Source organism: Bordetella tumulicola (assembly GCF_965138755.1).
Lineage (GTDB): Bacteria > Pseudomonadota > Gammaproteobacteria > Burkholderiales > Burkholderiaceae_B > Bordetella_A > Bordetella_A tumulicola.
Genome location: NZ_CBCSFP010000001.1, coordinates 628,585 through 686,255 on the forward strand (window position 1 = coordinate 628,585; position 57,671 = coordinate 686,255).

The following is a 57,671-nucleotide window of genomic DNA, read 5'->3' on the forward strand; positions in this document are numbered from 1 at the left end:
TGATGCGATTCACAGAGTGGTTTCAATGGGCGGGAATGACAGGCGGAACGTAGCTGAATGTGTGCATAAGAATCGCGCCGACGATGACGACGATGGGGAAATGCACCAGAAATTGCATGGCGGTATAACCGACGAGGTCCTTGGATTTGAGACGCAATATTCCCAGTAACGGGAGCATCCAGAACGGATTGATGAAGTTGGGCAGCGTCTCGGCAATGTTGTAGACCATGACCGTCCAACCAAGGTGGGCCTGTATCTGGTTGGCCGCATCCATGATGTACGGTGCCTCGATCACCCACTTTCCGCCAGCTGATGGGATGAAAAAACCAAGAAATGCGGAGTAGATACTGACCAGCACCGAGAAAACGCTGCTATCGTGCGCGAGGCTCACGAACCAGTGTGCAATCGCATCCGACAGCGTATTCCCCTGCGCATTCACGACCTTGGTCAGCACATAGCCGATGCCACCGTAGAACGGAAACTGCAGCATTACACCGCCGATGCTCGGCATGGCGCGGCTAAAACTCTCCAAGAAGCTGCGCGGTCGCCAATGCAACAACAAACCGAGCAACAGGAACACAAAGTTATACGTGTTCAGTTGCGACATGGTGATCAATGGATTGCCGCTGCTGAAGGTCAAGTACAACCATCCCGAAGCCAGTCCGATGACGGCCACCGTCAGCCAAGGACTGAACTCCAGGTAATCGCCGGGGCGTTGACGTTGTGCTGCCTCCGCCTTGTTTTCCGTCAGATCCACGCCCAAATCCTGCGCAGTCATAGATCGTTCCGGACTGGGCGTTGTGAAATAGCACACCAGCGCGGAGACGGTAGTCACCAGAATCACCACCACCAGGTTTTGCCACGTCAGTATGGTTTGGGAGAACTCGATCACGCCCGTGATTGGCATGAGCGACGCCGGAATACTGGCGGGCGTCGCTTGCAGTTGTGCTGCCGACGAACTCATTCCCAATGTAAAACCGCAGCCTAATCCAAGGTATCCCGCGGCGCCAGCAGCCCGGTAGTCGAGCCGCAGGTCTGTGCGGCGCGCCATTTCACGCACCAGCAATCCCGAAAAAATCAGGCTCAAGCCCCAGTTCACCAGCGACAGCAGAATACTCAGCGTGCCGATGAACACAACGGCTCCGCGCGGGGTCGAGGGCACGCGCGCAAGCGCGCGCAGCATCCGTGCCACCGGTGGAGACAACGCCAGTACGTAACCCGTAATAGCCACCATGGCCATCTGCATCGTAAAGGGGATGATGCTCCAAAAACCTTTGCCGAAAGCCTCACTGACCGCAAGCGGATCACCGCCATGCACAATGGCGCCGATCGCGACTGCCACGCACGCCACGATCACGAAAACGTACGCATCGGGAAACCATTTTTCCGCCCATGCGACCATGGCATGGGAGAACCGTTCTATAGGACTGGCGATTGCCTGTCTACGCTCGGCGGGGGCAGCGGCGACAAGGTGGTCATTTGGCATGACAAACTCCTGGGAAAGGCAGAGGCAGGGTTAGCTGCGCAGAGTCAAGGGGGTGATTGGAACTGCCTGACAGGTCAGGCACGTATCCGGTGGACCATCGAAATCAATGAGGTGGGCGACCTGGCCGGAAACGATATGCATGGTGCAGCTCTCGCATTGACCGACCCGGCATCCGCTCGGCAAAGACAGGCCGGCGCGGTCGGCGGCGTCGAGCAACGTACCGGCCGAGGGTTCCCAGGTATAACTGGCACCCTCTCCTTGAATATCGATCCGCTGCGGTACCAGAGTCGCCGGCACACGTGTTTCGCTGTTGAACGTTTCCGCGAAAATGTCGAAACGCGGAATGCCCCGTGCAACCAGTTCGTCCGTACAGTGCGTCAAAAAGCCCGGAGAACCGCACAGGTAAACCAGGGGCTGCTCCGCCGCCACCGCAGGAGAAAGCCATTCGAAATCCAGCCGACCGCTCTGGTGGTAATCCCGGCCCAACTTGTCATTGCCCGTCGGCGCCGCATACACCGTCAGCATACGGACTGAGCCAATGCGGCTCGCGAGACGTGTGAGCTGAGACCCATACGGGTGCGACAGTCCGTCACGGCATACATGTATCAACAACACGGATGGGGCAGCGTCAACGCTTTGTGCCAGGGCTTCCAGGTATCCATGAAAAGGCGTAATGCCGATGCCACTGGCCATCAATATCACAGGCCGTCTCGTGTGCAACGCAGGCGTGAATACCCCTGCAGGTGGAGACAGCATCACGCGCGCACCCTCGCGCAGTCCATGCAGGGCATGGGACATCACGCCATCGGGGACGTCTTCACCTCTTACCCGTCGGACGGCAATGGACAGATATGTGGGAGCGCGATTAGGGCCCGTAAGCGAATAAGCACGCCGAACCTGGCGGTCAGGTATGGACACGGTGACGTGCTGCCCCGGCAGAAAATCAGGAAGTGCTTCGCCATCGCAAGGCGCCAGCCGCAACTCCGCCACATCATGTGCGATGATGCGCTTGCGCGTGAGTCGAAACTCACGCACACCGCTCCAGCTACCCGTATTGCGCGCATCATCGCGAATGATGTCGCACACCGTGGCGCGCAATGGCACCGAGCCACTAACGGGATCGCGGTGACGATCCGTCATGATGGCGTTGATATTGCTGGACGAGGACCCAACGATCGCGTTCTCGGCGCGCCCCAGGCCCTCGCAGCCCTGCCACCAACCGAACTCGGCAACCGCGACATTTTCGTGCAAATCGCCATTGATTTTCGCGCGCAAGGAGACCTCGCCATATGGCGTTCGCACATGCACCCAATCGCCGTTGTTGATGCGCCTGCCTCGCGCGGCCGTTGTACTCATATACACCTGAGGCTCGGGCGATTTGCGCCGCAACGAGGCGACATACCGATGCGACGAATGCACGAACCAGCCGCTCTTGGCGGTCGTCAGAACTATCGGATATTCATGGCCGTACCGTGCCGGCGTATCCGCAGGCTCCACATAGGTAGGCAGCGCGGGTTGCCCGATGGTGTACAAGGCTTCGGAATAGATCTGTACCCTGCCCTCTGGAGTGGGAAATCCTGCGGGCTGGCCATCGTGCAGCGCCTTATATTTTTCGTAGGAAAAAGCCTGCGGAAAACGGATTCCCTCGGGCTGCTCGCGCAAAGCCTGCGCATCGACGCCCAAGGGCGCCAGTTGATGATTCCAGCACGCATCCATATCCGCGCCGAAAAACGCGTCGCGCAGTCCCAGGCGCCGCGCCAAGTCCAGCACGATCTCATAGTCCGCGCGCGACTCACCCGCAGGCGTCACCATTTTGGGACGCAACTGCACGTGTTCCACGGCCGCCTGACTGATCTCGAATCCCAGCTTCAGCGCTTCGCGCTCCCATGGCATGTTGGCCGGCAGCACAATGTCCGCATTCATGGCGGTCGGATTCATGTGCATGTCGACATGCACATGGAAATCCAACGCCTGCAATGCCTCCCTGTTGCGCGCGGTCTCGGCTTGCGAGACCAGCAGGTTCGTGCCAAAACTCATCAACGTGCGTACCGGATACGGATCTTGCCGCAATACTGCCCTGCAGAAGTCTCGCGTGGTGATCCATCCCATGCTGGGAGGTCCGAGAGGCAGCTCATCCAGGCCGAGTGCTTTCGCGCGTTGGGATGCCGGCAACAACTCGCGATACCCATTGACGGCGCGATAGGGAGGCGCCATGGTCCACAAGTTCCCCCCTTTTCTATCGCACGCGCCCGTCAAGGCATACAGTGTGGCAATGGCCCGATCAGTTTGCGTGGCATTGGTATGCTGGCCGACACCGGTCCAGGCGTGATAGGACAGCCGGGGAGCGTTTTCGAAGATGGCGTTGAATCTTGCCAACTCGGTCTCGTCGAGCCAGGCTAACCTAGCGACTTCGCTCGGTGTATAGCGATCCACGGTTTCCCGCAGGGCTTGCATGACCGTGATGCACTCACACATACGACCGTCATATAGGCGTAATGACCAGGAGCCGAATAGCTCGGCCCGCGCCGTATCCGAGCCGCGCCCGCTAGCGATAGGACCATCGCCCTGCACCACCACACGCGCCGCGGGATCGGCATCCGGCCAGAGGTCGACGGCCCGCAGCAACTCTCCACTCGTGCTGTCAACCAGATATGGCCCGTCGGTCCAACGCACTACGAAGTCGTGGTCAAAGCGCCTCGTTTCCAACAGGTGGCGAATGGCGCCCAACGCCAGTGCACCGTCGGCACCGGGACGTACTCGTATCCATAAATCCGCCTGCTGACTCGATCCCTCTCGGTTGGGATCCACAACCACGATTTTTGCGCCCCGCTGCCGGGCCGCGGCGATCCGCGCGGCCTGCGCCAACCATGTCCGCGCGGGGTTGTGCCCCCAGAGCAGCATCGTGTCGGTGTGCTCCAGATCCGGAATGCCGATGCCGCGCCCGAACGTCAGCGCATGGGCGTAGTCCTTGTGCCAACCACAGACCTCCACCGCATAGATCAAGTTGGGGCTACCGAACAGCCGGATGAAGCGCTCCACCCACTCAAAGCTGTCCACCATGGGCGTCCCGCTGGGTGTGGTGACGGCGAAGGCAACGCTTTCGGCCCCGTCACGTTCTCGTGCGGCGGCCAGCCCTGCGGCGACTTCATCCATAGCTTGCGACCAACCGATTTCCCGCCAACCGGGGTCCGCCGCGCCACGTGGATTTGTCCGTTTGAGCGGCCGCAGCAAACGCTGGCTTTTTGCCATCATTTCCGGCGCCGCCCTGCCCTTGGCACACAACGCGCCGCCGGTGGGATGGCTCGCAAGAGGCGTCACGGCGACCAGTCGGCCGTTCTCCACGTGATTAACGGATCCACAGCGTGACCGGCACAACGTGCAGTATCCGGTGAATTGCTTCATTTTTCCTTATCCATGTAATGCGTGACGCGCTACTTGTAAAACAGATAATAGTGCGTGACGCGCTACTTAAAAATAAGGGAAAGTACGGATGTGGGCGAACAGCCGAGTGATGCGCTTCTTTCTTCAAAAGCCGTACAAACAAGTGGCACGACGGAAGACAAAGTAGGCACAACTAGCAATAGGCATAGAACTTGCTGATTCTGGATGCCACCCTACTCAAGGAATTTCATCATGCCAGCAAAATCCAAATCCCAGCAGCAGGCGGCCGGCATCGCGTTGGCGGCCAAAGAAGGCGAAAAAAAGGTCAGTGACTTAAAGGGGCCATCCAAGTCCATGTACAAGTCCATGAGCAAAAAGGAATTACACGACATGGCGGCCACGAAGACCAAACATAAACCTGAACATAAATCCGATAAAGGCTAGGAAGCATGTCAGGTCCTTCGTGACATGCAGTACCTTATCTACTTGGTGGGCGCGACTCGCCATATGGTGTTTCCCGTATCGTCAGCGACGAGAAGCGCACCGGTCTTGTCCACCGCTACGCCAACTGGTCGTCCCAGCGCATCGCCTTCTTCATTGAGAAACCCGGTGAGAAAATCTTCCGGCTGCCCAGCCGGCCGGCCATTCTTGAACGGCACGAAAATCACTTTGTAGCCGCTATGCGGATCCCGATTCCAGGAGCCGTGCTGACCGATGAATGCGCCACCGGCATATTTTTCGGGGAAGGACTCGCCGTCGTAGAAAGTCAACCCAAGCGAAGCCGTGTGTGCGCCCAACGCATAGTCGGGCTTGACGGCCGAGGCAACGAGCGCGGCGTTCTGCGGCTTCATGCGCTCGTCCACGTGCTGCCCGAAATAGCTGTAGGGCCAACCGTAAAAAGCGCCGTCTCTGACCGCCGTCATGTAGTCTGGTACCAGGTCGTTGCCGAGTTCGTCGCGTTCGTTGACCGACACCCATAATTGCCCGCTGTCCGGCTGCCAACCCATGCCGTTTGGATTGCGCAAGCCGGTTGCGAAAAGTCGCTTCTTGCCAGTCGATAGATCGATTTCCCATATCGCCGCGCGCCCTTCTTCCTCTTCGAGGCCATTTTCGGCATTGTTGCTATTGGATCCCACCGTGGCGTACATCAATTTTCCGTCCGGGGAAGCGATGATGTTCTTGGTCCAATGGTGATTGCGGGGGCCGGCCGGCAGGTCAGTCACTTTCTTGCCAGCGTCTTTGATCGACGTCACCCCTTCCTCATAAGGAAAGCGCAGTACCGCATTGGTATTCGCCACATAGAAATCCGTACCCACCAACGCCATCTCGAAGGGGGAAACCAGGTTCTCCAGAAAGACGTCGCGGGTCTCGGCTTCGCCGTCTCCGTCCTCGTCGCGCAGCAGCGTGATGCGGTCGGCGCTGGGAACGTGAGCCCCCGCCTTCTTCTGAAAGAACCGCATAACTTTGGATCTAAAGCCTTTCTCGTCCTCGGGCCGCTTTGGCGCATTGGTTTCGGCTACCAGTACGTCGCCGTTTGGCAACACGTATATCCAACGCAGGTGGTCCAGTCCCTTGGCGTACGCACGTACCTCGAATCCAGCCGGCGCCGTGGGTTTTTGATTGTCAGCCCAGGGTTTGGCCGGCGCGACGTTTACAGACGGAATGAGAGAAGAGTCGGGTTTCGGTAGAACGGGATCCGACCCGTAGCTGGTCGACGGCGGCGGTTGTCCACTTCCACCGCAAGCCGATACGCCGAAAACCATGATGCTGGCCAAAATATAAATTCTGAAGTGCTGCAGCATGGCGTTGCTCCTTGAGTCTATGAGTGGCTGCCAGCAAGTCTTGTTCCAGGTCGAAGAGTCCGTGCAAGCGCTCTAGCGTCCCGACGCCAGTCAGGGGAACACTACATGTTCGGCCTTGACATCTCAGGCGCTGATTGTGGCACCGCCAGCCATCACAAGTTCATGAATTCGAGCCCACGCGACGCGCGATTCGACGGCAGCGTTCTATTGGCTCGGGCTGCTGGCCAATCTCTCAACACGCGGCGTGATCATCGCGCTGGGCAGCCCACTTCAGCAACTCATCAAGGGCAGGACAAAGCGCTTGCCCCCAATCGGTCAAGCCGTATTCAACCTTGGGCGGAACCTGATGATGAACAATGCGGCGAACGATTCCATCATCCTCCATCCGCCGAAGTTGCTGGATCAGCATCTTCTGCGAAATTGCAGGAATGGCACGCTCTAATTCGGAAAATCGCAGGAGGTGACCGCCAAAGAGATGAAACAGGATCAGCAGCTTCCAGCGTCCCTCAAGAATTTTAAGGGTCTGCTCGACGCCTTCAGCGGCGGAGGTTGGCGTATGAATTACCTTACCTTTAGGTAAGTACCCTACTTTTTCGTGCGTACTTGTCATTGGTAAAGCTTATCTCTACTCTGTTTGCCAGGCAAGCAGTTGAGAGAACTCATCTGCATTTCTAAACACCAGTAAGGGAGTTCGCGTGATGCTACAACTACCACATTCCATTGCAGCATACTTCCAGGCAGATCTAAGTGATGCTGTTTCGGTTTCCGAATGTTTTACTGAAGATGCCATCGTCAAAGACGAGGGAAACACCTACTCTGGTCGCAATGCGATACGTGACTGGAAGGAAAAATCGTCACGCAAATATAAATACACCGCCGAGCCTTTCTCGATCGACGAGGCAGGTGAGCAGACCATTGTGACGGCGCACGTTGTTGGTAACTTTCCCGGCAGCCCAGTGGATTTGCGATATTTCTTTGGTCTGCACGCCGGCAAAATTGCCTCACTGGAGGTCAAATTATGAGCTTCAATCGTGATCTGGCGGCCCTCCCCCTCGTGACGCGCGGCGCACCCAGGGTATCCGGTCAAAGCGAAGATCGCTATTCATTCGAACCACATCGGAATGATTGAAATAGCAAGTAGAGCTCCTAATACAGCATTGAATGCATGCCATTGCGCATCTGTTCGAAGAAGGCGCGCGAGTATCAAGCCCGCGACGCACCAAAGGGAAAGCGAAAGGATCGCCGCGAACCCGAACGAACATCCTAGGGTAAGAGCGAAATGCGATGGCTCAGCCGCAAGCGAGGCAAAGGAGGCGGCGGCTCCCATTGCCACCGCCCAACCTTTCGGGTTATGCCAGACGAGCCAAACCGCGCCGAAGAATCCAGTAGGACGCGCGATATTTGAATGCAAGTGCGGTGGGCCGCTTCGCGTCATCTTCCATGCGAGCCATAGTAGGTAGAGCGTGCCGATGAGCTTCATGGCGAGCTGCAGAGACGGAAAGGCCAGAATGACCCCTCCTAATCCAGTAGCAGCACCGGCGGCCATGGAAGCAAGGCCCAACGCGATCCCGCATATAAACGGTAGAGAGCGGCGATATCCGAAACGAGCGCCGGACGCGGTAGCTAAAGTCGTGGCGCCGCCTGGCGTGATCGTGGACACGATGACAAACAGCGTAAGTGGCGACAATTCAGCGATGGACATACACCCCCCAAACGTATTTGGGAAACTCTATCGCGACTCCTCGCATAACTAAATCTCATATTGTGCAAGCGATGCATTACGACTCATAATGCATAGCATGGCTCGCAATCTCGATGTCGCCCTACTTCGCACCTTTGTCGCTGTCGCCGATCACGCCAGCATGACGGCGGCCGGAAACGTCTTGCATCTTACCCAGAGCGCTGTCAGTCAGCAGATTGCTCGGCTAGAGGATTTATCCGGCGCGTTGTTCATTCGTGAGCGAAAGACGCTCCGTCTGACACCAAACGGCGAGCGGTTTCTCGGAAAAGCAAGGCGTCTTATTGTTCTCAATGACGAGTTGTGGGCGGATATGGCGCAAGAGCCAATAAATGGCCTCGTCCGCCTGGGCGCTCCGTATGATCTTGTAGGGACATGGCTGCCCCCGATTCTTAAAACTTTTTCGCAGGCGCATCCCCAAGTGGAGATCAAGCTTGTCTGTCTTGCGTCCCCTGAACTTTTGACTGCTGTCGACAATGGCGCATTGGATCTCGCCCTGGTCGAGGAGCCGGTTGGGAAATCGCATGGGAAATCGCATGGGGAATGCTTGGCGGTTGATCGTCTCGTATGGGTCGGCGCCAAGGGTGGCACGGCACATCTGAAGACCCCGCTTCCAGTTTCTATGGTCGCCGAGACCTGTGCTTTCCGTCCCGTTGTTTTACAGGCTCTCGGTGAAGTCGAACTTCCCTGGCGAACGATGTTCGAGAGCGGTAGCATCGATGCGACACACGCCACGATTCGGGCTGATCTTGCCGTGACGGCGTGGCTTGCCTCGACAGTTCCGACCGATCTCGGCATCCTCCCCTTTGGGGAGCGCCTGCCTGAACTTCCCTCATTCGCAATCAATCTTTATCAGACAAAAGGGCAAATCCCACGTGCAGTCAGTGAACTCCTGCAGCAAATACGGCATAGCGTAAGCAGCCCGCTTATTGCCGACCAAGCAATCGCATAGTTCCGCGTCGCACTCATCACGCGAACCGACTATCCAATGATTGGCTCGTGCGGGTGATACCAAGGGTATCCGGTCAAAGCGAAAGGATTACCGGGAGCCCGAAACGTATTGGAGGAGCGCTATCGCGACTTTTGAGACTTCTCTCAATCTATCGCAAGTGCGGAAAATGCTGGCTGGTTCTTTATGCTGGGACGTTCCTGCATTCTTGCGTACCAATTCAATAAGGCCTTCAATTCAGCAGGTATCGGCAGCTTAACGATCGAGGCGAAGACCAAACCGCCGATTACGGTAATGTCTGCCATCGAAAAGGCTCGACCGGCAATATAGGGCTGGTTTTTCAGAACACCATCAAAGTAGTGCATACCTCTCAAGGCCTTGTCTCGCTGGCGAAACCCCCATTCGGGATTCTGATACAGCTCGACCGCAGGCCCCAGCCCTGGCGTCCCGTGGTGAAAATAGACGCTGATGGCATCAAGCAGTTCCAATTCGGCACGCTTGCTCATCATGTGGATCACGCCCTTTTCAAGTGGGGTCGTGCCGGTTAGCGTGGGCAGACCGTCAAGTGCGTCGAGGTACTCTGTGATGGCGGTGCACTCGGCAATGCAGGTTCCGTCATCGAGTTCGAGCACGGGCAGCGTGCCCGAGTAGTTTTTGCTCGCGATGAACTCCGGCTTTTTGTGCTCTCCTTTATACAAATCGACCATCACGAACTGCACGCGAGATTGCAGGTTCTTTTCGGACAGGGCGATGCGAACCCGCGTCGGATAGGGTCCTTGGGGAAAATCATAAATTGTCATCAGCGACGGTCTGACTTCGTCGAAGTTCGTTGTGGTGGTAGTCATGGCCCTTCCTCTGCAGTTGTATTCGTGACGGTTTGGATCGTCATTCGTTAAATCTAACTAACGTTCGTTAGTTCTAACGATAGGCGCTACAATCCCCCTCTGTCAATACTTTTTCTTCAAAGCGGAGACCGTCGTAGTGAGGAACGAAGCAAATTCAAGCTCCAGGGAGCGAATCCTGATGGCCGCCACGAAGATTGCGCAGGCCCATGGCTACGGTGGGCTGAATTTCCGGGATCTGGCGGAAGCCGTAGGAATCAAGGCGTCCAGCATCTACCACCACTTCACGAATAAAGCCGATCTTGGTGCAGCAGTAGCACGACGATACTGGGAAGACTCGGCCGCGGCATTGGACGCACTATCGGCCGAAGCCAAGGATCCGCTGCAATGCCTGCACAGATATCCCGAGACGTTTCGCAAGGCGCTCGCGAGCGGCAATCGCATCTGCCTATGTAGCTTCATGGCGGCAGAAAGCGATGACTTGGCCGAGAGCGTGATGAAAGAGGTTCGGACCTTCGCAGAGGTACACGTCGCATGGCTGATCAACGTTCTATCCGCGGCAAACGTGGTCGGCCCGGCAGAGAGTGAACAGCGCGCACGCGCCATCTTTGCAGCCGTCGCCGGCGCTCAGCTCATTGCCAGAAGCCGTTCGGACATCACCGTCTATGATGCATTGATCGAGGGCTACCGCACTGCGGGTCTACTACCTGCATAGTTCGAGGCGTGATGCTTGGAGCGTTTCCGGTTCTGGCTTTCAAGCAATCGAACGAACTACGCCGCCATCGACGCGCAATGCGGCACCCGTGGTTGCAGAAGCCTGTTCCGAGCAGGCATATACCACCATGTTCGCCACCTCTTCCGTGGTGGCGAAACGGTTGATCAGTGTTGTCGGGCGTGCGGCTGTCAGGAACTCTCGCTCGGCTTGTGCCTGAGTGATGCCCTGCTCTTGTGCGGTCGATTTCATCCAGTTCGACAGAATCTCGGAGTTGGTAGGACCCGGCAACACGGCGTTGACGGTAACGCCTGTGCCAGCGACGAGTTCCGCCAACCCCCGCGAGACGGCAAGAATCGCGGTCTTGGTGACGCCGTAGTCGATCATCTCCTTTGGGATGTTCAGTCCGGATTCACTGCTGATGAACACCACGCGCCCCCAACCACGTGCCGTCATTTTCGGCACGTAATGACGCGCGGCGCGCACACCGCTCATCACGTTGAGTTGGAACAGGTCGAGCCATTCGTCGTCGCCTTGATCAAAGAAATTGTTCAGGCGTGCCGTGCCAGCATTGTTGACGAGAATATCCGCATCCGGTGCGTGCGCGAAAAGAGCCGAGCAACCTGCTGCCGTGGCAATATCTGCGGCAACACCGGTCAATTCGGCTTCCGGCAACAGGGCTCGCATCTCGCGCAATGCGGTATCAACACGCTCCTGTGTACGCCCGTTGATGACGACTGCCGCGCCTGCACGGGCCAGCCCTTCGGCAATCGCGCGGCCGATGCCAGCGGTGGAACCGGTCACAACCGCCGTGCGGTTCTTGAGTTCAATTTGCATGGAGTTTTCTCCTATCGAGGATGGGTTAGTCTATCTGTTTCGCCACGTCGTCTTCCGCCGCGCGGGCAAGGCGTTCGACCCAATCCTGGTGGTAGCGGTACAGGGCACCGGGATATTGGCGTCCGATCACGTCGAGGAAAAATTCGCCTTGTTGAGTTTCTTCTGTCAACACATGACAGCCTTCGTCCGTCGGCGTGATGACCCAGCCGTGGTAGGCGCTCGAACCCGTATCCTCGCCATCGACAGTCGTCGCCCACGCCAATCGGCGGTTCGGTACGCATTCGGTCACGGTCAGGCTCATCGGATAGCCGACCGTCACCCGGTGGTAGCGCGTGCCCAGCATCAGCTCCGGCTCTCCTGACAGGATTTTCACCTGATCCTCGGCGGGAAAATAGCGAGCCCAATGCTCGGCATCGACCAACAGCTTCCAAACCACTTCGGGTGGCGCTTTTACGTCGATGTCGTTGAGTGCATAGATCGCCGACGTTCTCGGATCGTAACGCTCAGGCCAAATCACTTTGTCGATCATGTTTTCCTCCCGCTCTTCAAGCGCCAGACTTCTCGCGGGCGACCGCGACTTCGGCGATGTCCTTGAGCAGCTTTTCATGGGTGAGCCAGAAAATATCTGGCGCCTGCTTAGCCAGCTCGATCCAATGCGGCCCTCGCATCGTTTCTTCGGTCCACAAATGACAACCATTGGCCGTTGGCGTGATGATCCAAGCGTGATAAGCCTTCGAGTGCTCGTCGACCGTCGGATAGCCGCCCCAAGCGATACGCGCCATCGGCTCGAACTCCTGCACCGAGGCATAAACATCCTGTCCGGCCAGATTTGTCTCGAAGCGCGTGCCGGCACGGAAGCGCTGATGACCGTCTAGCAACTGCACATGCTGGACGCCAGGATAGAAGCTCGGCCACGCCTTGGGGTCTGTGAGCAGCGACCAGATCGTCTCGACCGAGGCCGCGACGTCAAGCTCGTTGGTGAAGTGGATCGGTGAGCGGCTCGGTTTCATTTCCTCGGGCCACTTGATAATTTCGTACATGATTTTCTCTTGTTGCTTGCTTGATTGCAGTGGACGTTCGCACGAGTTCAGTTGGACTTGATGAGGTCTTGAAAAATCAGCGGGCCCAAATGCGTCCACGCGCCTAGGCGAGTGCGCCGCCTTCGGCGAGGGCTTGACCCACTTCGCCGAAACCGATGATCGAATAACTCATGAAACCGCTCCTACTCTAGATGTGCTTGAGAAGGATGGTAATTAATTCCACTATGGTTGATAATTACTGAATAACCCATCAGACTTATGCCAAATTGGAATGGATCGTTTTCATGAACTGAAGGCCTTCATCGCCGTGGTCGAAACCGGCGGGTTTTCGGCGGCTGCGCGCAAGACCAGCCAGTCGCAGTCTGCCATCAGCAAGGCGGTAAACGCACTGGAAAAACGGCTCGGGGTAGCCCTACTCCATCGCAGCACTCGGAAGGTGACGCTCACCGATCAGGGGCAGAGATACTACGAACGCCTCAAACCACTGGTTGACGAAATACAGGTAGCGGACAGCGAGCTGACCAACAGCACGTTGGATGTCTCAGGTCTTGTCAGAATCGCCTCGCCCTCCACATTCGGCCGCTTGCACGTTCTGCCGCTGATTCCCGAACTCTTGTCTCATCATCCTGGCCTACGGGTCGACCTGGTGCTGTCCGATGCCGTGAGGGACATGGTGGAAGACCGGATTGATCTAGCCATTCGTGTCAGTCCGGTTAGCGACCCCGACTCTGTCGTGCGACGTGCGGCCGGCACCTCACTCGTCTGCGCGGGCTCTCGTCGCTACTTCGCGAAACACCCTATTCCGAAGACACCTGCTGAACTCACCAATCACAATTGCCTGATCTACGGCGACATGACGCAGTGGCCGTTCACCGGGCCGGAAGGTCGGTTCAGCGTACCGGTCAGTGGCAATCTTTCCTCCAACAGCGTCGAAACGATCTTGGCCGGCGTACTGGCCGGCGTTGGCATCGGCATGTTCCACAGGGCTTCGCTTGTGGGGGAATTTCAGCAGTCGGACGTAATCACAGTTCTCGACGAATTCATCGACGAGCCCAGAGACGTCAGCCTTGTCTGGCCGAAGCGCCGGTTCGTACCCACACGTGTACGACGTGCTACGGATTTCTTTGCGATGACACTGCCGCTACGCATTTAGTTAAGACACTCCGCAGGCCCGACGCCAGTCGGTATTACATCGTTCGATGCTGGTAGCAGGATTGATTCCGAGCTACTGACGACGATACTCGGCATACAACCAATCCTGGCCCTGCTGATGACCGAACGGCGTCTCCCCACATGACAATACGGTCCATCGCGGCTAAAGACTGCACTCAGCGCGCTCTTTTAACGTAGGCGCTGCAATGCTATGCGCTCTGCACCGTGCGGCTGGCATACTCGCTATACAGGCGCGGCTGCTTCATGACGTCCTGCTTCGGAGCGAGGCCAAACGTCCGCGAGTATTCCCGACTGAACTGCGAAGCGCTCTCCTAACCAACCTTGTAGGCAGCCTCCGCTATGTTGGCCGCCTCTGATACCATCAGGCGCCTCGCCTCCAGAAGGCGCATTTGCTTCTGAAACTGAAGCGGCGTCATGGAGGTCAGTGCCTTGAAGTGCTGATGGAACGACGATGGGCTCATTCGCGCCACATCGGCCAATTGTTCTATTCGCAGGGTCTTGGCAAAGTTTACGTGCAGCATGGAGACGACCTTTACGACCCGCTCGATGTTCGAATCTGGCAGCGCCAACTTGCAAATTTCCCCGCCGTGCGGGCCGCTCGTTGCCCGGCGCGCGCAGTACGTGCGAAGGGGCAAAGTGCATGATCTCATCACATGCGGATTCACGCCTTAGAGGGTACGTAAGAACCGAACAAGCGCTGCATTGACTTCGCTAGGCGCCTCCTGTTGCAACCAGTGCCCTGCGCCTGGAATAACCTCAGAGAAACGCAGTTGAGGCACAAGTTCGGGCATCGCCTTGATGATTTGGTCCATACCCGGGATAGCAAGTCCCGTATCTCGCGCACCGACGAGAAAGAGTGCGGGCACCTCGACTTGCTTTCCTACGAAAGCGCTCTGTAGCATCCAATTCCGATCCAGATTCCGATAGTAGTTAAGTCCACCTCGAAAGCCGCTCCTCTGGAAGCTCTCCACGAAGATGTCCAGATCGGCTTGTTCAAGCCAAGATGGAAGTACCACAGGATCTGGAAGCGAGTCGAGCAACCCCTGCCCGCGCGTCACCATCCCAAACGGATTAGGGGTGTTTGGATCAGTTCGCGGTCCAGCATCTCCGGACGCAGCGAAGTAGATTTTTCGCAGGGTCGAAGCAGTGTCCCTATCGAGCTCCTGTTCGGCCACGTTTGGCTGACTGAAGTAATGCGTGTAGAAGATCGCCATCGCGGTTTGAGGAAACATCTGACTCGGTGCAACCGGGGCACGTCCCATCATCGGTACACCCAGCGCAGCCACGGCACGGAATCGATCGGGCCGCACCTGTGCTGCTTGCCAAGCAATCGTTGCGCCCCAATCTCCTCCCACGATCACCGCTTCACGCTCCCCTTCGGCATCGACAAGGGCAACGAGGTCGCCCACCACATCCAAGGCGGTAAAGTCTGCTGCGTCGGCTGGGCTGTCGCTGTTGCCGTAGCCTCGCAAATCGGGCGCTACCGCTCGAAAGCCAGCTTTGGCAAGCGCGGACAATTGATGTCGCCAGGCGTAGGCTGTCTCAGGGAAACCATGGCACAGAAGCACCAGAGGGCCTTCGCCTTCCTCCGTGAGGTGAAGCGTGAGCCCGTTGACCTCCACATAGCGCTGGTTGCGGTTGCTCATCAATGATCCTCGATTAAAGTTTCGGATGAAAGCATGTTATCGTAACTGTAACTGTTACGCAAAATTCTGAGTTTCTCATGGCATACGACACCCGCCTTGCCCGTTTACTTCATGTGCTGATCCACATGCATTTGCGTGGTGGTACCACGACATCCGAAAACCTCGCCAAGATGTTGCACACCAACGCGGTAGTAGTACGCCGGACCATGGCCGCGCTACGCGACACTGGTCTCGTCACATCGACCGGGGGACGCAATGGGGGATGGTCGCTCACGCGAGATTTAAGTGCCACGACGGCAAAGGACGTGTATGACGCGATCCCTCACGGCGCGGTCTTTACCATTGCTCTGGCCGATGACAACCCTCAATGTCCGGTGGAAGGCGCTGTTAATAGATTTATCGTCCAAGCCATGCACGATTCAGAGCAAGTCCTGCTGGCCCGATTAGACGGGCATTCGCTTTCCGAGCTTGCACAGATGATTTCTTTACACCCGGATGGCGCCCAGCGCCTTTCGAGTGCAATGCGATTCCGGCATTGATCATGACCAGGCCAACAATAAAGGGCGTGACACCAGCCACGGAGTCGTACTTCTTGGTGCACGTCGCACAAGCAAGTTATCCTCCAGAGCGGCGCGCGAAAGCCGCCCCCCTTCCCTCGTTGCTCACTCCTCAACGAAATTTGATGACGAGCGCTACCTGGTTCGCGATTCGCTGAAAGGAGCGAGATGACAGCGATTAAGACGTCAGCACAAATTATCGAAGGCCATATCGACACGCTGCGCGTGGCGGTTCCACCTCCCGAGGAAACATCCACCTACGCATCGACGGTGTCCCCATGGCCGGCACTCTCGAAAATGCCGCCAACATCCGCATCTTGCGAAGCCTGCAGCAGCGAGGTACACCCGTGCGTATCGGTGTTCTGCCATTCCTAGCCGAAGGCGATCAGGTTGAAATTGCGGCATACGCGGACGGAATATCCGGTAGCGAGTCGCGCAGGGCCGTGTATGCGATGCGTGTTTGCCTTGTGGGCTGCCTCGGCATTGCGTTACCACTGCTGTTCCTGGATGCACGCTGGCGCTTAGGCAGGCCCACACGACGCCAGCGTACTCTGGAACGGGTTTATCTCACTCTAGATCTGGGCACGCCTTTCGCGCCTACGTCGCGCATCGAAGAAGTGTAGTGCCACACATTGAATCCGGCACACCGGTCAACATGTCTATGTAGATTTTTATGGCAGCCATATACCGTTCTCCCATCCGCTTCCTTCTATTTGGCCTCATGTGTCTGACGAGCTACGGAGTTTTCTCACAGGATGAGCTTCCCTTACTCCTGAACCCTGCGCCAGGCGTTTCTGCGCGCATCGACAAACAAGGAGAGGACTACGTCCTGATCCAGCCGCGCGGACAACGCATCACACTCGTGTCGCAGGACAAGCTCATAGACCTGGGTCAGGGTGATCCTATCTTCAACGAGGAAGACTACGACTACGATGGCTACGCGGACATTGCCATTGGTCTGCGCGCCGGCATGGTGAATACCGGCGAGGCGATCTATCTCTACGATGCCAGATCAACATCCTATGTACCGTTCGACGTTCCCGAAGACGTCGGAGAACGGCAGAACTGCAGGGGATTCTGGTCCATCGAACGTCTGACCGAGCGCAAGGCCATTCGAAGTACATGTCGGGATGAGGCGCGCTGGCACTACGATATTCTGCAGATCGAGCCTGACCGGTCAATATGGATATCCGAACAATCACGTACGCCGGAGGACGTTGTTTACTGGCCGTATTTCGGCAAGCCCACGCGATACGTGACCTATGACCGACACGGAAAGACATTACGCGAGGCTGTGCTGTCCTACGAAGAGGGTGGAGATCGGCACACGGGTTGGGTGGTTCCGGTCAAGCGTCTTGCGCTCTACTCGGCTCCCGACACAAACGCAGCGACAACAGCCTATCTCATCAAAGGCGACGAAGCCGACAGGCTGGCTTTCGAGGGCGGCGAGTGGATGAAGATCGCCTATAACGGCAAAAAAGGCAGAATAGAACGTTGGGTGTCTCTCAAGGATGCCTATGACCTGGCCAAGGGCTACGATCCGCAACAGCGGTCACCCGATCCGCTAGTGCTCTGGGCGATCGATTATCGTGAAACGCGCACAGCCCCAGACTACTATCGCAATCTGTTCACGCTGTCGCTCGACAACGTGGGCGAAAAGGACATCAAGATCTATCAGGGCGAAATCCACCTGCTCTTCACCGGACCGGACGGCGCAAGCGCCGTACACAAGCTGTATGACCTGTCCATGTTCACCGTCAAACCTCGGCAAAGCCGCGTCCTGGACGACAATGTCATCGAACAGCACGGCGGCCGCTACGTCATTTTCCACGGCGTGGGTGCTGAAACAGATTCCAAACCGGAATACGTGCCTTTCTTTCCGCCGGACCTGGCGCCCGGACGCTACCGGGTCCGGGCTGTTTTGACCGATCCCGGCTTGCATGATCCCATTTACGCGAAGGAAGAAATCGAAATTGATTATCCGCCGCGTCTTCCGGCCGATCTCGTCAAACCGTGAAGCGATAGGCTTCGCGTCCGCTCGCGATCCATACCGACTGAATAAGAATGACAGCAAAAACTTACCGGCACTACCTCTTCGGCATAATTCTCTCTATTGTATTGGCCGGCTGGATCGCTATCCTCGGCATCACCGCAGTGACCCATCCGACGCTAGGCATGGGCATCATGATGCTCCTGAACGCAGCATCTGACCTTTCCAACACTGCCTGACACACTTTCCGTGACGACGATATCCGCCGTTCCTTGATGCGCGCGAGAATCCATCGCCAAGGCGAGAAGGACGCGCATTACTTTTTTCTGCTTGATCGCGATGCGATACCGCCGACGATCATGACAAGACCAACGATAAAGGGCGGGATGATGTAGGGGAGAGATTCGGTGTCTTCCCACGGGAGAAGAAATTCGCGACAACCGGCGGTCGACATGCCGCAACCAAACGCCTGCAGCCAGTACCAACCAGCAAAGGTGACGAGGCACAGGAGCATGCCGCCGATGATAAGCAAGGTTTTAATCATAGACAGGCGCCCCTCAGCACGTGTTCTGGCCTCTGTCGGCACGATTGCTCATAAGATCCACCGGTGCGTTTCATTTTTTTCCTTATTGTCATACTCTTCTCCAGACGCCCAAAGCGATCATCGACTTGAGTCGTTCAATTTGTCAACGGCTTCATATCTCCGGCAATTGTATTGCCACTACCTGACGTCACGCCCCTTGCACCTGCTCGGGCGGATAACTGGGCTCGTCGGCCGTGGCCAATGACCTGCTCAACGCGACCTGTTGTTCGGCACTACGCAGGCTGGTCTGGGCATCTTGCGCCAAGGTCTGCACTAGCGCAGCGCCAGCCAATTTGGGTTCATGCGTTAAGCATGCCGCGCACTGTCGCCATGGACGCGGGTCGCATCTGAGAATACCGGAAGATTCATGCACTTGAGCATCGGGTCAATGACGTGAAACGTTGTCTTCTTGATTCGGACGAAGTCAGACCTGCGAGGCGCCACCGTCGGCAAAGAGCTCCACACCATTGATGTAGCTTGCCGCATCGCTGGCCAGGAAAATTACTGCCGAGGCAATCTCTTCCGGCTCACCGATGCGTCCCAGCGGGCTTTTGGCAGTCAGGAAGGCCAGGCCTTCCTCGGCCTTGTCGCCAAACGCTGCCCTAAGGGAATTCGTGTTGGTCGGTCCCGGACTCAAGATGTTGATACGAATTCCCGTCCCCTTGAGTTCAGCGACCCAACTGCGGACCATGTTGCGTACAGCGGCCTTGGTGCCGCCATAGATACTCATGGTGGGCCCTGGGTCCATGGAAGCGGTGGATCCAACGATGACCACACTGGAGCCAGGCACGAACAGGCCGAGCGCGCCCTGAATCGTCAGCACCACCCCCTTGACGTTGGTCGAGAACTGCTCGTCGATCTGCGCCTCGGTGATCTGCCCCAAGGGCGCATGCACGCCACCGCCAGCGTTGGCGATGAGAACGTCGATTCGGCCGAAACGACCTTGCACATCCGCATACAGCGCTTCCAGGCTCGACGCCTGACTGACGTCGGCAACGATTCCCACTGCGCCGTCGCCTAGCAAGGCAATCGCGTCATTCAACACAGCTTGTCGCCTTCCCGTTATGACGACGCGGGCTCCCTCGTTGATCAGTTGCTGGGCAATGGCCAACCCGATTCCGCTACCGCCACCGGTCACGAGGGCGATTTTTCCGTTCAATTTCGACATTTCTTATCTCACATTGTAGTGGTCGCTATAATAGATTATAGTGATCGCTAAAGCAATGACGTACCACGTGTGTTCATCGTCGCCGGCGAGACCTCAATGACCCGATGGCATCGCCGGGCAGCTTTATCATCACGAACCAGCATGAGATGCACAATGAACCCTCCCTCTGGCAACTACCAGGACGTTATCGCTCTGCTGAGCACCGGCGTATGCACGATTGCCGTTGCATAGATTTCCGAACGCATGTTTGACGGACCTATCGACCATGAACCATAAAGTTTCAGCTTCGACCCGAAGTAGTATCGGGCACTCGACTGCCCGCAAACCTCGACGGGCCTTCGACCGCGAGGCAGGCGTCATCGTAGCCAAGGACCTGTTCCACGAGCGGGGATATGACGCGGTCGGTATCGCTGAACTGACGCGCTCTTTGGGGATCAATCCGCCTAGCCTCTACGCTGCTTACGGCAGCAAGGCGGGCCTCTTCGAGCGATGCATGGCGGTGTACGTGGAAGAAGCCAACCTACCAGCGGACAAGATTCTGACGCCTGGTCGGCCACTGCCTGAAGCCATCAACGACTTGTTTCTCCACGCGGCGACACTCTACACCAAGTCGAAGGCCAAGCGCGGCTGCATGGCAGCCGAGGGCATGCGCTCTGCCGACCCACAGGCGCGTGCTTTGGCCAACGCGTACGGGGAAGCTGCGGCCGCTTTCATCGAACGCTATATCAGCCAGACCCATCCGCAACGTGCACGCGAGCTCGCCGACTATGTCGTGACAACTCTGCAGGGCCTCTCAGCGGCGGCACGCTCCGGGTTGTCCAGGCCCCGTCTTGCGACGGTGGCCAGGCTGGCCGGGCGGGCCTTCGAGGCGCTCCTCCCTACCCTCTGACAACATATGACCATGACCATCCTTGATCACATCGAATTTTCTGTGCGTGACGCCGAAGCGTCCCGACGTTTTTACGAACAGGCCTTGGCACCTCTGGACATCGCCCGGGTCATCACCGTCGGGCCCGAACGCACCCGCAGCGGAGGCACTCGCCACGGTTTCGGCAAGGACGGCTATCCCAGCCTCTGGATTCACGACAACGAAGCGCCAGGGGCCGGCACCCACATCGCCTTTGCCACGAACGAGCGGGCCGTCGTCGATGCCTTTCATCGAGCCGCGCTCCAGGCCGGCGGAGCCGACAATGGTCCACCCGGGATCCGATCTCGCTACCACGCCCACTATTACGCGGCCTATGTGCTGGATCCGGACGGCACCAATGTGGAAGTGGTTTGCCAGCATGCCGATAGCATTCCATGACGACAGGAGCGCTTCCATGCCTAGACGAGCGATACAGCCACCTCCATTGTTTTCGAGCCCTCCTTGGGAACTCTCGCAGGTCGTGATCAGTGAGTCAACGCGGATATACTCAGGACGGTTGTCGATACAGTAGGGGTTCTACGCATCCTGGGTACGAACAAAGCCGAACTTGGTCGCCAACACGACCCGATTCCCTCGCAGCGATAGGCGGGTTGCAAAAGCTAAGTCAAACGTCGCCCTTGATGGTCGCAACGTCAATGATCCGGGTATCGGCGATTGTCTCGGCAAAACCGTGGCCGAACACACCAACTGGAGTCTGGAACCCATGGAGAAGCTCGCCGCGTAGCACTCGCCGCGCGGCCTCAGCAGCGGCCATGGCGGTAAAGGTATAGCCGTTCACCGTATCAAGGACCGAGAGCGCAACCGTACCGTCAGCATCGATGACTTCGACGGCCGCATGGTACCGGTTGGCCGCCCGCTCTTCCGTGCTCGGGCCTGCGGGGAGTTCCGCAACATCTCCCGCCGGAAATGCGCCTGCAGTGACATGAACGAAGGTCTCGATGTCGGGCACGCCGGTCGCGTGGTGGATGGTCAAGAGATCGGGCAACGTCACAGGGAACGAAGACTGCGGCCCGTCGCCGAAGTCGAAGACGCGCAGCTCCTCGCGATTGCGCGCAACGAGCTCCCCGTCGACGAGATGGAGCGTCTCGGTCACCACATTCTGAGTCGCGCTGGTCACCGACCCTCGCGACATCCCGCCCGCCACATCGAGTGCGATGCGGATTTTTCGTGGATCCTTGAGCCGCACTGTGGCATGGCCAGCAAGGCTTCCGAGCATCGCGACACTGCCCCCGCTTCCGGGCAAAAGCATCACGCCTGCAGCACGGGCTTGCCCGTCGAGGGCAATCGCCTGTCGATAGGTGCCGAGCTCGGCCGAGAAATCTAGGTAGTGCACGCCGGCACGGATGGCGGCAGCCATGAGCGGTTCCGCCGTGGCCATGAACGGCCCGGCGGCGTTGAGCAGCACGCAGACGCCCTCAAGCCCATGGTGGATTGCACCGGGATCGTCAAGGGAGAAGATCCGCGCCTCCGCACCGAGCCGCTGGGCTAGTGTCTCAAGCGCCGCCCGGCTTTGAGCGCGACCTGCGAGAACCAGGTCGAGGCCTGCGGATGCGGCATGCTCTGCCGCCATGCCGCCGGTATACCCGGCGGCTCCATAGATCATCAGTTTTTCATTGTGGGGCACCCTTCCAGGTGGTTTATTCGAGCGAGGCGTCGATGCGCAGGATCAACCCGCGGGCGTTGAAACATCAGTTCCCGTGCTGCCAGCTTTTGTAGACGAACTCCAGGCTGTAGCCATCTGGGTCTCTGACCTGCGCGGCGTAGTAGCGGGGATCGTAGTGAAGCTGCGGCCCGGGCGCATGGATCTCGGTCGCATCAGCGGCCAATGCCTCGGCAAAGGCGGCATTCACCATTTCCTCGGAGTCCGCAATGAAGCCAATGTGCACGGCATTGGGCGCTGCAGCTCCTTGCCGTAGCCAGAATGACATGCGGCCCTTCGCCCCGAAGCCCTTCAAGTTGGGATGGCCCACCGGGCCGTCCTTTCCGTCATAGTCGAGCCGGTTGGTGATCCCGAGGACGGGAAGCACTCTTTCGTAGAAGGCAACCGAGCGATCGGTGTCACTGACGGTGAGAAAGATGTGATCGATCATGAAGATGTCCTGTAGACGATGTAGCCGCCAGCGACTTCGATGTTCTGGGCGTTGATCCAGCCACCGTCCACAGTCAGCAGCGAGGCGATCACACGAGCCACTTCTTCTGCTTCACCCACGCGCCCGAGGGCGGTGCTGGCGCCGATACCCCGGCTACCTCCGGTGATGACGATGATGTCCATGGGTGATTCCTTGAAGTTCGATAGCAATACGATAGGCGCGCGCCACGGTCCTGGCCCACCTGATCCTGCCTCATTCCTGCCTATTTCTGCTCAATCGCTTGCCCTCAAACGAGAGTCGAAGTTCAATGGCGTCATGGAAAAACAATTGAACGAACTGCGGAGCCTAGCCGCTCACGCGCGAAATCGTCGTACCGAGACTGGCATCCCACGTGTGGCGATGGTTCAGGGAGCCGTTCCAGAACACGAGCTTGCCGCCGTCTACGAGCCCATGATCAACCTGATCCTGCAAGGAAGTAAGTCCATGTCCGTTGGCGGGCAGACCCTGCACTACGATCCTGCCACCTATTTCGTCATGTCCGTCGATCTCCCGGCGGCTGGCATCGTGCGCAGCAGCGAATCGGGTTCCCCCTATCTCGCGGTGAGCCTGACGCTCGACCCATCGCTACTGGCGGGCCTGTTGTCGGATTTGCCCAATACTGCCGGAGTGAGACGCCGGGAGACGGGATTCTCGGTCGCTGCGGTGACCGTGGAGTTGCTGGATGCCTGCGTACGCATTCTGCGCCTGATGAGGCATCCGGCGGATATTCCGGCACTTGCACCTGCCTATGAACGCGAGATTCTCTACCGCGTGTTGCAAGGCCCAATGGGCTGGATGCTGCATGACATCGCGACGCCGGATACCGCATTGGCGCGCATGAGCCGGGTCATCCAACGTATCCGCCAGGACTATGCGCGTCCCCTGCGGATGGAGGAACTGGCCGAGGAAGTTGCGATGAGCGTATCGGCGTTCCACCGTCACTTCAAAGCCGTGACAGCGCTGAGTCCGCTGCAATACCAGAAACAGATTCGCCTGCTGCAGGCGCGCACGTGGCTGATCGCTGCGGGCTACAGCGTCACCACAGCGGCGCATGAGGTCGGCTACGAGAGTCCGACCCAGTTCAGCCGCGAGTACGCTCGTGAATTTGGATTGCCGCCCTCAAAGGACGTGATACGCATTCACGAAAGATTGCGGATCAAAGACTGCACCCTCAATACCAAGCCTTCGCAGAAAGCCACTGCGACCTGACAGGCCTCGGATAGGCAAAGGTGTCGTCAACGAACATCAGCGGCGCCACCTGCGTTAGCAGCCGCGCAGTATCGAGATAGATCGGTTCATGGCTTGAGCACCAGCAGGCCTTCAGCCGATCGGGATACCCGACGCCGCCAAATCCTCCGAGGTCAGTGGCGTCCCCGGTGCCAGCCGGGTATAGAGCGCATTTAGCTTGCTTGGAGTAGTCGTAGCCATACTACTATTTCCACAATTTTTTCAAAAAGAAGTCAATTTGATATGAAATCACCAATCGTAGTCTGAATACGATAATGACAACTTATCCAAACTATTTTGGCGTAGCTGCGCGGGAAGACGGTCGAGTGTTGTCTCCCCTGCCCCGTCCGAATTCCCGGTCGCCGGCGATGAACATCCCCAGGATGTGCGGGATCAGCACCGTGGCATCGACTGCCTCGCCGTAGGTCTGTACGTGCATCACCGCCTATGCATCCCGTCTTTTACGTTCCTCAGCACGTCCGGAGATGAACATCACGCTCGCCCCGGCGAGCGCTGCAAAAAACACATACACGATCACGCCCTCTGAGCCGGATCTGTCAATGATCAAACCTCCTAGAACCGCGCCCATGGCAATGGCAACCTGGAAGATCGATGACAAAAGCGCGCCAGCGCTTTCGGCGTGATCGGGTGCCGCACGCGCGGTCCAGATCGAGATCGAAACCGGAAACGCACCGAACGCGACCCCCCAGAGTGCGGTCGCCGTGAACGCGACGCCCGCGATCGTTCCAAAGACGCTGAGCGCGAGGGCGACGCCGGCAATCAGGAGCGATGCACTGGCTACCGCCCACGCAGGACTGCGCTCGGCGATGGCCCCGCCGGCGAAGTTGCCGAGGAACCCGCCGAGCCCGAAAACCAGGAGCGCGAGCGAGACCGTCGAAACCTCAAGACGCGGCACTTCCTCAAGGAAGGGGCGGATAAAGGTGAAACCGGCGAAGTGCCCGGAGATGACAAGAAGTGCTGTTGCCAGGCCGATTGCCACCGAGCGGCGCGATAGCGCCGCCTTGAAAGAGGCAAGGCCAGGGGCCGAGGTGGCTGGAAGCCTGGGTAGAGTCAGCATCTGGACGACGAGCGCTACCGCACCAATGCCGGCCGCAGCCAGGAAGGTTGCCCGCCATCCCCACACCTCTCCCAGAAAAGCACCCAACGGCGCAGCGAAGACTGTTGCGACCGAAATGCCCATGATGATGATTGAAATGGCTCGCGGTACCTTGTCAGCAGGAACTAGCCGCAGGGCGAGCGCAGCCATCATGGCCCAGAAGCTGCCGAGGGCGAACCCCAACAGTGCTCGGGCTATCAGGAGGATCGTGATGTTGGGAGCATAAGCCGAGAGAACGTTGGAGAGAACAAGCATTCCCATCAGTCCCCAGACGATCTTCTGCCTGTCCAGTCGGCCCGTACCCAAAATAAGAAGCGGACCGGCTATGGCAGCGATCACAGCCGTGGCCGTGACGGCTTGGCCCACCATGCCATTGGAGACGCCTAGCTCAACTGCCATTGGAGTCAGCAGACTCACAGGCAGAAATTCTGCCGTCACCAGCCCGAAAGCGCCGAACGCCAAAGAAAGGACTGCCAACCATGCAGCATGCGACGCAGCAGCGGGCTGGGTCAGAGCGCTTGAATCGGTTGTATCAGACATGCATTGATCCTCGATGGTGTATTGGGGTGCGGTTGTCAACCAAACTGCACCAGCTCTAGCGAAGGCAGCGGTCCACCAGGGAACTGCGTCATGCGTCCACCCACGGCCAGCGTGCCAAGATCGATACCCGCGAAGCCCAACTGATCGATCAACGCACTGACCTGCGCCTTGGCGTGGGTATCGTCGCCAGCAAAGAACAGAACGCGTCGCCCTCCGCGCTCCGCTGGATCGGCGAAGAGCAGTTGGGGACGAAGATGATTGAATGCCTTCACCACGTGTGCGCCCGGCACCAGATCGGCGAATGACTGGCTCGATGTGCGGCCATGAAGATCGATGGGCTTGAACAGCGGTGCCTCGATCGGATTATTAGCATCGATAACGATGCGCCCCTCGAAGTCCGGCAGCTTGGCTAGGGCACCTGGCAACTTCGACCAGTTCACCGCGACCAACACGATGGCCTGCGCGGCCGCTTCCTCTCGTGTGCCAGCGCGTATGCTGGGACCAATGCTCTGTACCAGCGCTTGCAGACTTTCCGGCCCGCGGCTGTTGGACAGGATGGCCGGGATGCTGCAGCGTGCCAGCGCGCGCGCGAATGCCGCGCCGATATGACCTGCACCGACGATGCCGATGGAAGGAAGCGAAGTGTTCATGATGAATGTCCTCGACCGAAGATGAAGTTGTGTCTGATGATGAAGATCGGCTTTGCAGTCGTGTGGAGCGGGCCAACGGGCCCACTCCAGAGACGCTCAAGACGTGAAGCCGCCGTCGACCAGGATGTCGGCGCCCGTGACATAGGAGGCCTGTGGGCTGGCGAGAAACGCCACGACGCTGGCGATTTCATTCGGCTTGCCGTAACGGCCCACCGCGATACCGGGGATGAGCAACTTGGCCCACTCGCTATCGACCGGATTCATGTCCGTGTCTACGGGCCCGGGGTGCACGGTGTTGACGGTGATGCCACGCGAGCCCAGGTCGTATGCCAAGCTACGGTTAAAGCCCGTGATGGCTCCCTTTGTCAGTCCGTACACCGAGAGACCGGGCACACCGGCATACTTCGTTGCTGAACTACCGATGTGCACGATTCGGCCACCTTCCTTCATGTGGCGTACGGCTTCCTGCGTGGCTACGAACACGCCCGTGACGTTGACCGCGAGCATCGACTGATAGTCCTCGAACGTAATCTGGTCTATCGGGCTCGCCGACGCGATTCCGGCGTTGTTTACCAGAATGTCCAGACCACCAAATGTCTCGACCGTCTTGGTGATGGCCGCGCGCACGGCCTCCGGGTCCGCAGCGTCGGCTACGATGGCCAGCGCGCGGCCACCGGCTGACTCGATGTCGGCGATTGTTTGCTTGGCCGCGTCAGGCGAGCCGCGGTAGGTAAAGGCGACTTGGGCACCGTCGGCAGCGAGTTGCTTGGTGATGGCCGCCCCGATGGAGCGAGAACCACCAGTGACGAAAGCCGTCTTGCCTAGCAGCGGAAGCGATTGGGTAGAAGTTGTGTCGTTCATAGGTCACTCCGTTTAAATGCCGAGGATTCGGTGGAGTGACTTTCGCGCTTTTATTGCTCATTGATTAGTATCAAATGACTTGGATCATCTTCAAGCAATGATTTAATATTCACAAATGGAGACCTTGGCCAACTTGGAGTCGTTCGTGCGCAGTGCCGAGAGCGGAAACTTTTCGGCTGCGGCGCGGCGGTTGGCGCTAACTCCGGCAGCAGTAAGCCGGAACGTGGCCATGCTGGAGCGCAACCTAAAAGTACGGCTGTTCCATCGTTCAACCCGCAAGCTGACGCTGACCGAGGCGGGTGAGGCATTCCTGAGCGCGATCGGCGGCAATCTGGAGTCTTTGCAAAACGCCATTGCGTCGGTATCGGCAGACGACGGACAGCCTGCGGGTGTACTCAAGATCAGCCTGCCGCCAACCGTCGGGATGAGCCACATTCTGCCGCTACTGCCGGACTTCTTGCAGCGCTACCCTCGCATCAAGCCCGAGTGGCATTTCGAGAACCGCGCGGTGGACCTGATCGCCGAAGGCTACGACGCCGCTATTGGTGGTGGCTTCGAGCTCACGCCCGGCATGGTCGCCCGGACATTGGCACCAGCGCACATCATCGCCGTCGCATCTCCTGCCTATCTGGCCCGACGCACGGCACCTGCTGACCCATCCGAGCTGATTGAGCTGGATGGAATCGTCATGCGTTCACTCAAGTCGGGCCGCATCCGTACCTGGAACATGCGCGACGCGCAAGGCGATCAGGTTGCCGCATTGATGCACGAAACTTTAGTGGTCAACGACCCTGCCGCACTGAGGGAGTCGGTGCAGCTAGGCTTGGGTGTCGCCATGCTGGCCGTCCCTGATGTTCTAGCAGGATTGGAGTCGGGGGAGCTTATGCGAGTTTTGCCGCGCTGGTGGGCCGATGCGGGCGCAATCTCGCTCTACTATGCGAGTCGCGACCTGCTCCCGGGCAAGACGCGAGTCTTCATCGACTTCGTGATCGAGGCATTCAAACGTGAAGACTACGCACGGCGTTTTGCCGGTAGCTTGGGATAAGAACGTATGAATGCCTCACCAATAACAGGCCGAGGCAGGCCTGCACCTTAGGTCGAAATGATGATCCACCGAAAGCACAAGCTCGTTGGCCGTCGTGCAGCCCTTTGATTTGCTATTTGTTTGATAGCGAAAGCCGCGATTGTCAGCTCAACGCATCCCGATGCCGTCAAGGAACAGATCCACCAAGTGCGCGACGCGCGTTTTCCCGGCGCGGCCTTGCTCGACGGCAAGGGAGATCGCCGTGACCATGCACAAGAGGTCGTCCAGGGAAACATCCTTGCGAACAGCTCCCGCTTTCTGTGCGCGATGGAGCAGCCGCAGTCCCTCTTCGCTCCCGGCGTGACAGCCGGGAGTGCCACTCTGGAGTACCGCCCCCAGCGACGCCGCCAACCCGCGATAGTGGCTGGCGTGCATCACCAGTTCCTGGACAAAGGCGCGTATGGAAGCCTTCGGTTCGAGCGTGTCGTCTGCGGCCCGGCTCGCCGCAGCGAGCGACAGCAAGCGCTCATCGCTTAATGCAGCAAGCAGGGCCTCGCGCGCCGGAAAGCGGCGATAAAGCGTTCCGATACCCACCTTGGCGCGCTTGGCGACATCGTCCAGGGAGGCATCGGCGCCACGTTCAAGAAACACCTCTTCCGCCGCGGCGAGGATGCGCTCCCGGTTGCGCGCTGCGTCGGCGCGCAGTGGCGCTTCGTCGGTTCCAGAATGTCCTTTCATTTTCGATCTCATTTACGAAATGGATCATACCTCCATTTACAAAGTGGATGATCTCTCCATATAATAAGTGGAGTAATACTCCACTTATAGATGAGGTACATATGAGCAAGCGCTTTGAGAACAAGGTTGTGGCGATCACCGGCGGCAGCGAGGGCATCGGCCTGGCGACTGCCAAGCTCTTTGCGGCCGAAGGCGCGCAGGTCTACCTCACCGGACGCAGACAGGAACGACTCGACGAAGCTGTGCGGGAAATCGGCAATGGTGCTATTGGCGTACAAGGAGACGCCGCGAACCTCGCTGACCTCGATCGACTCTATGAACGCATCCAACGCGAGCACGGGAAGTTGGATGTCGTTTTTGCCAACGCCGGCATCGCCGAGGGCGAACCGCGGCCGCTGGGTACGATCGACGAAGCGGGCTTCGACCGCGTCTTCGGCCTGAATGTGCGTGGCCTGCTTTTCACTGTGCAGAAGGCATTGCCACTGCTGACTGCGGGCGGCGCAGTAATCCTTAACGGCTCGGTTGCCGGCAGCAAAGGCTTTCCCGACCAGTCGCTCTACAATGCGAGCAAGGCGGCGGTGCGTTCGTTCGCGCGAAGCTGGACGACCGACCTGAAGGAGCGTGGCATCCGCGTAAACGTGGTCTCGCCGGGCGGCACCGAAACACGCCTGATGCGCGGCTACCTCGACACGCGTCCGGGAGTCGAAGACATGCTGACGCAGATCGTGCCGCTCGGTCGCCTGGGACAACCCGACGAAGTCGCGCGCGCCGTGCTCTTTCTGGCATCCAGCGAGAGCAGCTATATCGCGGGCGTCGAACTCTTCGTGGACGGCGGCTCGCTCGCTGTTTGAGCCCCGCTTCGCCCGAGACTTCCTGCAAGCCGCGCAACGCTACTACGGCCACGACGGTAAGTCCTTGCCCTCGGCGTCGAACGGCAAGATAGTTGCATCGTGCCTCGCCCACGTTGCGGGCGCTGGGTCTATTCGATGTGCTTTCGATCCAGGACGCCGCTCTTGCTGCGGCTGGTCGAAACGCACTGAGAAACGCGCGCAAGCCACTTGCGCCCCGCCCCGTCGTCACCCGGACAAAGGCGGCGACGGGGCGATTTGGTGATGGACATTGAAATTGGGCGCGGCAAACCTGCCGCGCCCAATTTAGTCAGATAGTCCTCGAAGGACGTCAAATCACTCCCACTCGATCATCAACAAGTCGCCTAAACCCGCATGGTTAAAGGGATTGGCAGTGATCAACATAGGGCGTTACCGTCACTTTTACCGTTAGAAGCTCGCATCTTTTGCTGGCGCGAGAAATGGAGCAATTTGCGGGGCGGCAACTCTGGCAACACCATCATCAATCAGGGAGAAGGATACCAAGTTAACGCACCTCTTGGTGCTGCCACAGTCTGGTGTATACGCCAGGATGCAGCAGCAACTATGGCCAAGCCCTAAGTCCGAAGCATCAGTGACTTACCGGCAAACATGCGCAATATCAGCTGGAACAGAAGATTCGCATGGCAACGTTTGCGCGAGCTGCCGATGTCTGGAGTGTGCCCAGGTAATAAGCCATCTGGAGTGACAACGGAGTTGGCCCCGCAGGGCGCGTGAGTTGTCGGACAAGTTCCTTCTTGCTGAGCGTACGGCCGGCAAAGATCCAGATCTCCTTTGCGTACTGTGCGGACTGGATGCCACGTTTGATCTCGCCCCAGGTGACTTGGAGATTCGGGTTCGAGGATCTCAGCACTCGATGCGGAACCTGCCGATGATCATCCGTTGACCAGGGTGATGCCCACCAGGTGGAGCGATCCTGGAGCCGCGCGCCGCGTGCGATGAAGGCAAGAGACGCCATCGCCTGACGACCAACGATCTGCATAGCACTCACGCTCATCGAGTTGTCGTTGACTTTGGCATGCACGAACACCACGCGACGAGGGCTCTCACCCTTGAACATGAAATCGGCTTGCTCCTGACCACCGTCGTCGCACACCATCGTGTCAAACGTCTGCAGCTCTTGAGCGAGTGCAGGGTCCAGCGCGTGCAAGGGTCGTGCCCTGGCATTTGAGCGAGCGCCGTGACTGGAGAGCCCGAACTCAGCGAAGACGCCGCCGAAAACGGAACCTGCCACCCACTGCCTCGCGCTTCCTCCACCCTTCTCGGACGTGACTTGCTCTAGCCACGGCGAAGGCGTGAGCATCTCCAGAGGTGATCCTTCCTCTCGACCCGCGGCAATCGCGTCAATGTCTAAACCGGTTTGATAGAAGAGCCGCTTGGCATAGGTGAGATCGGATCCACTCGGTATGACCCGAAATGCCTGCTCCTTGTTGAGGGCGCGTACCAGGGATGCTGGCTCAGTCGAGGGGGAGTTGGGGTCTCTGACGAATGCGTCCAGTTCTGGCGATTCGATGTCATAGCGGCCTTTAGGCCGAACATTGCCTGTGACCGCGTACGTGATTTTTCCGTTCAGGACCTTGCCGTCCACATTCAGGCTGAAAGCCCCGGATCCATCAACGTCGACGCAGGTTTCTGCTTGTCTAAGAGATTCGCACTTCGTGGCATGCCAGCCAGCTGTATCCAACGAGGTGTCGAGCAAATCGTAGAAGTCGAACAGAACGTTCATGGGTAGAGCGTCTTGTACAGGCGGTGCTGCGACTGACCGGGCGAACCGCTCGAAGACACCACTGATGAGCGCATTCGAATCAAGGACTGCGGCCAGATGCTGGAGCCACACGAAGTATTCGTTGACCGAACGTCGCTGTGTGCGTGCGCTGTAGTCGGAAACGCTGGCTCGGTCGATCGACAGGTAGCGTGTAACCGGCGTGTCCTGCAGACGCATCGATGCCCGAACTGAGTGCAGGGCTTGGCTGCTTTGCGACAAGTCAAAAAAGCCGCTGGCGAAGTCGTGCATCCGAGCTGTGACTGAGCGGACGGCGGACTCGGACAAGTCCAACCCGATGGCGGATGCTTGGGACACTCTAGATACGATCCCGTTCCCGTTCGCGGGAATCAGGCGCTCAAGGTGTTCCGCGGACTCCGGCTCAAGCCCGAGGGCGTCCAGGTCAATCACGATGCCCTCGGTGTCCAGGATAAACACCCGCGCGCCAATCCGGCCAAGCACCATAACGCCCAGGCTCCAGATCGGTAGGGAGTGTCGGATCAACAGCTCTGAATTCTTGCAAGTCAGGTAGTGAATCAACCGTACTGAGCCCGGCTCAGCGAATCCAGATTGGAGGATCGTCACGTTGTAGCGGTCCTCAAGCTGCATTGCATCGGCGCAGGCTTTCGTCAGGTCGTCGAGCGTGGCAGTGTGAGAGTACCGGTAGATGGATGTTCTAAGGGGAACCGCAAAATCTGCGTACCTGGGAGGCTCGAGGGCGTCGTCCAGCGGAACACGCTCTCGAAAGTCGCCCGCCAAGTATTGGTAGGGAGCTACGCTCTGCAAGAGCAGTCCCGGCAAGTTCGACTCTTGCTCAAGAGCGCGCTTTGGGTCCTTGGCGAAGTGCTGCTCGTAGCGGGTGTATCGCTCAAATCGGGCGTGGGCATCGGCCTGTATGTCCGCGCTGGCAAATACGGTTGCAACTTCTTTGTCGGGCGCGCCCCGATCAAGCACCCGGATGATGCGACCGATCTGTTGGATCGTTGCACGCGATGTGGAGAACGGCTCATAGATCGCGATGGTCGCGAAAGTGCTGTCGTCGACGCCTTCGAGAAGCTTCCATTGATGGAGCCAATACTCGATGGGGTCACTCTCAGGCGCTAGCAACGCCCGATTTACGCTCTGGAACTCCAGCTTGACCGCATCGTCACGCTTCACTTTGTCATGGATGAGAACAGCGCTGCTGCCTAAGCTTTGTAGCGCGTCGCGCATGAGAATCAGCGATTCATGATCGGCGCAGCGCACGATCACGCGTCTGGGGCCGCGCGCTGCGGGCCAGTACTGCTTGTCCAAAACTGTAGTCTTGAACTTTTTCAGGGCTTCGGAGAATTCCGAAGGACTGCAGCCGCTCTTGGGTAGATGCTGGGCACCTGCAAAGGTCACTGGCCGGATTAAATGTCGGTTGGTCGCCTCTTCATAGCCAAGGTTGAAAGCGAAGTTCCCGCGCACCTGAAAGTACTTGAAATCGTTACGGTACGGCGTCGCGCTAAACAACACCGTGGGACGCGCCAGCTCACGAATGCACTGGGACCAGACAAATGCCGGTTCGTAGTGACCTTCATCAACGATGACGAGATCGAAGTCAGAGAGTGCTGCACGGACGAGATCCGCTTGTGGAGCGGTCCATTCAGACGATCGGGGTGCATCGGTAGGGCCTTCGTCGCGCTCGGTCGGGTAGCGGCCAGTGAGCCGATGTGCAGGTCGAGGCGGTCGAAGGATCTGAGCCAAGGCGCTGAAGGTTCCCACAACGATCAGCCGCTCGCCCTTCGGATAGGAGCATAAAGTCGCCGTTGTCGAGGGCAGAAGCCTCATGACGCCATCGGCGGTCATCTGGGTATCCGTCGGTACAGCATCGCCACGTTGGGACGCTCTGAGCCCAGTTGTCCCATACTCAAGTTCAAAGTGCTTCCAGAACCTCCAGTGGACATCGTTCAACATCTGGTCCACGAGCGACCTTCGTGGCGTGATTATGAGCGTCCTGCGAACCTTCGGTAGCGCGCAGGCCAAAGTAGCAATCACGCCAGACTTGCCCGTTCCCGTAGGCATTTTGATGAGTGCAGACTCGGATGGCGTGCTTCCTGCAACCGCGCCGATGTAGGCCACTGCAGCGCCTACAGCTCGACGTTGGGGTGCCCAGAGGCCGGCTGAAGGTCGATACATGCATGCGTCGGTGGCCGCCGTCCAGAACTTGTAGCTCGACAACGCCGCCATCGCTTGGTCGAAGTACTGCTGTTCGCCTGCTGTTCGAGTGGGCGGCAAGCAGCACGTGCCGCCAAGGCGGGACATATCAGTGCTCGCGGGATCGGTGATGTCCAGGTCCGATAGCTGCAATTTCTTCTTCCTTTTATATTTCCGGCCGCGTCGGACCGGCTAAGTTCCCGCATCCCGCCCGTCGTCATGACCACGCGTCGCACCACCGTCGACGATGCACCGTGCTGAGCAACTCGCGCACGGCGCATGTGGTCTGCGATAGATCCATGCCCTCCTTGTCGGCCGGCCCAACTTCAACAAACATCGCGATCCGAGGATCGCTACCCTACGTAGACCTTGTGAAGGTTGGTTCGATGAACGCCAGTTAGCCCCTTGAACGATGCTCCGGTCATGATGACTTGTGCGCCCATGAAGGAATCCTGGGCCAAGAGGTCAATGAACGGCTGAACGATGAAGTTCTCTTTGTCCTCTATAGACTCTCCGAGAAAATCTCCGGGGAGGTCGATGATCGACAGGCCCGGGTAGTGACAATGAGGCAAAGAGCTCAGCGAGAGGAGGCCAAAGTGATATGACATCAAGAAGTACAACGTATCCGTCCCACCCAACGCCGAGCTCCACCGCCTGGACCCCACCTTGATGCTGAAGGCGGATCTAGAAAGATTTACGTCGACTGCGCTGTGTCGCCACACGTTGGGTTTGATGCGATTCAGTGCATTCAGATAGAAAGTCATGCCGGAAGAAAGCAGTTCCTCACCATGGCCGAAGTCGGTGGCGCGCGTGATGTCATCGACCTGAACTTGTAGTGGCGCGATCTCCGTCTCCATTGCTTCAATCTGTCCAGTGAGTTGTTCGCCCAGCTCAACTGCTCCAGTCAAGCGCTTCACCTGGCGCTGCCGCTCGTTTAGTTCCCCCATGGCCATGTCGATAGCGGTCAGTTCCTCACTCACCAAAGCAGACACTGCCTCCCGTGCGGGTGCGAGTTCGTTCTCGGCCATCCTTAGCTGTTCGTCTAAAGCCAACTGCGCGTGAGCAAGACGCTCTACCTCCCGTCCAAGAACGACGAGCAGCGTCTCCGCTTCCTGAAGTTCCCCCGTGAGACGATTGTTTTCAAACTGCAGGCGTGCTGCCCCCAACCCTTCGACCATCGGCTCCACGGGGAGATGTTGATGACATAGGTGGCAATCGGTCACATCGACTGCTTGTTGCGCGACTGTTTGGTCACACGCGGGACAATGCGTAATTTTTAAGTCGGCGAACAAGGCTCCCGCGTCTTCTGCACGATGCAGCCGCGCCAGTTCATTCGTCAAATCGTCTCGGTAGCGCTGCATCTCCTCCAACCGTTCAGTCGTCGCCTTCGTTTGGCGAAACTGTTCCTCTCGCGTAACGATGAGCGCGGCCCGTTTTTCGCTCAACGCCTCAATGCGTCCGCGGCTCTGGTTGGCAACAGCATTGTTTCGTCCGTCGACAAGCGTAGCAATTCGATGATCCCTAAGCTCATTGAGCTTCATGTCGATGCGCTCCTCCGCCTGCCGCACAACTTCCGCGTTGACACTCTGTTCGAGGCCTTCGACATTCAAGAGATCTCTTGCAAGTTCGTTCAGCGTTGAGCCGTATTGCTCGCGCCTGGCTTTGAGACGCTCTACCGCAAGCTTCATCCCCACCAGCTGTCCATACTTCTCGGTGTAGATGTGCTCAGCCAGACCAAGGAACTGCAGCAAGCATGCGTGTTGCTCGGCCTCAATCTGTTGGTCTGCGATGCCGCTCCAGAACCGTTGCTGCCGGTAAATATGTCGCAGCAGCATCCTGAAACTGAGCTCAGGCCAAGTCTGGCCAGAAAATGGATTTCCTCGCGGAAAGTGCATCAAAGGGATATCGAGCTTTTGCAGTAAAAGATGTTGAAAGTCACGCGCCGGTAGACCTTCACCATCGACGAAAACCTTCGTCTTGCTGCCCGGTTCCTTCCAGCGCCGCTCGACGAGCAGGGTTTCCTCTCCAACAACCAGCTCCGCGCTGATCGAGTCGTACTTTGCGAAGAGTTGCTCATCAAATGTCGACTCAAAAGACGACGGATCACCCAGCAGATGGTCGAGCATCTGAAGCCACTTCGTCTTTCCCGTGTTGGGGGGGCCGATGAGCAGGTTGACGCCAGGTTCAAACTTCAAGGCTTCGGTTTCGCCGTTGGAGAATCGACGTGCTAGCCGACCGATGGAAATGTATCGCCCGCTCATGCCTCGATCACCTCACCTAGGCGGCGACGGCCCACTTCCTCGTCGAAAACTTTGTAGATCATGTCTTTCAGCGACGTGCCACTACGCGAGCCAAACGCGCTCTTCACTTCCTTCATCCGGCTCACGATCGGAGCGAATGAAGGCAATTCCAACAAACGTTTGGCTCGATCTTGACCAAGATCAGTTAGGGCAATACGGTAGGAGTTCTTTTCTTTGGCCACGGAAATCAGTCTCCTCGCCTCTAGGTTTGCTAGCACATGGTAGTAGCGCTTGTCCCACGGGCCATAGTGGTGTCGCACCATGGCCGACTCAACAGCGCGATCAGATATCCCGGTTCCGTTCGACTGATCACGCGCGGTCTCGAAAAAGTCGGGATACCTGACAAAGAAGTCGAGTTTCGCCATCTTTGTCAAACCGTCGATCCGCCCCGCGGTTCCGCACAGTCTCAGGAGCAGCAGCAGTCGCGCCATGTGGAACTCCACGACATCGTCGGCAGCCAACGGTAGGCTGACGGGCCGGTTGCCCAGGCGTTCGAGCGACTTCATCGCACTGGCCTCGCGAATCGGTGCAAGCAGCGGTCTGTGATGTCGTACATGCATCCCTGAAGGAAAGCAGATCGATCTTTCTCGCCGGCAGGTCTGTCCTCGTTCATGGCATTCAGCCGTTCCAGACATAACGACAGAAAGGCTGCACCATCAATGTCGAGGTGGCCGGCGGAGTAGCGCGCACGCAGCAGCATCATTTCCGACTTCACGCGCTGCTGGAGAACAGATGTTTCGTCTTCCGCCATGTAGCGCGTAGTTCGCATTAACGCGGCGTAAGTCCGCCGAATATCAACTGCCAGTGCGATCGTCTCAGACCCCGCACCGATCTCGTTGAGCTTGGTTGAAAGTTTGCCGCCGCCGGGCGCCGTCGCACCGTCGCGGATTTCGTCAGTACGTCGGCACCACCAATCGCAAATCGCCGTGCGCGTAATGATCTTTTTATCCCGGTCGGGAATCCAGCGGGCCTCTCCGGCACTCTTGGCCCAGTCACGCAACTCACCAAGCAGAACTTGCGCTTGCTCGGGGAGAAGGCATTGACCTTCTTGCGCCGACAGTTCGATCAATTTCAGCAGGTTGGCGTTTGCGATGCTGGCGTGATCGTTCCGGACGTCCCAGACACAGTTGTCAATCCAGAACTGTGCGTCGTTGCCTTTGGCCGATTTGGTTTCAGGGCAGTATTGACCGATGGCGTCCAGGAGCGCGGTCACCGCCTCGCTTTCCGGCTCCCGCCCTGGCGCACCGAGTGGAGAGGTCAGCACCCGAAGGGCCGTCACGACCGGCCGATGGGTGACTAGGCGAAACCTTGACGGCTCGATGTACTTATCACGAGCCAAGGACACCTCAAATATCGAACTTCCAACCGCGCCTGCCTTGCGAAAGCAGAGGTTGGCGACAGACCAGAGCTGGTCAGGCTGGCCTCCCTTCACCTGCACGAACTCGGCATGGCAAACATCGTCCACACATCGAACAAGCAGAATGTCGTCGTGTGTCTCGCAGTGGACCTTCCAAATGGAAGGGGAACACAGCATTTCTATGAGGAAGCCCACCGCGACCTCGTCTTGATAACTAAAACCGATCCTAGCGATGGGCCCACCCTCCTCTTGCGGCGAGATTTCGTCGATCGACGGCCAGACTGCTGGTGCTAGCGTGGTAGCTTGGTCGTCACTGACGGTCATCAAGTCTCCATTTCATAGGATCGACGAGTGCGGGTGGATAATTTGTTACATATTACACGAATAGCTCGTGAGTCTGCTGTGCGGCCGACATGGCCACACAGCGCCCAGGTCCAATATTACCCAAAACGTTACCTGAAGCTACAATCCCCGACCATAATGTACAAGAACCGCCAAGTTTTCCGGAAACAGTCTCGGAACGTAGATCTGCTCGTTGATCCAGGCATCCACCATGTCCGCCCACTCTTGCAACATGTGTCGCCGTTGCTCAGCGTACTCGGCCTTGTTGTAGATCGAGCGCGAGGACCGTCCGTCTCCATGCGCAAGGCATTTCTCGATCCAATCTCGGTTGAAACCCAATTCGTGCAGCAGCGTTGATCCCGTACGGCGCAAATCGTGAACGGTAAACGACTCCAGTGGTAAGCCCGCGACTTTGGCCCTCTCGACTACAAGCTGCGTGACACGGTTCAGGGTCGCCTTGGACATGCAACTGTCAGCGTTGTAGCGCGACGGCAGGACAAACTTGGAACCGGCCGCACAGGTATGCAACGCCACGAAAATGTCGAGCGCCTGACGTGAGAGATAAACCACGTGCGGCCTCCTCCCCTTCATTCGCTGCTTTGGAATGGTCCAGGTTGCCTTCTCGAAATCGACCTCGTCCCAAGTCGCCTCGATCAGCTCACTCTTTCGCACCAACGTCAGCAAGATCATGCGCAATGCTAATCGGATCGTCGGATAGGTAGCCACGCACCCTAATTGCTTGGACATCAGATGGATTTCCTGCGGGGACAAGGCACGATCCTTCGGTACGAAAGTCGCAATGGAAGCCGCTTCTACACTATCAGCAGGGTTTACCACCTTCTCCCCATGCAGATTCGCGTAGCCGTATATCTGCTTCACAAGGTCCCGAATATGAACGGCGGTAGTTGGTGCGCCTCGCGCTCTCACACGCATGCACAGAGCGCGTAGATCCTCCCCATGGATTTCGCCAAGAAGGCGTTTGTTGAACGCTGGCAAGATGTCGCGATCCAGTACGCTCTTTCGCATCGAACGGGTCGACTCGGCCATCGTGGCCCCATAAAGCCAACGGGTGGCATGATCGCTGAAGGTCTGGGTCTCCGGCCCACGTCCCTTCTCTCGTTGCTTCTGTAGCGCTGGCGAAGTGCCCTCGCCCAGCAGCCCCCTGGCCCGCCGCAGTTTTTCTCGGGCTTCGGCTAGTGAAATCCCTCCGAAGCCGTAACGGCCTATGGTCAACGTCTCTCGTCGGCCATTGATCCGGTAGTCGTATCGGAAGGTAATGGTGCCTTTCGGCGAAACGATGGCGTACATGCCATCGCGATCGGCGACCTTGTAGAGGATCGCGCGGGGTTTCAAGTTCCGCAGGGAAAAGTCTGTAAGCACGGGAATAGTCTCCTGATTGAAACGGCCGATTGCCGTCACCTATCACGAGACCTACATGCCCTTGCGAGCCCGCATAAATCCTGATGTCTAAGAGGAAGAACTACCGTCGCTGACGGTAGTTCTTTCGTGGCTACGCCAACCCCAGGCCAAAGAGCTTGCGCACCCCGTCAAATTTACCGTCAGCTTCGCTGCCTGGAAGCTCTTAAAGGTAAATTATTCACACGAAATAGTCTTTAAAATCAACAACCTAGAAGAATCACATTCTTGTTGATGATATTCCGAGAGACCTTCTAGACTGTTGATTTATAAGGGAAAACTGCTTCCCCTCACTCCCACTCGATTGTCGCAGGCGGCTTGCTCGACACGTCATACACCACCCGATTCAACCCACGGACTTCATTAATAATCCGCGACGACACCTTAGCCAACAACGCATGCGGCAACGGCGCCCAATCGGCAGTCATGAAATCAAAGGTCTGCACGGCGCGCAAGGCCACGACGTATTCGTACGTACGGCCATCGCCCATCACCCCTACCGACTTCACCGGCAGGAATACCGCAAAGGCTTGCGACGTCAGGTCGTACCAGCTCTTGCCGGTATCCGCATCGATCGTGTTGCGTAGCTCTTCGATGAAAATCGCATCCGCGCGACGCAGCAGGTCGGCGTACTCGTGCTTGACCTCGCCCAGAATGCGCACGCCCAGGCCGGGGCCGGGGAACGGATGACGATAGACCATTTGCGGCGGCAGACCCAGCGCCACGCCGAGCTCGCGGACTTCATCCTTGAACAATTCGCGTAACGGTTCTAACAACTGCAGATTCAACGTGTCGGGCAAACCACCGACGTTGTGGTGCGATTTGATCGAAGTGGCTTTGCCGGTTTTCGCGCCGGCCGATTCGATCACATCCGGGTAGATGGTGCCTTGAGCGAGCCATTTGGCATTTTTTAGCTTACCGGCCTCGGTCTGGAATACCTCGACGAACTCGCGACCGATGATCTTGCGCTTGGCTTCGGGGTCGGCCTGGCCAGCGAGTTTGCCCATGAACTGCTCGGTGGCATCGATGTGAATGATTTTCACACCCATGTTTTCGGCAAACGTCTGCATGACTTGCTTGCCTTCATCCAGGCGCAGCAGGCCGTGGTCGACAAAGACGCAAGTCAGTTGGTCGCCGATGGCTTTATGGATCAAGGCTGCGGCAACGGAGGAATCCACACCACCTGACAGACCCAGGATGACTTCGTCACTGCCGACCTGCTCGCGAATACGTGCGACAGCCTCGGCCACGTAGTCCGGCATGTTCCAGTCGCCCTGGCAGCCGCAGATGTCGTTCACAAAGCGAGCCAACATGGCCTTGCCCTGAATCGTGTGCGTGACTTCGGGATGGAACTGGACTGCATAAAACTTGCGGGTTTCGTCGGCCATGCCAGCGATGGGGCACGACGGGGTCGACGCCATCAGCTTGAAGCCCGGCGGCAGCTCGGTGACCTTGTCGCCGTGGCTCATCCAGACCTTGAGCATGCCATGGCCTTCGGCCGTGGTGAAGTCGGCCAAGCCGTTCAGCAACTGCGTATGCCCGTGCGCACGGACTTCGGCGTAGCCGAATTCGCGGTGATCGGAAAAACTGACCTTGCCACCCAACTGCTGGGCCATGGATTGCATGCCATAGCAAATGCCCAGCACCGGCACGCCTAATTCGAAGACGGCCGGCGGCACGGTCAGCGAGCCTTCGGCGTAGGCCGAGGCATGACTGCCCGACAGGATGATGCCTTTGAGGCCCTGTGCTGCTTGCTCGCGCACAAAGGCGTCGTCGACATCGCCTGGATGAATTTCGGAATAAACACCGGCCTCGCGAACGCGGCGGGCGATCAATTGGGTGACTTGCGAACCGTAGTCAAGGATGAGAATGCGCTGATGCATAAAGACTCTGCCGGTTTAAAAAAAAGAAAATGCCGCTACGCGAGCTGACTGCACCGGGGTGCCGTTTTGCCTAGGACAAAACGGCACCGGCAGAACCGCTGGGAAGCTTTGCGGTCCTGCCGGTGCGCGATCGTGGCATTGTACTGACTGACGGGATCAGTCGGCGCGATAGTTCGGGGCCTCTTTGGTGATCTGCACGTCATGGACGTGAGATTCACGAACGCCAGCCGAAGTAATCTCGACGAATTGCGTTTTAGTACGCATATCGTCAATCGAGGCGCAACCGCAATACCCCATCGATGCCCGAATCCCGCCCACCAATTGGTAGATGATGGCCAGGACACTGCCCTTGTATGGGACGCGGCCCTCGATGCCTTCGGGAACGAGCTTGTCGGCGTTATTGGCCGGATCCTGGAAGTAGCGATCGGCCGACCCGTCGGCCATGGCGCCGAGGCTGCCCATGCCGCGATACGACTTGTACGAGCGGCCCTGAAACAACACAATCTCGCCGGGCGCCTCTTCGGTACCCGCGAACATGCCACCCATCATGCAGGCAAACGCGCCGGCGGAAAGAGCCTTGGCAATGTCGCCGGAATAACGAATGCCGCCGTCAGCGATCAGCGGCACGCCTGTACCGTCGAGGGCTTTGGCCACATCGGCGATCGCCGTGATTTGCGGGACGCCCACGCCCGCCACAATGCGGGTCGTGCAGATGGAGCCCGGGCCGATCCCGACCTTGACACCGTCGGCGCCGTGCTCGACCAGCGCCAGCGCGGCCGCGGCCGTCGCGATATTGCCGCCGATCACTTCGACCTTGGGGAAATTCTGTTTGACCCAACGGACGCGCTCCAGCACGCCGGATGAGTGCCCGTGCGCGGTGTCGACGATGATGACGTCAACACCCGCGGCAGCGAGTTTTTCGACACGCTCTTCGGTGCCACTGCCCACGCCGACCGCGGCGCCGACGCGCAATTGACCTTTGCTGTCCTTGTTGGCAACCGGATGTTCGGTATTTTTAACGATGTCCTTGACGGTGGCCAGGCCACGCAGCTCAAAGGCGTCATTGACGATCAAGACGCGCTCGAGGCGGTGCTTGTGCATCAGCGCCTGGGCTTCGTCCAGCGTCGCGCCCTCTTGCATGGTAACCAGGCGTTCCTGCGGCGTCATGATGTTACGCAGGGGCTGGTCCAGACGGTCTTCGAAGCGAAGGTCCCGGTTGGTCACAATGCCGACCAACTTTTTGCCTTCGACCACGGGCAGGCCCGAGATGCCGTGTTGACGTTGCAGGGTAATCACGTCGCGCACTTTCATGTCGGGCGTGACGGTCACCGGATCAATGACGATACCGAACTCGTGGCGCTTTACGCGGGCGACTTCCTTGGCCTGCTCGTCAGCGGTCAGGTTTTTGTGGATGATCCCGATGCCGCCCTCCTGGGCCATCGCAATGGCCAGGCGCGATTCTGTCACCGTGTCCATGGCGGCAGACACGAGCGGGATATTCAGGGTGATATTGCGGGTAAGACGGGTGGCCAGAGAGGTGTCGCGCGGCAACACCTCGGAATACGCAGGCACCAATAACACATCGTCAAAGGTGAGCGCTTTTTGGACGAGACGCATGGAGGACTCCGGGCAAAGCAAGATTATACGCGTTCAATTCGCTTTGACTAGGTGCTTTCCCTAGTCTGAAACTTAAATTTCTCGTTTCAATATTTAACCCGGGTAATATTGATTGTTATTTTTACCCAGTAAATAATGGATGCATGTCCCGACAGAAGGAGCATCTATGAACACTACCGCCGACCCTGTAATGGATAAACTGGCACCCTGCACCGCCTTTAAAGGCCATCAACGCATTGCGTCTGGCCCCCTGCCCCAAGTCGCCTTGGCCGCGCGCCGAGCCCAACAGGAGCCCACCCCGGATCCGGTACTGATCTACAACGATGCCACCGGACGGCTGGTGGATGTCGACCTGCGCGGTACGGACACCGACATCACCGCCCGCCTGTCGCCCCCTGCACTACAGACGGACGAATCGCATGCGGACCCGGCATTGGCGACCGCTGGCGTTCTGGCGCGGGGACGTGGCCGGCCCAAGCTGGGCGTGGTATCCCGCGAGGTTACGCTGCTGCCCCGCCATTGGGATTGGCTATCGCAACAACCCGGTGGCGCATCCGTGACTTTACGGAAAATGGTTGACCAGGCGCGTCACGCCGATGCGGGCGTCACCCAACAGCGCCAGCAGCAAGAGGCCGCCTATCGCTTTATCTCTTCGATGGCCGGTGACATGCCAGGCTTCGAGGAAGCCGCTCGCGCCCTGTTCGCCCAAGACCAAACGCAATTTGTGCACCACGCAGCGGCGTGGCCCCAAGATGTGCGCGATCATGCCGCGCAGATGGCGTTCGGTGTGCAAACGTCATAGGGATGTGATGGCTCCTCGACCAGGGCGAGTCCTGATTCTGCCCCAATCGGGACACACCCTGATTTTCAGTACACTGGCATTTTTCCCGCTCCGGCGGTATGCCTTTACCGATGTCCTCTGCTCCCGAAATTCGCCCTGGCCAATCCGTCGAACTCCTCAAGGAACTCCATATCCTGACGCGGGACGGCAAACTGAACCAGGACAGCCGTCGCAAGCTCAAACAGGTCTACCACCTGTTCCAATTCATCGAGCCTTTGCTGCAAGACATTAAGACAGAACGAGACGCGGTGACATTGGTCGATCACGGTGCAGGCAAATCCTACTTGGGTTTTATTCTCTACGACCTGTTCTTCAAGGCCCTGCAGGATCAATCGCATGTCTACGGCATCGAAACCCGGGCGGAGCTCGTGACCTCATCGCAAGCCTTGGCCGAGCGATTGGGGTTTAAGGGAATGTCGTTTCTGAATCTGTCGGTGGCAGACTCCATCACCTCGGACCAATTGCCTAAACAGATCGATGTCGTCACGGCACTGCACGCCTGCAATACCGCCACCGATGATGCAATTCACTTCGCCCTGGCCAAGCACGCCAAATACATCGTGGTCGTGCCCTGCTGCCAGGCCGAGGTCGCTGCCGCCCTACGCAAAAACAAAAGCCAGGCGCTCGCGGATCCGCTCGCCGAAATCTGGCGCCATCCCTTGCACACGCGCGAATTCGGCAGCCAAGTCACCAACGTCTTGCGCTGCTTGCAACTCGAGGCGCATGGGTATCAAGTCAGTGTGACCGAGCTGGTTGGATGGGAACACTCGATGAAGAATGAGTTGATCATCGCGCAATATAAAAACCTGCCACGCCGCAAACCGGCGGAAAGGTTGAATGAGATTCTGGATCGCATTGGATTGCCAGCGCTGCGGGAGAGGTTTTTTACGGACGCGTTGGCGTGAGGCCTACGCTCGCCGCATCGTCTCACACTAAAAGCCCACCCCAACAAGGGGTGGGCTTTTAGTTTTGGCAAAGAGAAAGCGCCCTATCGTTGCTTTGTCAGCATCGCCTTAAAGTGCGCCATCTCCTAGCACGATGCCTTCTCGCCGCGGATCAGCACCGCCTTGCAGCATGGTCTTGCCATCTACTGTCACACGCATGATAGTCGCCACACCGCTCGATTGAGCACCGGTGGATACCGTATGCCCCTTGGCCTTCAGACCGTCGACCAATGCAGTGAGATCCAGCAGGGTGTTCGAATGATCCACACTCGTGCGGGGGCTGTTACTGGCACCGAACACCACGAGCGAGGTGGCCTGCTGCGCGTCGAGCCCCCAGTCCAACGCACCTACCACGGTCTTCACCACATATTGGATGATGCTGCCACCGCCAGGCGAACCCGTCGCCATCACGAAGTCGCCCGGTTGGTCCCCTCTGAAAACCAGAGTCGGGGCCATTGTGCTGCGCGGGCGCTTACCGGGCGCCACGCGATTGGCGATAGGTGTGCCGTTGTCGTCCACCGGGTCTGCCGAGAAGTCCGTGAGCTGATTGGTCAGCAGAAAACCGTCGACCATGTGGAACGAGCCCATGCTGGACTCGACCGTCGTGGTCATGGAAACCACGTTGCCATAGGCGTCGACCACGGAAAGATGCGTCGTGCCATGCTCAACCGTTTTGTCCACGCCCAGCGGTACATCCCCGAGATTGCCGGCCTGCGCTGTACCCATGCTTGCATTCATGTCGATGAGGTTGGCACGCTGCGTCAGATAGCCAAGGTCCAGCATCGTGGAAAAGCCCTTGCCAGGCAACGGGATGAAATCGGTATCGGCTACATATTTGTCGCGATCCGCATACGCCAGCCGCTCGGCTTCCGACACCAGGTGCACGCCCATCACGCTGGGAACCCCACCCTCGTTGGAAGGGGTCAAGGGACCATACTGCGACAGATCGAATTGGCCTAGGATGCCCAGCGATTGCGCGATCGCAATGCCTCCGGAGGAAGGTGGCGACATCGAGCAGACGTGATAAGTGGCGCGATAGTTCACACATACTGCGTCGCGCTTCTTGGGCTGGTAATTCGCCAGATCGCTCATGGTCATGAGGCTTGGTGTGATGGGCGTCTTGCCTGCATCGTCGCCCACCGCTTGCGCGGCCTTGGCAATGATCGCCTCTGCGATCTCACCGGTATGGAGCGCATCTGCGCCCTGTTCTGCGATGGCCTTCAGTGTCTTCGCGTAGGGCAGATTGGTCATGATTTCGCCGGTGGCACGCGGCGTTCCATCTTCATGGAAATACGTGGCCATGGCGTTGCCGTCCAGCGCGAGGCCGGCGGCATTGCTCTGGATGGCAGCGCCCAGGCGTCCAGGAATCTGGAAACCATCGGTTGAAAGCTGCACGCCATAGTCGAACAGGCTGTTCCATGGGAGTTTGCCATGTTCCTGCTGTGCCATTTCCAGCATGCGCAGCACACCCGGCACGCCGATAGCGCGACCGCTGCGGCGTGCGGACGGTACGGGGGCTGGAGATTGGGCGTCTGCTTGATCTTGACGTCTCAGGTAGTAGCCTGTCGCTGCGGCTGGCGCCGTTTCGCGGCCGTCGTAAGCGACTACCTCCTTGGTCTTGGCGTCGTAATACATCATAAATGCACTGCCCGCGATGGTGCTTGATTGTGGCTCCACCAGTCCCAGGACGGCTTGCATAGCGACGGCGGCATCCACTGCCGAACCACCTGCCTTGAGAATATCGCAGCCGGCCTTGACTGCCAGCGGCGTATTGGCCACAGCCATGTAGCTATTAGAGTTCTTTGCTGTTAGTCCGACCCGATAACCCGAGGCGGCTTCCGGCGCGGCGGGATCACCGGCTACACCAGAGCCCACGACAATTGACGAGTTGCCATCGCCTCGCACAGTGCAACTAGTGGGATCGTTGTCTACGACCAGATCGTTGCTTGTGATCGGATCGTCGGTATCGTCATCCCCACCACTTCCTGAACCACAGCTCGCCAAAAGAATGGCTGCGAGGGAGAGCGGCGCCAATTTCCAGCATTTTCTCGTGAGCATCATTGTCAGTTTCCTCTTGCGTGCTACACATATTGTTCGGCGAAATGAATCGCATTGAAGCGGACGAATGTCTTGTATAAGCAAAGTCGGCAGCATGGGTCATGCGTTGGGTAATCTGTCTCTGCTGTATGCCACTGTGACAGAGCGCAGCGCACCCGCCGCTTACTATAGCTGCAATTTGGCGGCATTGGAGGGTCCAACTACACTTTGCCGAACAGCCCGACCCAAGCGCACGATCCGTAGCAAGCTACAAGCTCGAAGATATCGTGATGATCACCTTGTGCGCGGTGGTTAGCGGTTTTGAGCACTGGATTGCCATTGAGGACTTTGGCAACGAGCATGAACCGTGGCGGCGCACTTTTCTGAAGTTTCCCAACAGCATTCCCTCGCACGACGCGCTCAATGACGTTATTGACTGTATCGATAAAAATGCCGTCAGTCAGGTAGGGGCGTGAATAAGTGAGGCGCTACCTCGCCTGGCGGGGTCGTCGCATTGCGCTCGATGGCAAGACATTGCGCGACAGCGCTATCCAAGGCAAGGACGTCATAGACTATCCCATGGCTCGCCTGCTCTGGCACGACATGAAGGGAACTCACGCGCCACAGATGAGGTGCATTGACCAGTGTACACATAGTCCTTCTTCAGCATGCAGCGTTCAATACTATCCACCGTTGCTTTAGACGCGGCTTCTTCCTGATCAAACGTTCTCTCCTTTCCGTTAGGTAGTGGGGCGAGCGAATAATCCCCCCAAGAATTCCCACCACACGTCATCCAATCCTGCAAGCGAGCTTGCACAGTTCTGTCGCTCAAGTCCCAGTGGTCCACCATTCTTCCAGGATGTATCGCCTTTTCATAAGCCTCCCTATCGCAAAAGATCTGAGGCATAGTGATACTGCAGATTTCACCCTTGCGCGTGACATAGCACCCTGCGAGTGAAAATGCTAGTACGCACATACACATGAATCGATTTAATAATTTCACTTTAATGCTTCCAGCAAGATATCCAAGATCTTCCATGCCGCTGGCGGTAGTGCCTCGGACAATGCGAATGGTGTTGAAGGAATTAGAGCTAGGCCACTCCATATTCCATATAAACGCTGTTGTAATGAGCTCAATCCATCCCGAGCATTGCCATCCTGACCATAGAAGCCGCTAAGACTTCCACCGACGAAATCATGGGTCCCTCCGTAGGCCTCGTGGAGAACATCAAAGATAGAGCCTGAGTCATAGTGCATACCCGCCAACATACCCTGACTACCCTGAATACCTCCGGTGAATCCACCCATGCCTCTACCTCGGTCGGTTTGAAGAAAATCAGCCAAGGACATCTTGGCGTTTTTAGGTTCAAACTGCACCATTCCTGTCTGCTTGTGTAGATCAAGTTTAGGAACCCCATTCTCATCCAAGATGGACTTTCCAGTAGGATCCTCCTGTACCTTGCACCTCTCATTCATCTCGCCGCAGATAGCAGCCAATACAACCCGTGTACCTGCCGTTTTGAAACCATCCCCCCGAATACCGGCACTTTTTCCGCTCTTGTTATCCAGCGTAGTCACCCCGTCAGTGATCCCAGGGAACTTCTTTGAATCTGCGATGGTGTACTCCCGCATTCGATCGGCGGCTTCTGACAATCCGGTTTGAAGTGCCGCTATGCCTCCTGAGCCCGTCACGGCACCCACGACGACATTCAAGATACGTTCTTGAGTGTTCAGCTCGCTGATCTGTTGTTGTAGTGCTTGCTTTTCCCGTTCATCGGTTTTTTCACTGATCTGCTGACGTAGGGCAGCACGTTTTTCGTCGGTGTACGATCGGATGGTTTGACTAGCCTGTTGAGTAAAAGCCGCGACGATTTCAGACTCGGCGGAGACTTTGGCTCGCAGTTTTTCGGGGTCCCAGGTTTTGCTTAGGCCTCTGGCAGCGTCGCCGGTTTGAGTCTCTTGATTCAAAGCGGCTAGTAATTGCTCGGCAGTTTTTCCTGTCAGCGCGCGCTGCTTCGCATGGTCGGTGATGGTGGCCGTCGCGTCGCTGACTCCGCTCTTCGTGGTACTGCTCTTTTTGCCACGGGCTTTGCTGGCACCCGAGGCTAGGGCTGATGTATCGCTACCGGATTTCTTATCAACGTCGCCGCTAACGCTGAATCCGCCTGCCAAAGAAACGCCGCTCGCCTTGTAGTTGCTGTGATTCTCGATATCGCTCACCGTCAGCGTACCAGTGCTGACGCGATTCGCGCCGGCCCGCACTGCCTTTTCAGTGCTGGCGATCGTCGCTCCTTTTAGATTGGTGTTGCCTTTGACTTTCACATCAAAGCCCGCGTCGCCCGCTTGAATGCCACTCTGCTCGCGTACGCTGGCGAAGTCGCCTTTGACCTTGTTTTGTGCATAGCTTGCGCTGCCGGAAAATCCGGCGCCTATGATCATGCTGCCGCCGACGCTCTGGTCCTTGCTTTCAAAGGTGCTTGTGTCTTGCAAGCTTTCGATATTCAGATCGCCTCCAACGTCAACCACCACTTTTTTTCCGCTAACCACGGCGCCCTGCAAATTGGTATCAGCGCCGGATCGCAGGGTCAGTGTCTCGCCAGCGCTCACTTTGCTATTTGTCATGGTTTTGTCTCGGCCTTTTGCTCGACCCTTCGCACCACTGGCACTGACTTCGACTCCAAAGCTGACACCATCCGAGCCCAGGGAAGCCGCCACGCCGATCGCCGCGCTGGATCCACTGCTCTTGTGCTTCATGTCAAGCGTACTTGCGGATGCCTGCAAATTGATCTTCCCCTCGGCGTCGAGCACCGTATTGCCGCCGGCCGAAAGTTTTGAGCCTTTTACGTTGATACCCGAGTCCTTTTCAGCGCCTGCGGCAATAACCGTCAGGTCTTGGCCCGCGCTCACCGTAGAGCCTTTCGCGGTCGACGCTTTGAGTTCAGTTTGGCTGGACTGCTTGCTCGTACCCACGCTAATACCGACACGGATACTCGCCGCCTGAGCCACGGCCGCAGCGCCATCGGCATTACCCGGCGTCGGAACTGCCTTGAGAGCGCTGAGGCCTTCTAGTCCGGCGGCCGCCGCCGCCAAGCCCTGCATCACCGGGTTGTCGGCATTAGCCGCGGTGTCAGCCATACCACCCATCGCCTGCATCGCATTTATCATCGGAACGTCGACGCTTATGCTCACCCCTGTTTTCTTGATGTCGAGAGATTCTTTCTTGCGATGCGCATCTTGCGCAGTGTCGATGGTGACCTGCTTGCCAACCAGCGTGATATTGCCCTGCGGCGCGATGATCGTACTCGCGGTCACGTTCACCGCTTGACCGGTGCGTATTGTCGTGTTGCCTGTCACGCTACCTAACGTGCTGGGGGTACTATCCACCGCGGTTTCCTGCACGGAATGGGTTTTCTGGTACGTACCGACACTCATACCACCGGTTGCGCCGACGCCGGACTTCTTGAGCCGCTCGGTGCGGCGGCTGTCTGATTGCTTATGGCCCGGATCGATGTTGACGTTACGCTTTGCCGTGATATCCAGAAGCGCTTGCGCACCTACATTCGAGCCCTGCACACTCACATCTCTGCCAGCGGTGATCTCGACGTTCTTGCCGGTCACCGTTGACGCATGGGATTGCTTCCATTGCACCGAGGTCGTCGTATCTTCCGTTTTGGACGACAGCGGACCTTTTCTCTTTTCTCGATACTGGTCTTTTGCAACGCCACTGTCCATGCCCGCCCTCAACATGACGTCGCGCCCCGCATTGACGCTCAACTTCTGCTGCGCGTTGACCTGTGCAGCACGTGCGTTGACGTCTTGCCCCGCAGCCATCGCTAGATCGCCTTTCGCATTCGCAGCCGAGCCAATCGCCTTGTTCGTGCTGAGCTCATGACGCTGGTGCTTGCCGCTGGAGATCGTCTCGCTGTGCTGCGCGTTCAGCGCATCCAATTTAATATCGCGTCCCGCTTGCAAACGCGCATTACGTTCAACAGAGATTTGCGCGGCCAGCATAGTGATATCCTTGCCCGCCTGCATCGTCAGATCGTTGGCGTTCACCCGCGACACGCCAGACAGATGCGTACCGCTCGTACCATCGGTATCCTCGGGGGACAAGCTCGATATCAAGTTGATGTTTTGACCCGCACGCAGTGATACCGTGTGACCTGCGATCTGTGCGGCCAGATTGCTCAGATTCTCGCGCGCGGCCAGGTCTATGCGGCGCGCCTGCATCTGCCCCCCGAGATGATTAATGATGTTCAACGCGCTCACCTCCGCAGCCCCGTTTGCGCCTATGGTGCCGCTATTGACGAAATCACCCTGTGCCGTGATCTGCGTGTTGCGGCCAGCCATGAGCGTGCCATACACATCCGACGTGTCCACTCGCGACGGCAGCGGCACTTTCGGCATCAAGACCGTGCGTACCGCGCCTACGGGCAACTCAAACGGCTCGCGCGTCTGCGTGACTTTGTAAGGCGATCGGTGCGCTTTACGATCACTCTTGCGCGCCTGCGTAAACGTGGCCTGACCCTCACGGGTGACGGTGCGCCAGCCGGTGGCACCAATGTTGTGAATCGCCGGACCATCGACAGTCAGCTTGCCTCTCGCGGCAATTTGACTTTTATCGTTGGTAACCGCGCCTTTGAGATTGAGGGAACCCGCGGAAAANNCGCGACCGGGGTCGCTTCGAACCGTACGTGTCCGCCTTGTAATCTCGTTGACTTCGTAAAACGTGAAGTGTTTAACCAGTCGATTCAGGAAATCTCGGTTGAACGCTTTGATCCGCGCGTCCAATGCCAGATGACGCGCTTTGTAGTCCTTGTACGCTGGCATGGTCTCATAGGCCTGTCGCTGCTGTTGCGGCGTCTGGCGCTTGCTGGAATAACGCTGCTGAATGGCTTGCGGAGATGGCAGCTCGGCGACGGGTGGCGCCACGCCGAACACGGCCCAGATGCGCGAATCGCGCGGATAGCGAAACCGCTCGGCCGTTGGGCGGCAGTTGCGACCTATGCACGTCCGACCCGGCGGGGTATACGTCAGCGCAATGGGACTGGATACACCGGCAGCGCCACGGCCAGCTGGTGCGTAGTCGAATGGCGGGCCGTAGCGGGACGCGGGGTATTTCGTCGAAGGCAACAGCAGCCTGCGTTGCGGGTCATCGTTCAGCCACTCTGGACGTCGGCTGCATCCACGGGTGACCGTATCGCACAGCCAATGGTTGGCGGCGTCATACATCTCTGTACTGCCTTCGGGCGTGAAGTAGACCTTGGGCTTTGATGAAACCTGCACGGTCTCCGAGACGAAGTTTGCGTTCTGATTGTGAATCTGGTGTGCGGCGATGACGACGTTGCGCCCAGCCTCGATCGTGGCCGAGATGTTTTCTATATGGTTGGCCTGCCCCTCGGCACGCCGGGCCGCGTCAAGCTCACCGCCAACTCGCAAATGACCCTTGGCATAAAGGACGGAATGGTGGCGATTGGACAATTTTCCCACGCCCAGATCGAGATTGCCGCGTGACGCGATAACGGCGGAGCCTTTGGGCCCCGCGTCGTTAATCAGCGTACCGGTGCCCAGCGACACCGTATCGCCATAGATTCTGCCGCGATTAAGCAGTTGCGAGGCATTGATACGAGTGGATTGCGCATCGATCAGGCCTGCGTTGGTCAGGGTATTAGTGACTGCCATCGTGTTGTGACGGCCGGCGAGTAGCTCTCCCGTAATCTGGTTGCTTAGCGACGCCGCCTTGATGCGCAAGTCACGCCCCGCAATCAAGCGGGCCTTGTTGACCAAGGTTCCGCCCAGATCCAAGCTCAAATCACGCCCCGCGACGAAGTTTCCTTGAGGCGTTAGCGAGCCGCCATAGGTAAAAGACAAGTCTGTGCCCGAATGCAACCATCCTAGACTATCCAAGGTCCCGGTTTTAACCGTGAGCTGCTGGCCAGCAGAGAGTGTGCCTTGCTTGTTTCGCAGTGTTTGGGCATCAAGACGGGCCTTGCCCTGCGCAACCAATTGACCCGACGGGTTTTTTAGCTCATCTCCAACGAGAGTCAAATCGCCACGGGCGTGAATCGATCCTCTGGTGTTGTCGACTCGGGCCACACGAATGTCGATGGCCCTTCCGGACACGCCTGAGACGACGGGCGTATCCGGCGCTGCGCCCGCGGTTGCTTTGCCAGGGGTGGCCGTAGACGTGGCCACCGCAGCCGCTTTGTTCGCCTTCAGCGTGTCGCCATTCGCGAGCCGAGCGGCTGACAAACGCAAGGTGTTGTCGGCCAGGATTGAGCCCTTACGGTTATCGATGCCGTCTTTAATCGACATCGCAAGATGACCGCCCGCAACGGTGCCACCTTGATTACGGAACTGATTGGCATTGATCGACTGTTTGCCGGCGGCGGCGAGCAATCCATCAGCGTTGGATAGCTCACCTGCGATACGTAGCGTGGCCGGACCTGCCGCGGTGATGCTGCCTTTTTGGTTGCGTAACGTTTGGGCTGAGATGTCGAGGCTGGTGCCATGCAACGTCGCATTGCGCGTGTCGAGATGCCCGGCGGTATTGATCGCGAGCGTCTTCTTTGCCGACAACGTACCATTAGGCGCGATGCGCACATCGCCTGCCGCATTCAGGGTCAAGTCGCCCGTAAACGCCACTAGGTTGCCTCCCACGTTCACCCCCACGCCTGCCTCGGTGCCGATGAGTCGAATACTGTTTGCGTACATGCCCCCTAACGCAGCCGTGTCTAGTGCGAATTTAGGTACAGGCCCTTCGCCACCACGCGGACGTGCTTCGCCATTGGCCTCGACCCTTGCCGCGCCAGTCACCACGTTCAGGCGATCCGTCCAGATTCCCGAGTTAACGATCAGAGCCCGTGCCATCAAATCGACCTGGCCGACATGAGTGCCGTTCAGACCCTGACCGTCGACCACCAATCGACCAGACGCCACCTCGAACGCAATGGAGCCCTTGGGGCCCACCTCTGGACGGCCCGTGGTCAACGTAGCGCGAGAGGCGTTCAGGAAGCCACAGCCATTGCACGTGATACCCACCGGATTCGCGACAATCACATTAGCCCGATGGCCAGCCACCTCTAGCAAGCCACGCAGTTGTGAGGCATTGGGCGCGGTGACTTGGTTGAGAATCGTCGTCGCGTGCCGATTGCCCAGCATGGGGTTGCCCGCGATCTGGCCGGCCATCTGCGTTTGCGTCGTCCCCCCGCTGTTGTTCAACACCGCGCCCGACGGCCCGATATTGAACTGCGTAAATCGATTGTGCGAAACCCCTCCCGCCGAAGGCGGCACGATTTGGATGACAGGCGTTCCGTGGCTGACGCCGATCACAGGCTGGGCTCCCCGTGCGGTCTTGTCTACGGTGATCGGCAGTGTCTGCGCGGGCACCGATGCCCACCCTTGGGTGGACAGCAGTCCAACCAGGACCCTACGGGCTTTCTTACTGAACATGTACATAGTCTCTAAAACTCGAACAACAGCGCCGCGGAAAATACGGCACTCGGTGTGTGGAAAAATTGAGGCTTTTTCAGTGGCCAGCCCATCGACACGTCGTAGCTGGCATCGACATAAGGCACCGACAGGCGCCCACGCAGGCCCGCAGCCGCGCCGACCAGCGTACGGCCCGGCAGGTACCGCACCGATGGCCCACCCACTTGGCCCATGTCAAGCCCGGCGTACAGTTGTTGACCGAGATTTCCCAGGTTCAGCGACAGATCGTTACGCAATGCCCAGCCGTTTTCGGCTGCCAGTGCCATCTGGCCATCGAAGCCGCGAACGGTGTAGCGATCGCCGACCGTAAAATAGTCGGACGGAACGATCTGCGTTTTGGCATGTTGAATCTGCCAATTGAATTGATACGCCATATGCTGGCGAGCAACGATGAAGGGCAAATACATGCCCGCGTTCGCGGCAAGAATCGTCGTGCGCCCGTTCCATTCGGGATCGCCGTACACATAGCCGGACTGCCTGGAATATCTGGGTATCGTGCCCCGTAGCCCGCCGCCGACATCAAACACGGCACGGTCCAGATAGTGACGGTGCTGGTAGCCCAGCTCGTAGCCGGTGACATCGCGACGCTGTATATCGAGGTCGATATCATTGAGCGTACCTTTCACGCGTTTGCGCAACATCTTCATGACGACCGTGCCCTTGCGGTGACTACCGCGATAAGGCACGACCGAGACGCCCGTTTCGATTTGGGCTGTCGTGCCGCCGTACACGATGGGTTCGCTGAATCCCGCGACTGTCTGCTGATAACGAGAACGGCCAAGGCCCGCGAATACCGACCAATAGCCCAACGGCACGCTGTAGTTGACCGCGGCCGCACGCGTGCGATTGTCACGATTACGCCAGACGGCGTTGCTGTTCCATGACACCGAAAGCTGGCCGTATAAAAATAGGGGTGAATCCAAGATCAATCCGGCATTCACCCGCTCTCGCCCCATGGATCGCATCCCGGCGTTATCACCGCCTATGTAAGCATGCCAGCGCTTGCCAGAGCCTGGCCGCACCAGGACATCGGAGCTGCCTGGCTCAACGCCGGGCACGACATCGATACGAGCATCCATCTGCCCTCTGAGGCGTCGAATGTTCTCCAGAGTCTGGTCCAGATCTCGTTGATTCAGGATGTCGCCCTGACTGGCAGGTAACACCATGCGCCACCACCCTGGCGTATCCGCGTCTTGCACGGCGGCAATCCGACCGGGAACATAACGCAATGAGAGCGTTCCTTGTGCCAACGACTGTTCGGGTATCAACACCCGTGTCGTCATCAAGCCAAGGTCAACCAGGCGTACGGTCAGCTGCGCTTGCAAGACATGTAGCGCTCGATTGCCGACACACCTTCCCAGGACCGCACGCGCCTGATTTTGTATGGATGAAGGGGGATCACCTCCATCCCATCGAACCTCGCGCACGACAAAGCAGACGGTTTCTTCGGGAAAATTCCGAACATCCGAGCTAGTGTTGTCGTCACTCGGTGCGGACAACACATCCGGATGCTGAGTCGCGCGCTCTTGTAACTGCTCGAGTTCCTGCTCTTGCCTGCGTTGAAGCTCATCAGTACGAGTCGTAAACGGTCGACCCACCGGATTGGCGTGTGACACATGGCCAATGGCCATCAGCAGCAGGAGAATCGAGGATCGCAACCGGCGCGATTTCAGGCGCCCCAACAGGGACCAGCGATAATAAAAAAAATGCAATGAAATCTACTTCTTTTGTTGAGTTAGCCATCAGGCTATGAATGTTGTAATAAATTTGCCAACAAAAGCGGCATGAAACCATTCGGCTTCGCCGTCGGATTTCTCGTTTGCAGGCAAGGATTTACTGACTTTTTCTTCGCGCTAATTTCCTATCGTTTTTAAAAAAATAGGACTCATCCTGCATCATCAATCTGCGCATGCCGGATAGCGAGGCGTAGGCGCCGCTGATAACGCAATGGAGAATCCTTGGTGTTGACCGCCAACTCGATCACAGAACATGCGCCGATAGAGAACGCGACGCGCCCCGGATTCAGGTAACGGACAAGACGCCGTACTCGACCGTTGCGATTAACAAACGCGACATCGATGGGATAGCGCATACCGATGGTATGAACCGCCCAACACGGCGATAGCCTCAACCCTGCACGTGGTCCTGGCGGAGAGGCTCTGCACAGCAACCCTCGCAACCGCCCCAACACGCCACGCGCATCCACCAATCGGATACGGTGGGGATCGAGGCGACGACGCCTTGTCTGCATCGATGGCGGCTCCTGCGTCATCGCATGGCCTCCCACATCTGCACCACAATGGGAAAAGCCAACACGATGAATGTGCAAGGGAAAATGCAGCCAATCAATGGCAGCAGCATTTTGACCGGCGCCTCAAGTGCCAATTTTTCTGCATGTTGGAAACGATCTGATCGGCATTGCGCGGCGTGCTCTCGCAACAACACTCCCACACTCATCCCTAAGCCATCTGCCTGCAACATCGCGGCGACCCAACTGCGTACGCTCGGACATTCACTGCGTTCAGCCAATGCCGTTAACGCCGTTACACGCGGCACCCCTGCACGCATGTCCGACAAGGCATGTGTCAACTGCTGACGTAATGGGCCGGACGGACCGTGCTGTTCGGCCTGCTGTAATGCGCCATGCAAGCTCAAACCGGACTCTACGCATAACGTCATCAGATCCAGAACGAAGGGTAACTCTCGAGCGATTTGTCGTCGTCGGCGGCGCACGCGTGCACGTAGTACTGCGATAGGCCAAAACCCGGTCGATACCCCCATTCCGAGCGTGCTCCAAAACAACCCATCAAACATCCCGAAGTAGGCGGTGAGCCCCGCCCCGGCTATCGCACCCAACACCATCCAGTTAATCACCCAAGCCAGCATATGCGCCGGCGTGATGGCGGTCGGCAAACTCGCTTGCTTCGCCAATCTCGTTAAACGATCTCGTTGGCGCCAGGACAACATCGGCTCACACAGACCCGACAAGCTTGATATCCAGGGCCAGCATAGGCGCCAATGCCAAGGCATATCCGGTTGGAAAGTCATATCACGCGATCCCATCGCCGGCCGCGCGATCAGCCAAGCCGATAACGATCCCCCCGCTCCCGCCAACACCACGACAAGCATCAGATACATAGCAGTGAGTCAAATATCGATCGTGACAATGCGCCGAATCAGCAGCATGCCGATGGCCTCCAAGCCGAGTAAAACGGCTAGCACGCTCCAGCCTATAGTCGTGTGCCACAACATCGCCATGGCATCGGGCTCCAGATGGCTGAGTACCGCCAGCAATAGCAACGGCAACGCCCCAACAATCCACGCCTGCAACCGGCCTTGTGAGGTCAGGGCCTGCACCTTGCGGTGTAATTTCAGGCGCTCGCGTAGCGTGGACGAAATTCCGTCTAGCGTTTCTGCCAGGTTACCTCCCGTGAGAGAGGCAACGCGCAATGCCGCAACGACCAGGGCACAGGACTCAGAAGGAACACGTCCGTGTAA

General features: G+C 58.0%; 53 protein-coding genes and 1 pseudogene (2 of these 54 only partly in view). 17 read left to right on the forward strand and 37 right to left on the reverse strand.

The genetic code is table 11. From position 1 onward, the window contains the following. The 3 genes in view from pruA to ACNAZS_RS02940 are tightly spaced (at most 30 nt apart) and all read right to left on the reverse strand, a layout consistent with a single transcriptional unit that may run on beyond the window. A protein-coding gene (pruA, locus tag ACNAZS_RS02930; protein ID WP_415785971.1) for an L-glutamate gamma-semialdehyde dehydrogenase crosses the window boundary here: on the reverse strand, position 1 shows a 1-nt sliver of it. The gene continues 1,616 nt to the left of window position 1, outside the view; a 1-nt sliver of its 1,617-nt coding sequence is all that appears in the window; the start codon is cut by the window's left edge — 1 of its three bases falls inside, at position 1; its stop codon lies beyond the left edge, outside the window. 21 nt (positions 2-22) lie between these two features. After that, positions 23-1,486 (reverse strand): short-chain fatty acid transporter, encoded by a 1,464-nt coding sequence (locus ACNAZS_RS02935; protein ID WP_415785973.1) that lies wholly within the window; start codon positions 1,484-1,486, stop codon positions 23-25. A gap of 30 nt (positions 1,487-1,516) precedes the next feature. After that, on the reverse strand, positions 1,517-4,888 hold the full coding sequence (locus tag ACNAZS_RS02940) for a molybdopterin-dependent oxidoreductase (RefSeq protein ID WP_415785975.1): 3,372 nt from the start codon (positions 4,886-4,888) through the stop codon (positions 1,517-1,519). Positions 4,889-5,119: 231 nt separating this feature from the next. On the opposite strand from ACNAZS_RS02940, the gene ACNAZS_RS02945 reads away from it, so the two are divergent. Next, positions 5,120-5,311, forward strand: a complete 192-nt coding sequence (locus tag ACNAZS_RS02945) for a DUF3008 family protein (RefSeq protein WP_415785977.1) — start codon at positions 5,120-5,122, stop codon at positions 5,309-5,311. Between the two features lie 38 nt (positions 5,312-5,349). Here ACNAZS_RS02945 and ACNAZS_RS02950 read toward each other — a convergent pair whose 3' ends face one another. Both ACNAZS_RS02950 and ACNAZS_RS02955 read right to left on the reverse strand, forming a co-directional pair. Then, a complete protein-coding gene (locus ACNAZS_RS02950; RefSeq protein WP_415785979.1) occupies positions 5,350-6,669 on the reverse strand; it encodes a PQQ-dependent sugar dehydrogenase in 1,320 nt (439 codons plus the stop codon). A 232-nt stretch (positions 6,670-6,901) separates the two neighbouring features. Further along, complete coding sequence (locus tag ACNAZS_RS02955) at positions 6,902-7,279, reverse strand: winged helix-turn-helix transcriptional regulator (RefSeq protein WP_415785981.1); 378 nt, start codon at positions 7,277-7,279, stop codon at positions 6,902-6,904. Between the two features lie 88 nt (positions 7,280-7,367). Between ACNAZS_RS02955 and ACNAZS_RS02960 the strand changes: the two genes are divergently transcribed. Then, on the forward strand, positions 7,368-7,691 hold the full coding sequence (locus ACNAZS_RS02960; RefSeq protein WP_415787040.1) for a nuclear transport factor 2 family protein: 324 nt from the start codon (positions 7,368-7,370) through the stop codon (positions 7,689-7,691). A gap of 80 nt (positions 7,692-7,771) precedes the next feature. Here ACNAZS_RS02960 and ACNAZS_RS02965 read toward each other — a convergent pair whose 3' ends face one another. Beyond that, positions 7,772-8,371 carry a LysE family translocator gene (locus ACNAZS_RS02965; protein ID WP_415785983.1) on the reverse strand — a complete coding sequence of 200 codons (600 nt, stop codon included), beginning with the start codon at positions 8,369-8,371 and terminating at the stop codon, positions 7,772-7,774. Between the two features lie 97 nt (positions 8,372-8,468). Between ACNAZS_RS02965 and ACNAZS_RS02970 the strand changes: the two genes are divergently transcribed. Next, complete coding sequence (locus tag ACNAZS_RS02970) at positions 8,469-9,359, forward strand: LysR substrate-binding domain-containing protein (protein ID WP_415785985.1); 891 nt, start codon at positions 8,469-8,471, stop codon at positions 9,357-9,359. Between the two features lie 143 nt (positions 9,360-9,502). Here ACNAZS_RS02970 and ACNAZS_RS02975 read toward each other — a convergent pair whose 3' ends face one another. Then, positions 9,503-10,201 carry a glutathione S-transferase gene (locus ACNAZS_RS02975; protein WP_415785987.1) on the reverse strand — a complete coding sequence of 233 codons (699 nt, stop codon included), beginning with the start codon at positions 10,199-10,201 and terminating at the stop codon, positions 9,503-9,505. Positions 10,202-10,337: 136 nt separating this feature from the next. Here ACNAZS_RS02975 and ACNAZS_RS02980 point away from each other — a divergent pair, with 136 nt between their 5' ends. Beyond that, positions 10,338-10,913: a TetR/AcrR family transcriptional regulator gene (locus ACNAZS_RS02980; protein WP_415785989.1), complete on the forward strand. Its 576-nt coding sequence runs from the start codon at positions 10,338-10,340 to the stop codon at positions 10,911-10,913. A 39-nt stretch (positions 10,914-10,952) separates the two neighbouring features. Here ACNAZS_RS02980 and ACNAZS_RS02985 read toward each other — a convergent pair whose 3' ends face one another. From ACNAZS_RS02985 to ACNAZS_RS02995, 3 genes are read right to left on the reverse strand one after another with little or no spacing between them, the layout of a single operon-like run. Beyond that, a complete protein-coding gene (locus ACNAZS_RS02985) occupies positions 10,953-11,747 on the reverse strand; it encodes an SDR family NAD(P)-dependent oxidoreductase (protein ID WP_415785991.1) in 795 nt (264 codons plus the stop codon). Positions 11,748-11,772: 25 nt separating this feature from the next. Beyond that, complete coding sequence (locus ACNAZS_RS02990) at positions 11,773-12,276, reverse strand: SRPBCC domain-containing protein (protein WP_415785993.1); 504 nt, start codon at positions 12,274-12,276, stop codon at positions 11,773-11,775. Between the two features lie 16 nt (positions 12,277-12,292). Further along, entirely contained in the window at positions 12,293-12,787 is a 495-nt protein-coding gene (locus ACNAZS_RS02995) for an SRPBCC domain-containing protein (protein ID WP_415785995.1), read from the reverse strand. Positions 12,788-13,058: 271 nt separating this feature from the next. Here ACNAZS_RS02995 and ACNAZS_RS03000 point away from each other — a divergent pair, with 271 nt between their 5' ends. Beyond that, positions 13,059-13,940, forward strand: coding sequence for a LysR family transcriptional regulator (locus tag ACNAZS_RS03000; protein WP_415785997.1), 882 nt, complete (start codon positions 13,059-13,061; stop codon positions 13,938-13,940). Between the two features lie 331 nt (positions 13,941-14,271). On the opposite strand, the gene ACNAZS_RS03005 is transcribed toward ACNAZS_RS03000, so the two are convergent. Next, entirely contained in the window at positions 14,272-14,529 is a 258-nt protein-coding gene (locus ACNAZS_RS03005) for a helix-turn-helix domain-containing protein (RefSeq protein ID WP_415786000.1), read from the reverse strand. A gap of 99 nt (positions 14,530-14,628) precedes the next feature. Next, the gene (locus tag ACNAZS_RS03010) at positions 14,629-15,606 is read right to left on the reverse strand and encodes an alpha/beta fold hydrolase (protein WP_415786002.1); all 978 of its coding nucleotides are present in this window, start codon (positions 15,604-15,606) and stop codon (positions 14,629-14,631) included. Positions 15,607-15,683: 77 nt separating this feature from the next. Between ACNAZS_RS03010 and ACNAZS_RS03015 the strand changes: the two genes are divergently transcribed. From ACNAZS_RS03015 to ACNAZS_RS03030, 4 genes are all read left to right on the forward strand, one after another. Beyond that, a complete protein-coding gene (locus ACNAZS_RS03015) occupies positions 15,684-16,145 on the forward strand; it encodes an RrF2 family transcriptional regulator (protein ID WP_415786004.1) in 462 nt (153 codons plus the stop codon). Positions 16,146-16,441: 296 nt separating this feature from the next. After that, on the forward strand, positions 16,442-16,786 hold the full coding sequence (locus tag ACNAZS_RS03020) for a hypothetical protein (protein WP_415786006.1): 345 nt from the start codon (positions 16,442-16,444) through the stop codon (positions 16,784-16,786). Positions 16,787-16,836: 50 nt separating this feature from the next. Next, entirely contained in the window at positions 16,837-18,180 is a 1,344-nt protein-coding gene (locus ACNAZS_RS03025) for an SH3 domain-containing protein (protein WP_415786008.1), read from the forward strand. A 47-nt stretch (positions 18,181-18,227) separates the two neighbouring features. Next, positions 18,228-18,392 carry a hypothetical protein gene (locus ACNAZS_RS03030; RefSeq protein ID WP_415786010.1) on the forward strand — a complete coding sequence of 55 codons (165 nt, stop codon included), beginning with the start codon at positions 18,228-18,230 and terminating at the stop codon, positions 18,390-18,392. Positions 18,393-18,469: 77 nt separating this feature from the next. On the opposite strand, the gene ACNAZS_RS03035 is transcribed toward ACNAZS_RS03030, so the two are convergent. The 3 genes from ACNAZS_RS03035 to ACNAZS_RS03045 form a co-directional block, all read right to left on the reverse strand. Continuing rightward, on the reverse strand, positions 18,470-18,697 hold the full coding sequence (locus ACNAZS_RS03035; RefSeq protein ID WP_415786013.1) for a hypothetical protein: 228 nt from the start codon (positions 18,695-18,697) through the stop codon (positions 18,470-18,472). A gap of 187 nt (positions 18,698-18,884) precedes the next feature. Continuing rightward, positions 18,885-19,028: a hypothetical protein gene (locus ACNAZS_RS03040; protein ID WP_415786015.1), complete on the reverse strand. Its 144-nt coding sequence runs from the start codon at positions 19,026-19,028 to the stop codon at positions 18,885-18,887. Positions 19,029-19,160: 132 nt separating this feature from the next. Beyond that, positions 19,161-19,904, reverse strand: coding sequence for an SDR family NAD(P)-dependent oxidoreductase (locus tag ACNAZS_RS03045; RefSeq protein WP_415786017.1), 744 nt, complete (start codon positions 19,902-19,904; stop codon positions 19,161-19,163). Positions 19,905-20,169: 265 nt separating this feature from the next. Here ACNAZS_RS03045 and ACNAZS_RS03050 point away from each other — a divergent pair, with 265 nt between their 5' ends. Further along, positions 20,170-20,793 (forward strand): TetR/AcrR family transcriptional regulator, encoded by a 624-nt coding sequence (locus ACNAZS_RS03050; RefSeq protein WP_415786019.1) that lies wholly within the window; start codon positions 20,170-20,172, stop codon positions 20,791-20,793. A 12-nt stretch (positions 20,794-20,805) separates the two neighbouring features. Continuing rightward, positions 20,806-21,210 carry a VOC family protein gene (locus tag ACNAZS_RS03055; RefSeq protein WP_415786021.1) on the forward strand — a complete coding sequence of 135 codons (405 nt, stop codon included), beginning with the start codon at positions 20,806-20,808 and terminating at the stop codon, positions 21,208-21,210. 226 nt (positions 21,211-21,436) lie between these two features. Here ACNAZS_RS03055 and ACNAZS_RS03060 read toward each other — a convergent pair whose 3' ends face one another. From ACNAZS_RS03060 to ACNAZS_RS03070, 3 genes are all read right to left on the reverse strand, one after another. After that, positions 21,437-22,435, reverse strand: a complete 999-nt coding sequence (locus ACNAZS_RS03060; RefSeq protein ID WP_415786023.1) for a saccharopine dehydrogenase NADP-binding domain-containing protein — start codon at positions 22,433-22,435, stop codon at positions 21,437-21,439. An 85-nt stretch (positions 22,436-22,520) separates the two neighbouring features. After that, positions 22,521-22,922 carry a VOC family protein gene (locus tag ACNAZS_RS03065; RefSeq protein ID WP_415786025.1) on the reverse strand — a complete coding sequence of 134 codons (402 nt, stop codon included), beginning with the start codon at positions 22,920-22,922 and terminating at the stop codon, positions 22,521-22,523. Further along, positions 22,919-23,104, reverse strand: coding sequence for a hypothetical protein (locus tag ACNAZS_RS03070; protein ID WP_415786027.1), 186 nt, complete (start codon positions 23,102-23,104; stop codon positions 22,919-22,921). Before ACNAZS_RS03070 ends, ACNAZS_RS03065 begins: the two co-directional genes overlap by 4 nt. Here ACNAZS_RS03070 and ACNAZS_RS03075 point away from each other — a divergent pair. Further along, positions 23,103-24,170: an AraC family transcriptional regulator gene (locus tag ACNAZS_RS03075; RefSeq protein ID WP_415786029.1), complete on the forward strand. Its 1,068-nt coding sequence runs from the start codon at positions 23,103-23,105 to the stop codon at positions 24,168-24,170. The two genes, ACNAZS_RS03070 and ACNAZS_RS03075, sit on opposite strands and share 2 nt — an antisense overlap. Before the next feature lie 310 nt (positions 24,171-24,480). On the opposite strand, the gene ACNAZS_RS03080 is transcribed toward ACNAZS_RS03075, so the two are convergent. From ACNAZS_RS03080 to ACNAZS_RS03095, 4 genes are all read right to left on the reverse strand, one after another. Further along, a complete protein-coding gene (locus tag ACNAZS_RS03080; protein WP_415786031.1) occupies positions 24,481-24,627 on the reverse strand; it encodes a DUF2274 domain-containing protein in 147 nt (48 codons plus the stop codon). A 6-nt stretch (positions 24,628-24,633) separates the two neighbouring features. Beyond that, complete coding sequence (locus ACNAZS_RS03085) at positions 24,634-25,845, reverse strand: MFS transporter (RefSeq protein WP_415786033.1); 1,212 nt, start codon at positions 25,843-25,845, stop codon at positions 24,634-24,636. Positions 25,846-25,880: 35 nt separating this feature from the next. After that, the gene (locus ACNAZS_RS03090) at positions 25,881-26,495 is read right to left on the reverse strand and encodes an NADPH-dependent F420 reductase (RefSeq protein ID WP_415786035.1); all 615 of its coding nucleotides are present in this window, start codon (positions 26,493-26,495) and stop codon (positions 25,881-25,883) included. Positions 26,496-26,591: 96 nt separating this feature from the next. Next, positions 26,592-27,356: an SDR family NAD(P)-dependent oxidoreductase gene (locus ACNAZS_RS03095; protein WP_415786037.1), complete on the reverse strand. Its 765-nt coding sequence runs from the start codon at positions 27,354-27,356 to the stop codon at positions 26,592-26,594. 115 nt (positions 27,357-27,471) lie between these two features. On the opposite strand from ACNAZS_RS03095, the gene ACNAZS_RS03100 reads away from it, so the two are divergent. After that, positions 27,472-28,401 (forward strand): LysR family transcriptional regulator, encoded by a 930-nt coding sequence (locus ACNAZS_RS03100; RefSeq protein WP_415786039.1) that lies wholly within the window; start codon positions 27,472-27,474, stop codon positions 28,399-28,401. Between the two features lie 147 nt (positions 28,402-28,548). Here the strand turns inward: ACNAZS_RS03100 and ACNAZS_RS03105 are convergent, their stop codons facing one another. Next, positions 28,549-29,118 (reverse strand): TetR/AcrR family transcriptional regulator, encoded by a 570-nt coding sequence (locus ACNAZS_RS03105; RefSeq protein ID WP_415786041.1) that lies wholly within the window; start codon positions 29,116-29,118, stop codon positions 28,549-28,551. 101 nt (positions 29,119-29,219) lie between these two features. On the opposite strand from ACNAZS_RS03105, the gene ACNAZS_RS03110 reads away from it, so the two are divergent. Next, positions 29,220-29,969, forward strand: a complete 750-nt coding sequence (locus ACNAZS_RS03110) for an SDR family NAD(P)-dependent oxidoreductase (RefSeq protein WP_415786043.1) — start codon at positions 29,220-29,222, stop codon at positions 29,967-29,969. 637 nt (positions 29,970-30,606) lie between these two features. Here ACNAZS_RS03110 and ACNAZS_RS03115 read toward each other — a convergent pair. The 7 genes from ACNAZS_RS03115 to guaB all read right to left on the reverse strand — a co-directional run bounded on the left by ACNAZS_RS03115 (position 30,607) and on the right by guaB (position 42,860). After that, on the reverse strand, positions 30,607-34,098 hold the full coding sequence (locus tag ACNAZS_RS03115; protein WP_415786045.1) for a DEAD/DEAH box helicase: 3,492 nt from the start codon (positions 34,096-34,098) through the stop codon (positions 30,607-30,609). Between the two features lie 200 nt (positions 34,099-34,298). Next, on the reverse strand, positions 34,299-36,206 hold the full coding sequence (locus ACNAZS_RS03120) for a hypothetical protein (RefSeq protein ID WP_415786047.1): 1,908 nt from the start codon (positions 36,204-36,206) through the stop codon (positions 34,299-34,301). Next, positions 36,203-36,751, reverse strand: coding sequence for a hypothetical protein (locus ACNAZS_RS03125; RefSeq protein ID WP_415786049.1), 549 nt, complete (start codon positions 36,749-36,751; stop codon positions 36,203-36,205). The genes ACNAZS_RS03120 and ACNAZS_RS03125 overlap by 4 nt, the downstream gene beginning before the upstream one ends. Further along, a complete protein-coding gene (locus tag ACNAZS_RS03130) occupies positions 36,748-37,926 on the reverse strand; it encodes a dsDNA nuclease domain-containing protein (protein ID WP_415786051.1) in 1,179 nt (392 codons plus the stop codon). The genes ACNAZS_RS03125 and ACNAZS_RS03130 overlap by 4 nt, the downstream gene beginning before the upstream one ends. Before the next feature lie 138 nt (positions 37,927-38,064). Then, on the reverse strand, positions 38,065-39,324 hold the full coding sequence (locus tag ACNAZS_RS03135) for a tyrosine-type recombinase/integrase (protein WP_415786053.1): 1,260 nt from the start codon (positions 39,322-39,324) through the stop codon (positions 38,065-38,067). Between the two features lie 326 nt (positions 39,325-39,650). Further along, the gene (guaA, locus tag ACNAZS_RS03140; RefSeq protein ID WP_415786055.1) at positions 39,651-41,243 is read right to left on the reverse strand and encodes a glutamine-hydrolyzing GMP synthase; all 1,593 of its coding nucleotides are present in this window, start codon (positions 41,241-41,243) and stop codon (positions 39,651-39,653) included. Between the two features lie 156 nt (positions 41,244-41,399). Further along, positions 41,400-42,860: an IMP dehydrogenase gene (guaB, locus tag ACNAZS_RS03145; RefSeq protein WP_415786057.1), complete on the reverse strand. Its 1,461-nt coding sequence runs from the start codon at positions 42,858-42,860 to the stop codon at positions 41,400-41,402. A 166-nt stretch (positions 42,861-43,026) separates the two neighbouring features. Between guaB and ACNAZS_RS03150 the strand changes: the two genes are divergently transcribed. Together ACNAZS_RS03150 and ACNAZS_RS03155 are read left to right on the forward strand one after the other, a co-directional pair. Next, positions 43,027-43,662: a DUF2239 family protein gene (locus ACNAZS_RS03150; RefSeq protein ID WP_415786059.1), complete on the forward strand. Its 636-nt coding sequence runs from the start codon at positions 43,027-43,029 to the stop codon at positions 43,660-43,662. A 110-nt stretch (positions 43,663-43,772) separates the two neighbouring features. Next, positions 43,773-44,606: a class I SAM-dependent methyltransferase gene (locus ACNAZS_RS03155; protein WP_415786061.1), complete on the forward strand. Its 834-nt coding sequence runs from the start codon at positions 43,773-43,775 to the stop codon at positions 44,604-44,606. Positions 44,607-44,714: 108 nt separating this feature from the next. Here ACNAZS_RS03155 and ACNAZS_RS03160 read toward each other — a convergent pair whose 3' ends face one another. Next, a complete protein-coding gene (locus ACNAZS_RS03160; RefSeq protein WP_415787042.1) occupies positions 44,715-46,703 on the reverse strand; it encodes a gamma-glutamyltransferase family protein in 1,989 nt (662 codons plus the stop codon). Positions 46,704-46,879: 176 nt separating this feature from the next. On the opposite strand from ACNAZS_RS03160, the gene ACNAZS_RS03165 reads away from it, so the two are divergent. Further along, positions 46,880-47,158, forward strand: a complete 279-nt coding sequence (locus ACNAZS_RS03165) for a transposase family protein (protein WP_415787044.1) — start codon at positions 46,880-46,882, stop codon at positions 47,156-47,158. Between the two features lie 523 nt (positions 47,159-47,681). Here the strand turns inward: ACNAZS_RS03165 and ACNAZS_RS03170 are convergent. The 6 genes and pseudogenes from ACNAZS_RS03170 to ACNAZS_RS03195 all read right to left on the reverse strand — a co-directional run. Beyond that, positions 47,682-51,347: hemagglutinin repeat-containing protein (locus tag ACNAZS_RS03170; RefSeq protein WP_415786063.1), on the reverse strand; the 3,666-nt coding region annotated here is incomplete at its 5' end. A gap of 2 nt (positions 51,348-51,349) precedes the next feature. After that, positions 51,350-54,140 (reverse strand): annotated as a pseudogene (locus ACNAZS_RS03175) (two-partner secretion domain-containing protein); the annotation flags it as partial. A 5-nt stretch (positions 54,141-54,145) separates the two neighbouring features. Continuing rightward, a complete protein-coding gene (locus ACNAZS_RS03180) occupies positions 54,146-55,885 on the reverse strand; it encodes a ShlB/FhaC/HecB family hemolysin secretion/activation protein (protein WP_415786065.1) in 1,740 nt (579 codons plus the stop codon). A 173-nt stretch (positions 55,886-56,058) separates the two neighbouring features. After that, a complete protein-coding gene (locus ACNAZS_RS03185) occupies positions 56,059-56,424 on the reverse strand; it encodes a DUF192 domain-containing protein (protein ID WP_415786067.1) in 366 nt (121 codons plus the stop codon). A gap of 17 nt (positions 56,425-56,441) precedes the next feature. After that, positions 56,442-57,311 (reverse strand): type II secretion system F family protein, encoded by an 870-nt coding sequence (locus ACNAZS_RS03190; protein WP_415786069.1) that lies wholly within the window; start codon positions 57,309-57,311, stop codon positions 56,442-56,444. A gap of 9 nt (positions 57,312-57,320) precedes the next feature. Further along, positions 57,321-57,671, reverse strand: partial view of a type II secretion system F family protein gene (locus ACNAZS_RS03195; RefSeq protein ID WP_415786071.1) — the 3' end only. The gene runs 495 nt beyond the window's last position; only the last 351 of its 846 coding nucleotides appear in the window; its start codon lies off the right edge, out of view — the gene reads right to left on this strand; the stop codon is at positions 57,321-57,323.

Coding starts and splice junctions, on each gene's coding strand:
- ACNAZS_RS02935 (WP_415785973.1), bottom strand. CDS start 1,486: ATGCCAAATGACCACCTTGTCGCCGCTGCCCCCGCCGAGCGTAGACAG.
- ACNAZS_RS02940 (WP_415785975.1), bottom strand. CDS start 4,888: ATGAAGCAATTCACCGGATACTGCACGTTGTGCCGGTCACGCTGTGGA.
- ACNAZS_RS02945 (WP_415785977.1), top strand. CDS start 5,120: ATGCCAGCAAAATCCAAATCCCAGCAGCAGGCGGCCGGCATCGCGTTG.
- ACNAZS_RS02950 (WP_415785979.1), bottom strand. CDS start 6,669: ATGCTGCAGCACTTCAGAATTTATATTTTGGCCAGCATCATGGTTTTC.
- ACNAZS_RS02955 (WP_415785981.1), bottom strand. CDS start 7,279: ATGACAAGTACGCACGAAAAAGTAGGGTACTTACCTAAAGGTAAGGTA.
- ACNAZS_RS02960 (WP_415787040.1), top strand. CDS start 7,368: ATGCTACAACTACCACATTCCATTGCAGCATACTTCCAGGCAGATCTA.
- ACNAZS_RS02965 (WP_415785983.1), bottom strand. CDS start 8,371: ATGTCCATCGCTGAATTGTCGCCACTTACGCTGTTTGTCATCGTGTCC.
- ACNAZS_RS02970 (WP_415785985.1), top strand. CDS start 8,469: ATGGCTCGCAATCTCGATGTCGCCCTACTTCGCACCTTTGTCGCTGTC.
- ACNAZS_RS02975 (WP_415785987.1), bottom strand. CDS start 10,201: ATGACTACCACCACAACGAACTTCGACGAAGTCAGACCGTCGCTGATG.
- ACNAZS_RS02985 (WP_415785991.1), bottom strand. CDS start 11,747: ATGCAAATTGAACTCAAGAACCGCACGGCGGTTGTGACCGGTTCCACC.
- ACNAZS_RS02990 (WP_415785993.1), bottom strand. CDS start 12,276: ATGATCGACAAAGTGATTTGGCCTGAGCGTTACGATCCGAGAACGTCG.
- ACNAZS_RS02995 (WP_415785995.1), bottom strand. CDS start 12,787: ATGTACGAAATTATCAAGTGGCCCGAGGAAATGAAACCGAGCCGCTCA.
- ACNAZS_RS03000 (WP_415785997.1), top strand. CDS start 13,059: ATGGATCGTTTTCATGAACTGAAGGCCTTCATCGCCGTGGTCGAAACC.
- ACNAZS_RS03010 (WP_415786002.1), bottom strand. CDS start 15,606: ATGAGCAACCGCAACCAGCGCTATGTGGAGGTCAACGGGCTCACGCTT.
- ACNAZS_RS03015 (WP_415786004.1), top strand. CDS start 15,684: ATGGCATACGACACCCGCCTTGCCCGTTTACTTCATGTGCTGATCCAC.
- ACNAZS_RS03020 (WP_415786006.1), top strand. CDS start 16,442: ATGGCCGGCACTCTCGAAAATGCCGCCAACATCCGCATCTTGCGAAGC.
- ACNAZS_RS03025 (WP_415786008.1), top strand. CDS start 16,837: ATGGCAGCCATATACCGTTCTCCCATCCGCTTCCTTCTATTTGGCCTC.
- ACNAZS_RS03030 (WP_415786010.1), top strand. CDS start 18,228: ATGACAGCAAAAACTTACCGGCACTACCTCTTCGGCATAATTCTCTCT.
- ACNAZS_RS03035 (WP_415786013.1), bottom strand. CDS start 18,697: ATGATTAAAACCTTGCTTATCATCGGCGGCATGCTCCTGTGCCTCGTC.
- ACNAZS_RS03045 (WP_415786017.1), bottom strand. CDS start 19,904: ATGTCGAAATTGAACGGAAAAATCGCCCTCGTGACCGGTGGCGGTAGC.
- ACNAZS_RS03050 (WP_415786019.1), top strand. CDS start 20,170: ATGAACCATAAAGTTTCAGCTTCGACCCGAAGTAGTATCGGGCACTCG.
- ACNAZS_RS03055 (WP_415786021.1), top strand. CDS start 20,806: ATGACCATCCTTGATCACATCGAATTTTCTGTGCGTGACGCCGAAGCG.
- ACNAZS_RS03060 (WP_415786023.1), bottom strand. CDS start 22,435: ATGATCTATGGAGCCGCCGGGTATACCGGCGGCATGGCGGCAGAGCAT.
- ACNAZS_RS03065 (WP_415786025.1), bottom strand. CDS start 22,922: ATGATCGATCACATCTTTCTCACCGTCAGTGACACCGATCGCTCGGTT.
- ACNAZS_RS03075 (WP_415786029.1), top strand. CDS start 23,103: ATGGGTGATTCCTTGAAGTTCGATAGCAATACGATAGGCGCGCGCCAC.
- ACNAZS_RS03070 (WP_415786027.1), bottom strand. CDS start 23,104: ATGGACATCATCGTCATCACCGGAGGTAGCCGGGGTATCGGCGCCAGC.
- ACNAZS_RS03080 (WP_415786031.1), bottom strand. CDS start 24,627: ATGCACGTACAGACCTACGGCGAGGCAGTCGATGCCACGGTGCTGATC.
- ACNAZS_RS03085 (WP_415786033.1), bottom strand. CDS start 25,845: ATGTCTGATACAACCGATTCAAGCGCTCTGACCCAGCCCGCTGCTGCG.
- ACNAZS_RS03090 (WP_415786035.1), bottom strand. CDS start 26,495: ATGAACACTTCGCTTCCTTCCATCGGCATCGTCGGTGCAGGTCATATC.
- ACNAZS_RS03095 (WP_415786037.1), bottom strand. CDS start 27,356: ATGAACGACACAACTTCTACCCAATCGCTTCCGCTGCTAGGCAAGACG.
- ACNAZS_RS03100 (WP_415786039.1), top strand. CDS start 27,472: ATGGAGACCTTGGCCAACTTGGAGTCGTTCGTGCGCAGTGCCGAGAGC.
- ACNAZS_RS03105 (WP_415786041.1), bottom strand. CDS start 29,118: ATGAAAGGACATTCTGGAACCGACGAAGCGCCACTGCGCGCCGACGCA.
- ACNAZS_RS03110 (WP_415786043.1), top strand. CDS start 29,220: ATGAGCAAGCGCTTTGAGAACAAGGTTGTGGCGATCACCGGCGGCAGC.
- ACNAZS_RS03120 (WP_415786047.1), bottom strand. CDS start 36,206: ATGAGCGGGCGATACATTTCCATCGGTCGGCTAGCACGTCGATTCTCC.
- ACNAZS_RS03125 (WP_415786049.1), bottom strand. CDS start 36,751: ATGAAGTCGCTCGAACGCCTGGGCAACCGGCCCGTCAGCCTACCGTTG.
- ACNAZS_RS03130 (WP_415786051.1), bottom strand. CDS start 37,926: ATGACCGTCAGTGACGACCAAGCTACCACGCTAGCACCAGCAGTCTGG.
- guaA (WP_415786055.1), bottom strand. CDS start 41,243: ATGCATCAGCGCATTCTCATCCTTGACTACGGTTCGCAAGTCACCCAA.
- guaB (WP_415786057.1), bottom strand. CDS start 42,860: ATGCGTCTCGTCCAAAAAGCGCTCACCTTTGACGATGTGTTATTGGTG.
- ACNAZS_RS03150 (WP_415786059.1), top strand. CDS start 43,027: ATGAACACTACCGCCGACCCTGTAATGGATAAACTGGCACCCTGCACC.
- ACNAZS_RS03155 (WP_415786061.1), top strand. CDS start 43,773: ATGTCCTCTGCTCCCGAAATTCGCCCTGGCCAATCCGTCGAACTCCTC.
- ACNAZS_RS03160 (WP_415787042.1), bottom strand. CDS start 46,703: ATGCTCACGAGAAAATGCTGGAAATTGGCGCCGCTCTCCCTCGCAGCC.
- ACNAZS_RS03185 (WP_415786067.1), bottom strand. CDS start 56,424: ATGCAGACAAGGCGTCGTCGCCTCGATCCCCACCGTATCCGATTGGTG.
- ACNAZS_RS03190 (WP_415786069.1), bottom strand. CDS start 57,311: ATGTATCTGATGCTTGTCGTGGTGTTGGCGGGAGCGGGGGGATCGTTA.